Raw genomic sequence first — 43,541 nt, 5'->3', positions numbered from 1 at the left:
AGACCGGATCGTGGCTGTTGTAAAACGGCACCCAGAGCAAGCCTATATACGGTATCACCAGCAGCCAGCAGGCCGCCGTCCCAAAGCGTTTGTCCATATTGTGCGCCTTTCGGAAGCGGGCGCGGCGACTCGCACCCGGCAATATGAGCATTGCAGCATCTGCCCGGCGGCTCAAAGCAAAAAAATATTGCGCGGCTGCAATCCTGGGGCGCAATCCCCTACATTCATTAGGAAAAGGCGATTGACCGGTCGATATCGCCAAGCGGCCTGACGCCGGCGAGCAGCGCCCTCGCCTCTTCTTCATCCTTCCGGATCTGCGCGACCAAGGGGTCAAGGCCTTCGAACTTCAATTCAGGACGGAGAAAGCCGAAGAAGGAGACGGAACAGATCTGACCGTATAGATCGCCGCTGAAATCGAAAACATAGGTCTCGAGCAGCGGCGCGCCATTGTCGGTGACGGTCGGGCGACGGCCATAGCTGGCAACAGCATCACGGATGACGCCATCGGCTGCACGGAACCTGACGGCATAGATGCCAGCCTTCAGCGATATTTCCGGCGGAAGCTGCATGTTGGCCGTGGGGAAACCGAGGGTGCGGCCGAGCTTCTCGCCACCGATGATGGGCGCTTCGACGGTGTAGCGGTATCCGAGCATGCCGGCGACCTCAGCAACCTCACCTTCGGCCAGCAATGCGCGGATACGGCTGGAGGAAATGACCTCGGCATTCTCGTCGCGAAAGGCGTCGATCAGCGTCACGCCGAAACCGTTGTGGCTGCCGGCATTCATGAGGAAGGCAGGGCCGCCCTGGCGATCATGACCGAAATGGAAATCGAAGCCGGTGACGACCTCGGATGCCTGCAGCCAGTCAATGAGGATAGAATGGACGAATTCATCCGCGGAACGCTGCGAAAATGCGCGGTCGAACGGATATTCGATGACGGCATTGAAGCCCAGTGCTTCCAGCAGGCGGGCCTTCAGCGGCGCCGGCGTCAGACGGAAGACAGGGCGATCCGGCTTGAAGACCGTGCGCGGATGCGGCTCGAAGGTCAGCACCAGGGCGGGAACGCCACGTTCCCTGGCGATCTCCAGCGCGCGGCTGAGGACCGACTGATGACCGCGATGCACGCCGTCGAAATTGCCGATGGCAACGACGCCACCTTTCAGAGCCTCGGGAAGCGGCTCGCGGGTCTCGTTGCGATGGAAAACGGTCATCGGCTACCACTCCCCTCAGACAAGGCGCGGCATCCACCACCTCGGCGATGCCTGCTCGCGCGCCAGGAAGGCGCCGAGGGCCGCTTCGTCGGTGTGACCGTCGACGACATATTCGCGAGCGTGGATGCCGTGGCTGATGTAGAGAAGATCGAGGCCGTAGTCGAGCGCACCGCGCACGTCGGTCGGCATGCCATCGCCGATGGCGACGACGCGCGACAGCGGGAACTCGCTTCGCACTTCACGAGCGGCGGCAATCGCCGCGTCATAAATCGGCTGGTGCGGCTTGCCGGCGATGCGTGTCTGGCCTCCGAGGCGCTCATAATAGGCGGCCATCGCGCCGGCACAGGGGATCATCCGGTGGCCGCGCTCGACCACGAGGTCGGGATTGGCGCAGATGAGCGGCACGTTGCGAGCAGACCAGGCCGTGAGTATGTCGGTGTAATCGTCCGGCGTCTCGGTCTCGTCATCGAAGAAACCGGTGCAGACGATGCTTTCGGCTTCATTCGCCTCGACACGCTGCACATCAAGCCCTTCAAGGATGCCGATATCGCGCTCGGGACCGAGCAGGAAGACCTTCTTCGGTCCTTCCGCGATCAGCTTGCGCGTCACATCACCCGAGGTGATGATGCGATCGTAAACGCTGTCGGGAACGCCGATCGCCCGCAGCTGCTCGACCACCCTTGGAGCGATGCGCGGAGAATTGGTGATGAGCACGACGGTCAGGCCCTCGCCGCGGGCGGCTTCCAGCGCTACAGACGCTTCCCTATATGCGGAAACGCCGTTGTGCAGCACACCCCAGACATCGCAGAGCGCAACATCATAAAGTCCGCCGATCTCGCGAAAGCTTTCGATACGTTTGCCCATGCAGTCCTCACCTCAGATAAATCACGGGCTGACATTGCAAACCGGCCGGCAAATTACAAGAGCGCCATGCAGGTTTTTGCATTGCACCCGCCTTCGGCAACCAGACGAAGCAACGCCGGACGAGGCGGCAAATGAAGTGGCGGGGCCATCGGCAGATCGAGGAAACCGTCGGCCCAAAGGACCGGGGAGCCTTCAAATGTGATAGGGTGAAGCGGGTAAACCTTGCAATAGCATGCTACACAGGGCGATCAACGCCGTTAAACATCCTCGAAACAAGCCACGGCACGCCGCAAAAATTTCACTGTGCTGTTCTTGACTCGCCTGCTACCCACCCCTAAATCAGCGTCGCTAGCACTCGCCTATGCTGAGTGCTAACAAAGCCCATACGGATCCCCCGCTGATCCGTGAAGTCATTTGATCGAGGGATTAGACAATGGCAACCAATTTCCGCCCCCTTCATGACCGCGTCGTTGTTCGTCGCGTTGAATCCGAAGCAAAGACCAAGGGTGGTATCATCATTCCCGATACCGCCAAGGAAAAGCCGCAGGAAGGCGAAATCGTCGCCGTAGGCTCCGGCGTTCGTGATGAATCCGGCAAGGTCATCCCGCTCGACGTCAAGGCCGGCGACCGCATCCTGTTCGGCAAGTGGTCGGGCACTGAAGTCAAGCTTGACGGCGAAGACCTTCTCATCATGAAGGAAGCCGACATCATGGGTATCATCGGCTAATCCAGCCGGGTTCCCCTTTTCCGATACAGCTGACGGGCCATAAACCCGGACAATGCGAATTCAGGAGTTTTTAGACATGGCAGCTAAAGAAGTAAAATTCGGCCGCAACGCCCGCGAAAAGATGCTTCGTGGCGTCGACATCCTCGCCGATGCAGTCAAGGTAACGCTCGGCCCGAAGGGTCGTAACGTCGTTATCGACAAGTCCTTCGGCGCTCCGCGCATCACCAAGGACGGCGTCACCGTCGCCAAGGAAATCGAACTCGAAGACAAGTTCGAAAACATGGGCGCCCAGATGGTCCGCGAAGTTGCTTCGAAGACCAACGACATCGCCGGCGACGGCACGACCACTGCAACCGTTCTCGCCCAGGCCATCGTTCGCGAAGGCGCCAAGGCAGTTGCAGCCGGCATGAACCCGATGGACCTGAAGCGCGGTATCGACCTCGCTGTTTCTGAAGTCGTCAAGGATCTCCAGGCCAAGGCCAAGAAGATCAACACGTCGGAAGAAGTTGCCCAGGTCGGCACGATCTCGGCAAACGGCGAAAAGCAGATCGGTCTCGATATTGCTGAAGCCATGCAGAAGGTCGGCAACGAAGGCGTCATCACGGTTGAAGAAGCCAAGACCGCCGAAACCGAACTCGAAGTCGTCGAAGGCATGCAGTTCGACCGCGGCTACCTCAGCCCCTACTTCGTGACCAACCCGGAAAAGATGATCGCCGATCTCGAAGATGCGTTCATCCTGCTCCACGAGAAGAAGCTCTCGAACCTGCAGGCCATGCTTCCGGTTCTCGAAGCTGTCGTTCAGACCGGCAAGCCGCTCCTCATCATCGCTGAAGACGTCGAAGGCGAAGCTCTTGCGACCCTCGTCGTCAACAAGCTGCGCGGTGGCCTGAAGATTGCTGCCGTCAAGGCTCCTGGTTTCGGCGATCGCCGCAAGGCCATGCTGGAAGACATCGCCATCCTGACGGGCGGCACTGTCATCTCCGAAGACCTCGGCATCAAGCTCGAGTCGGTTACGCTCGACATGCTCGGCCGTTCCAAGAAGGTTTCGATCTCCAAGGAAAACACCACGATCGTCGACGGCGCTGGCCAGAAGTCCGACATCGAAGGCCGTGTTGCCCAGATCAAGGCTCAGATCGAAGAAACCACCTCTGACTACGACCGCGAAAAGCTGCAGGAACGTCTTGCCAAGCTCGCTGGCGGCGTTGCCGTTATCCGCGTTGGCGGTTCGACGGAAATCGAAGTCAAGGAAAAGAAGGACCGTATCGACGACGCTCTCAACGCGACGCGCGCTGCTGTTCAGGAAGGTATCGTACCGGGCGGTGGTATCGCTCTGCTGCGCTCTTCCACGAAGATCTCGGCCAAGGGCGAGAACCAGGACCAGGAAGCCGGCATCAACATCATTCGTCGTGCGCTGCAGGCTCTGGTTCGCCAGATCGCTGAAAACGCTGGTGACGAAGCTTCGATCGTTGTTGGCAAGGTTCTCGACAAGAACGAAGACAACTACGGCTACAACGCCCAGACGTCTGAATATGGCGACATGATCGCCATGGGCATCGTCGACCCGGTCAAGGTTGTCCGTACGGCTCTGCAGAACGCAGCTTCGGTTGCTTCGCTGCTGATCACCACGGAAGCCATGATCGCCGAGCTGCCGAAGAAGGACGCTCCGGCTATGCCTGGCGGCATGGGCGGCATGGGTGGAATGGACATGATGTAATAAGGCCTTCGCCTTATTACGATTATTCATTCCGACATCCGGAATTGACGAAGGGCGGCTCTCGGGCCGCCCTTTTTATTGTATCATGATGACCCGGCAACAAGCTTGGCGAGCGTTCCGATCAATGCAAATTCATGCAACTCGCCCATTGCCGTTTTCAAAAAAGCCCCTATAACTCGCAACGCAGCGATTTTGGGGAATTAGCTGCAATGCACGCAAATTTTACTTCTTTTGGCCAGGCTTAACCTACGCATTGGTATGACCATAACCGTAGGTATTAGGGTTGCCCGAATTTATTACTTGAAAATGACTTAACCGGTCGGATCACCATCCGAATGCATCGTTGAAAATGACAATCGCGGAGATGCGGCTCCGTTTTTGCTCATGACGATGCGACAGGCGGCAGACCTTCCATCGGATGGCATGGGAATTCAAACGAAGCGCGCAGGGGACCCGTGCGCCCAAGTGGGGATCAGCTTGTTCAAGATTGCCAAAGCAAATTTTGCCGCACCGTTTGCGCCCGGTTCGCTGGCATATGATAGTCATAACCCCGAACTCCTCGCGCAATTCTGCGTGTCCGAGGGCTGGACCGGCGAACTTTCGAGCGGGATCATCAGGCTTGGACAATGGAGCACCATGCTGCATGGGCTCAGCTCTTCGGAATGCGGCCTGCTGAGCCTGATGCACAGCTACGATGCGCAAGATCGCGTACGCATCCTCGATCTTTTCGAACAGGCGGCGACGGCAACGTCCAGCTTCTGCTATTCCACCATGACCCTGGGCACCAACGGTCATCGCCAGCCGATCTTCTGCGTCGGCGAGTCCATCGCCGCAGAAGGAAAACATGCCGGCAGCATGGCCGGCGTCTTTCTCTTTCCGCGCTTCAAGCTGGAGCCGGGCAGCCAGCTGGCAACCCGGCAGTAAAAGCATTGCTGATGATGGTCAGATGAATTCATCGTCGCCGCACTTGCGTGCCTGGCCCCTCACCCCAGCCCTCTCCCCGCGCGCAGGGAGAGGGAGTCTCCCGCTTTAAAATCGGTGCTTTAGTTGCTGGGCACGAACCCGCCACAAACGTGGGACCGGCCCCCTCGCCCCGTCTACGGGGTGAGGGGCCAGGCACATAGATGCCGCCAAAACGTACCCGCCTGACCTGCTCCCCAAGAGATCGGAACCAATCAATCCCGCTTCGGAATGTTCAGGCCACGCTGGCTCGCGGGGCGCGCAACGGCGCGCTCCAGCCAGGCCATGACAGCAGGGAATTTTTCGAACTCGAGAACCTCGCGACCACCATAGAAGACGTCGACACCGCGAACCCAGGGGAAGGTCGTGATATCGGCAATGGTATATTCATCGCCCATGATCCACTGACGCCCGGTCAGGCGCTCTTCCAGAATGCCGAGCAGGCGCTTGGCCTCATCGCGGTAGCGCTCCACCGGATAGGGGTTGTTGGCGACCTTGTCGGCAGCGAATTTGAAGAAATGGCCGAACTGGCCGAACATCGGGCCAACACCGGCCATCTGGAAGAACACCCATTGCAGCACCTCGTAACGGCCGGCTGCGTCCTTGGGCATGAGCTTGCCGGTCTTCTCGGCGAGATAGACCAGGATCGCGCCGGATTCGAACAGGCCGATCGGCTTGCCATCCGGCCCATTGGGATCGATGATTGCGGGGATGCGGCCGTTCGGATTCAGCGAAACGAACTCAGGCGACTTCTGGTCGTTGGTGCCAAAGGAAACGAGATGCGGCTCATAGGGAAGACCCAGTTCCTCGAGCGCGATGGAGACTTTTACGCCATTGGGCGTCGGCAGCGAATAGAGCTGGATGATATCGGAATTGCTGGCGGGCCAGCGCTTCGTGATCGGAAAGGACGACAGATCTGCCATGGGGCTGCTCCTGAAGACTATGATTTGGCGAGTGAATTGGCGTTACCATAACCGATACGGCGCATATGGGAAGAGCGATCAGGGAGCGTGATTGTTCAATGATTGTGAACTAATCGTGCGCAGTTGTTTATCTTTTCAACTCCCCAAAAATCACGAATATCTGTCTCCAGAAATTGTCGCCACCGACTTAACCGCTTTAATCGGAGACTGTCATGTCCAACACCAATAACATCATCATCCTTGTGGCGCGCATCCTGCTCGCTTTCATGTTCATCTTCGCTGGCTTCGGCAAGCTGACCGACCCTGCAGGCACTGCCGGCATGATCGCCGGCGCCGGCATGCCCTATGCAACGCTGCTCACCTATCTCGCCGGCACCTTCGAATTCGTCACCGGCGTCTGCGTTCTCATCGGCTTCCAGGTCCGCATCGTCGGCTGGCTGCTCGCTGCCTTCTGCGTGTTCACGGGCATCATCTTCCACCTGCCGACCGTCAACGTTCCGGATTTCCCGGCCGCTGCCAACGGCTGGATCAACGGCCTGAACTTCGTGAACTTCCTGAAGAACATCACGCTGGCCGGCGCCTACATCTCGCTCGCCACCAACGGCGCAGGCGTCTATTCGCTCGACGCACGTCGCGGTGCCTACGCCACGGCCTGATCTACCACCTCTTCCAAAAGAAAAAGCCCGCCGGAACTCCGGCGGGCTTTTTCATGTTGAGTCTTATGAAACTCAGAGAGCGGCGCGCACGGCAGCGACGATGCGCGCAATCATGGGATCGCCTTCGTGGCTCGGCTTGCGGGCGCGAACCAGGCAGGCCTCGGAACGCAGGATCGTGCCATCCGACAGCACCTTCAGATGGTTTGCCCGCAGAGTGGAGCCGGTCGAGGTGATATCGACGATGATGTCAGCGGAGCCGGCGGCCGGCGCACCTTCGGTCGCACCAAGGCTTTCAACGATGCGATAGAGCTGGATGCCGTGCTGGCTGGAGAAGAACTGCTGCGTGAGCCGCCAGTATTTGGTGGCGACCGTCAGCCTGCGGCCATGACGGGCCCGGAAATCGGCCGCGACATCGCCAAGATCGGCCATGGTGTCGACGTCGAGCCAGATATCGGGCACGGCGACCACGACATCGGCATGGCCGAAGCCAAGGCGGGCCGAGAATTCGACGCGACGATCCGCCTCCGCCATGCCTTCGCGTACGAGGTCTTCGCCGGTGACGCCGAAATCGACGCTGCCATTGCCGATTTCACGCGAGATTTCCGAGGCCGACAGGAAGGCGATTTCCACACCATCCCAACCCTCGACACGGCCGCGATAGGAGCGGTCATTGCCGACGGCGACGATGGGCATGCCGGCGCGCTCGAAGATCGCCGAGCAATCGTCTTTCATCCGGCCCTTGGAGGGAAGCGCGATGGTAATGGTCATCAGGCTGCCCTCGCTGTTTCGATGCGGTCGAGCCAGAGCGCGAAGCCGACTGCCGGAATATGGTCCTTGGCGCCGAGCAGGGTCATCAGCCGGTCGAAGCGGCCGCCGCCGGCGAGCACCGCCGTCGATCCCTCCACCGTCACTTCGAAGACGAGGCCGGTATAATAATCGAGCGGCCGGCCGAAGGCGGCACGATAGTCGATAATCGATGTATCGACGCCGGCATTGGCCAATGCTGCGACGCGGGCGTCGAAGCCCTTCAGCGCCGTTTTCAGCTCGAGGCCCGCCGCATCGGCAAAGCCTGCCAGCGCCGCCGAGGCATCCGCCAGTGGCACGCTCAGCGACAGAAACTCCTCCAGCACGCCGAAGGCAGCGTCGTCGAGGTGGGTTTCCGAAAGAACCAGCTTCTCGCGAAGACGGCGCGCAATCTCCTGCGGCGAACGGCTGGCATTGGTGGAATAGCCGGTCGCCTGCATGGTGCTGTCGATATGCGTCACCAGCCCCTGCTCGTCACCGCGGTTGAGGAAATCGAGCACATGCGGGTCGAGGCCGGTCACCGGTTGTGGGCTTGCCAGGCGCGCCAGCATGGCCTCAAGCTGCATCATGTTGCCGAAGGCGTGGATCAGGCGCTTCTGCCAGCCGGAAGGCAGCCCAAGTGCCTGCACGACGGCTTCGAACACGGCCTGATCACCCAGGGTCACGGACAATGCCTTGCCGGGTACGACGCGGGTGAGAATGGCGATAGCGTCGCCAATGGCGCGGGCATCGGCGCTTGCCGTATCGCGGTCGCCAAGATCCTCTATGCCGGCCTGATAGAATTCATGGCCGCCTTCGCGGCGCTGGCGAAAGATTTCGCCCAAGTAGGAATAGCGCTTCGGCGTGCCGGTGGCGGTTTCGATATGGCGCAGGCAGACGGGAATGGTGAATTCCGGGCGCAGGCAAAGGCTGGCGCCGGTTTCGCTTTCGGTCATGAAGATGCGACGGCGCAGATCTTCGCCGGCCATATCGAGAAACGGCTCGGCCGGCTGGATGATGGGCGTATCCACCCGCTCCGTCCGTCGGCCGGTAAATTCAGCAAGAAGATCGCCGGCAAAATCCGGAAGATTGATGAGGGGCATCAGCCTGCCCTCTTGCGATCTTCCGCCTGTGCCGCCAGTATTTCCAGTACCTTGGCAACCAATTCTGCCTCCGGCACAACGTCCTGGGCCACGCGCGCCTCACGCCAGCTGGCATTGTCCTCGATCTCGCCGGAGAGGCGTTTGCCCTCGATCAGGTCCTTGAGCTGAACGACGCCCTGGGCGCGCTCATCGCCGCCCTGGATGATGGCGATCGGGCAGCCGCGACGGTCGGCATATTTCAGCTGGTTGCCGAACTTCTTCCAGTTGCCCTGGAACATTTCGGCGCGGATGCCCGCTGCGCGCAGCTGCTGCGTGAAGCGCTGGTAGCGACCCATGGCATCGACATCGCCGTCCATGACGGTGACGAGCACGGGCTCGATCACTTCTTCCACGCCGAGCTTGCCGAGATTCTTCAGCGCCGTCATCAGGCGCGAGACGCCGATAGAGAAGCCGGTGGCCGGCACCGGCTGGCCCATGAAGCGCGAGACAAGCCCATCATAACGACCGCCGCCGCCGACCGAGCCGAAGACGACCTTTTCGCCCTTCTCGTTCGTCACGTCGAACAGCAGCTCGGCCTCATAGACCGGGCCGGTGTAATATTCGAGGCCGCGCACGACGGACGGGTCGATCTTGATGCGATCCGACTGATAGCCGGCGCTGGTGACGAGGCTGCCGATGAAATTCAGCTCGTCAACGCCCTCGACGCCATTCGAGGTGCCGGCGACCAGCTCGGCGAGCTGCGCAGCACTTTCGGCATAATCCTTGATGCCGACGAAGAAGAGCACCTTGTCGATCTGCCCGGCATCAAGGCCGGCACCCTTGGTGAAGTCGCCGGATTCATCCTTGCGGCCGGGACCGAGCAGCAATGCCACACCTTCGGGGCCGAACTTGTCGAGCTTGTCGATGGCGCGCAGTACGTTCAGGCGCTGGCCGGCCTTCTCATCGCCACCGAGACCGATCGCTTCCAAAACACCGTCGAGAACCTTGCGGTTGTTGACGCGGATCACATAGTCGCCGCGCTTGATGCCGAGGGCTTCCAGCGTGTCGGCCATCATCATGCACATTTCGGCATCGGCCTGCACGCCCGGTGCACCGACGGTATCGGCATCGAACTGCATGAACTGGCGGAAACGGCCCGGGCCCGGCTTCTCATTGCGGAAGACATAGCCGGCGCGATAGGTGCGGTATGGCAGCTGGATCTCGTTGAAATTCTCCGCGACATGACGGGCAAGCGGCGCCGTCAGGTCGTAACGCAGCGACATCCACTGCTCGTCTTCATCCTGAAGCGAGAACACGCCTTCGTTCGGCCGGTCGCTGTCCGGCAGGAATTTGCCGAGCGCATCGGTATATTCGAACAGCGGTGTTTCGACGGGATCGAAACCATAATGCTCGTAAACCGCACGGATCTTTGCGGTCATTTCGTTGACCGCGCGAATGTCGCTGGCCGAACGATCGACAAAGCCACGCGGCAGGCGGGCCTTGAGCTTCTGTGGTTTCTTCTGCTTGTCGCTCATCTGTAGGGTAATCCGGTACGGGAACAGTGGCGGTTAACTAGCGGATTGGGCGGAATGCGGCAAGGATTGTTATATGTTAACGGCCAGCAAAGCCGATAAAAGCCCGAGAGAGCGACAGGGACGCCATGCCATACGCGATTGTCTTGAAATGTTCGAATGCCTCTGCCGCTCTCGTCACGGATCTCTGGCGGGAGGCCAGCCGGTTCGAAACCGTTCCGTCGATGGAGGCGCTGCACTATCCGCCGCATCTGACCTTTGCGGTCTATCAGGATATCGACGTGCCCTTGCTTTTCGCTACGGCGCAAAAAGCCTTCGGCAGGACGCCGCCGCTATCGGTCGAATTTTCCGGTATCGATCATTTTCCAAACGACATGCTGGTGCTGTGGGCGCGCCCCGCGGACGATCGTGTCTTAAGACACATACACCACGCCATTCACGAGGAGATCGACCCTGCCCTCTGCCATGAACATTCGCGCCCGGATCGCTGGCAGCCGCACTGCACGATCGCGATGAAGATTCCAGCAAGCGCCGCGGAGCAGGCGCTGGAATGGGCGGCGGGAACAGAAGCTCGATTTACACTCACCTTCGATGCGGTGGATTGCATAAGCTTTCCTCCCGTCGAAATTCTGAAAGAGGTCAAACTGCTGCCTTGATCCGCTTTCAATGTTTGGATGATGCAATTTGCGCTTGCCTTCGCGGCGAGCGCAGCTAGGTTCTTGGGCATGCGGTTCTTTGCGATCCTGACGATGGTGATTGCCTGGCTGTTCTACGGCGCCATGCCGGCGCTGGCGAACTGTCCCGTCTGCGATTCCGCCGCCACCATGGCCGCCGCATCGACCATGGGCATGCATGATGGAATGGCCGATATGCCTGGCATGGCCGGCCATGGCGACATGGTGCAGCATCAGGACAAGAAGCCGGAGAACCCTTGTGCCGGCGGCATGGCGCATGTGGCGTCCTGTGCCGCCTGTCTCGCCCTGACGCCAACGCTTGCGATTGCCGGCGGCAAGCATCTGTTCTCCTATCCAGTGCCGGCGCTTGGCCAACGCCTTGCCGGCTCCCGCCCGGAGCCGACGGCGCCACCTCCCCGTTTCGTCTGACGATCCTCTGTTTTATCACAGGAGCGGCTTTCCGCTCACTTTCAGATACCGTCCAGAAACGGAAAGGACACCTATGTCTATCTCAAGAACTCTTATCCTCGCCGGCGCTTTCGCCTTCGCCCTTACCCTTCCTGCCCTCGCCGACGACATGTCGGGCATGGACATGAGCAAGCCGATGGGCGATCAGGGCGCCTCCAGCAAGGCGTTCAACGATGCCATGGGCAAGATGCACAAGGACATGATGATCACCTATAGCGGCGATGCCGATGCGGATTTCGTCCGCGGCATGATCCCGCATCATCAGGGTGCGATCGACATGGCCAAGATCGAGCTGAAATATGGCAAGGATCCGGAACTGCGCAAACTGGCGCAGGCCGTCGTCACCGCACAGGAAGCCGAGATCAAGGAAATGAACGCCTGGCTGAAGAAGCACGGCAAGTAATTTTAGCAACGAAGGGAGGTGGCTATCCACCTCCCTTCTTTCGAGCGTTCACACGTGGCTGGAAACGGACGGCTCTCGTAAGCCGCTCAATCCATGATCTGCGGCAGGCGCTCGGCGAGCAGGTCGATCACCACCCGCATCTTCAACGGAAGCTGCGGTGTCTGCGGCCAGACCAGATAGATGTTCACCGCCCGGCTGGATGCATTGTTCAGCGCCGGCACGAGCCTACCGGCCGATATGTGGTCACGCACCAGCCAGCAGGGCAGCCAGGTGATTCCCATTCCAGATGCCGCCGCCTGTGCAAGGACCTCCAGATCATCGAAGCGCAGGCGCGTTGCCGGAAAATATTCGACGGCGGAGCCGTCCTCCTGCAGGAAGATCCATTTCTTCGCCTCGCCGGACCGGCCATAAGCAATCAGCTCGTGACCGGCGAGATCGGCGATGGTCTGGGGCGCGCCTCTGGCGGCGAGATAGTCGGGAGACGCGCAAAGCACCATGCGAGTTGAGGTGATCTTGCGGGCGGCAAGACCTGCCTCGTCGCGCAGCACGCCATTGCGAACGGCTAGATCGAAGCCCTCTTCGAACAGATCGACGACACGGTCGCTGAAGGACAGGTCCAGTTCGAGCTTGGGGTGAATGCGGGCCAGTTCCAGTAGCAGCGGTGCGGCGCAGCAACGGCCGAACAGGACGGGCATGGAGATGCGCAGGCGCCCCGTGACCTCGCGCTTGCCTGATTCCAGCAGGGCCTCGCCGGACTGTATTTCGTCCAGCGCCCGGCGGCAGCGTTCATAGAAGGCCTGGCCTTCATCGGTCAGGCTCTGCATGCGGGTGGTGCGGTGAAACAGGCGAACGTTCAGGCGCCGCTCCAGCCTGGCAATGGTCTTGCCGATGGCCGAACGCGACAAGTTCATGCGTGCCGCAGCCGCTGAGAAGCCCCCGGCTTCGACTGCCTCCACAAATTCCGGGATACCGTTGAGCATGTCATTCATTGCGATTGCTTCCTTATGGGAACCAGTTAGTGGAATTAATATCGCCACTGGCGACCAATAGGCAACGATATAGTCATGCTCTTGTTGGCTTTCTTCTCAGGAGATCATGATGACGAAAAGCATGAAGCGCTGGACCCTCGATACGATCCGTGTCGGCGCTCCCTTGAACCTGACTGAAACGGCGGTGCCGGCGCCGGCGCGCGGCGAAGTGCTCGTGCGGGTCAAAGCCGTTTCGCTGAACTATCGCGACAAGCTCGTTCGTGAGACCGGCATGGGGCTGGATATTCAGTTTCCCTTCGTGCCGGCCTCCGACATGGCGGGCGTCGTTGAGGCGGTGGGAGACGATGTCACCCGGTTTTCGGTCGGAGATCGGGTCATCTCGACCTTCAATCCGGGCTGGATCGACGGCAAGCCGCCGCACGGCACGGCTCGCAACCCGCCCTATCGTACGCTTGGCGGCTTTTATGCCGGCATGCTCTCCGAATATGTCGCGCTTTCTGAGGATTGGCTGGTCGCCGCACCGAAAAGCCTCGACCATGGCGAGGCCAGCACCCTGCCCTGCGCCGGCCTGACCGCGTGGTTCGCACTGGTGGAACGCGGCAACGTCAAGGCCGGTGATCGAGTGCTGGTGCAGGGAACGGGTGGGGTAGCGCTGTTCGGCCTGCAGATTGCCGCCGCGCAGGGAGCCGAGGTGTTCGTAACTTCCTCGGGTCCGGAAAAGCTCGCCCGCGCAAAGGCGCTAGGCGCCCATCACGGCATCGACCGCAATGCCGGCGACTGGGTGGAGGAGGTCTACCGCCTTACCAACGATCGCGGCGTCGACCACATCTTTGAAATTGCCGGTGGAGCGAATTTCGGCCAATCGCTGAAGGCGGTAGTGCCGCATGGCCGCATTTCCGTCATCGGCGTGCTGGAAGGTTTCGACATTTCCGGCCCGGTGGGTCCGCTGCTGCTGAAATCCCCCGTCGTCCAGGGCATCGGCGTCGGCCATCGCCGGGCGCTGGAGGATCTCGTGCGCGCCGTCGACACGATCGGGCTGAAGCCGGTCATCGACCATCGCTATGCCTTCGGCGAAGTTCCGGCTGCCTTCGATCATCTCGATCGCGGCGCCTTCGGCAAGATCGTCATCGAACTATGATGACGGCTGAGCCGCTGCCTGAGTGACGGCGGCTCGGTCTCTGCGTAAATCAAGCCTTCGGTTCGAACGGCTGCGGGATGCGCTGGGCTCCCTGACGGGAAAGCATCCAGCCGGGATATTCGGGTGTGAGTGCGCTCACTTCATCCAGCTTGGCCATGTCATCCGAATCGAGCTTCAGCTTGACGGCGGCGAGATTCTGGTCGAGCTGGTCGAGACGCTTGGCACCGATGATGATCGATGTGACGAAGGGCTTTGCCAGGATCCAGGCGAGTGCCACGGTCGCGACGCTTGCACCATGCTTCTCGGCGACGTCGCGCATGGCGGCGACGCAGGCCCAGGCGCGGTCCTTGTCGACAGGCGGGAAATCGAAGCTGGCGCGGCGCCCTTCGCCATTGCCGGGGGCACCCGGACCATACTTGCCGGACAGCAGCCCACCGGCGAGCGGTGACCAGACCATGAGGCCGAGCTTTTCCTCCGCCATCAGCGGCACGATCTCCCGCTCCAGATCGCGGCCGGCGATGGAATAATAGGCCTGAACCGTCTCGAAGCGGGCAAAGCCGCGACGCTCCGAGAGACCGAGCGCCTTGGCGATGCGCCAAGCCTGCCAGTTTGAGACGCCGACATAACGCACGAGGCCGCGCGACACGAGATCATCCAGCGCCCGCAGTGTTTCCTCGATGGGCGTGACGGTATCGGTCGCGTGGATCTGGTAGAGGTCGATATGGTCAGTTTGCAAGCGATCGAGGCTTGCCTGCACCGAGTCCATGATATGGCCGCGCGATGCGCCGCGATCGTTCGGCTTGTCGCCCATGACACCATAAACCTTGGTGGCGATGACGACATCCTTGCGGGGAACGCCGAGGTTCTTCAGCGCCTGGCCGAGCAGCTTTTCGGAGTTGCCCTGCGAATAGACGTCGGCCGTATCAATGAAATTGATGCCGGCGGCGAGCGAGCTTTCGACGATCTTGTCGGCCAGCGCCTGGTCGACATCGGCGATCGAGCCCCACATGCTGTTGGCGACGGCTTCGCCGAAGGTCATCGTGCCCAGGCAAAGCTCGGAGACGAACAGGCCAGTATTACCGAGTTGATTGTAACGCATAGGAGAAAATTCCCTTGTGGTCAGCCGGAAGAGACTTCCAGTCTGTGAGTTCTTATCTCTTGGCTATATAATTGGCCCCGGCATGGCAGCCGCTTGTCCGCGCCGCCGTGGAGAGGTCAGAAGACAGTCGTCGAGGCACGGCGCTGCGCCGTTGCGATCGAGACAGCATCGACATAATGCACCGGAATCCGATTTCAACACGAGACCTCCGACCGATCACGATGCGGTTACCAGGCACTCGCTCTTGCTTCCAATCCGGCACAGGATAGATTCCAGCATTCGTCTTACATGCAGAACGGATATACCGATGACGCAACGCCCGCTGACAACGATCGGTTTCGATGCCGACGACACGCTCTGGCAGAACGAACAGTTTTACCGGCTCACGGAAGTGCAATTCACCGATCTGCTGGCCGACCACGCCGATAGCGACCGTATTTCGGCGCGCCTGCTGGAGGCGGAAAAACGCAACCTGCGCCATTACGGCTTCGGCATCAAAGGCTTCACGCTGTCGATGATCGAGACGGCCATCGAGATCACCGAGGGCGAAGTGCCGGCGACCGTGATCGCACAGATCCTCGACATCGGCCGCGACCTCCTGGCCCATCCCGTCGAGACAATGCCGCATGTCCGCGAGACGCTGACAGCGCTGTCCGGCACCTATCTGCTGGTGCTGATCACCAAGGGCGATCTTTTCGATCAGGAACGCAAGCTTGCCCAATCCGGTCTCGGCGACCTCTTCGATGCGGTCGAGATCGTCTCCGACAAGAACGCCTCCACCTATCGCCGCATCTTTTCCAAGGTGGGTGACGGGCCCGAGCGGGCGATGATGATCGGCAATTCGCTGAAGTCGGACATCGTGCCGGCGCTTGCCGCCGGCAGCTACGGCGTCTTCGTGCCGCACGAGCTCACCTGGTCCTACGAGCATGTCGAGGAACCAACGGAAGCCCCGCGCTTCCGCAAGATCGGGCATCTCGGGGAATTGGCGGCGGTCATCGAAAGCCTGTTTTAAGCTTTACTGCCCCTGCTTGGAGCGCGGCGGGAAAAGCATCGGTCCCTGATCCTTCTGCTGATCGGCAGGCACCTGCTGTGCGGCCGGCGGATTGGGATCGATGAGGATCTCATAGGGAGCGCCGAGCCCGCGACGGCGGGTGACGCGGGAATAATAGGGCTTGATCAGCCAGGTTGTGTCTTCGTTGACCGTGACATCGGCGGTGTTGCCGTCCTCGTCCGTGCCGAAGAAAGATTCATCGTCGTTCGAGGACAGATCGAAGATCGCCATATAGGTATATTTGCTCTTCGAGCTGAAGGTGATCCGCACATGCTGGCCCTTCTTCAGCGGCAGCATGTAAACCTTGCCCTTGCCAAACTTCGTCCAGCCCGTCAGCTTCTCCAGCACCGCCGGCAGAGCGATCTTCTCGACCTTCTCTCCCCGGTCGAGTTCCGGCATCTGCAATTGCGGTTGAGCATCCTGCGCATAGACGGCCCTGCCGCCAAGAAGCGTCAGGACAATCAGCGAGATACCGAGAACTCTCATGGCCGCACCAATGCGCAACGCAGCGCCTCGACTTCCTTGCGGCAGAAGCAACCCTCTATGTGATCGTTGACGAGACCCATGGCCTGCATGAAGGCATAGACCGTCGTCGGGCCGACGAATGTCCAGCCGCGCTTCTTCAGATCCTTCGAAATGCGCACGGAGGCCGGCGACGTCGGGTTGGCACGCAGATGCGCAAGATCGAAGATCTCCGGGCGCTCGGCAGCGGTCGGCTCCTGGCTCCAGAAATAGCGGGCGAGCGATCCGAATTCCGAACGCAGCTCGATGGCGCGGCGGGCATTGTTGATGGTGGAAACGATCTTGCCGCGATGGCGGATGATGCCGGCATCGGCGACGCAGCGTTCGATGTCCGCCTCGTCGAATCTGGCGACCTTGTCGAAATCGAAACCGGCGAAGGCCGCGCGGAAATTCTCGCGTTTGCGCAGGATAGTCAGCCACGAGAGACCAGACTGGAATCCCTCCAGGCAGATCTTTTCGAACAGCCTGATATCGCTGACAACGGGACGACCCCATTCCTCATCGTGATAGCGCTGATATTCCGGGAGATTGCCGTGCCAGAAGCAGCGGTCCTTGCCATCCTCACCGGTGATGATGCCCGTTTCGGCCATTTTTGCGATTCGTCTCCCATTTCAGCGCATACCACCGGAAGCTGGTAAGCAATTATCGGATAAAACTAGATCCATCAAACATTTAAAATCGTAGACGCTTTTGGACGATCGCGCATTCCGATTCATGATTTACCACTTGCAAACCATCTTTCCAAACCAGGCGGTAACCCTGACAAAGGTTTATCGGCTTCCCGGCATTTTGATGAACAGATGTTTACCATTCGCTCGCGCCCAAGTGGCACCATGGTCATGAACGGGCGCTGTCGCGCCCATCTTCGGCCCATGTGTAGAGAGTTTGTCCGATGATGAAACACGCCATTCTATGCGCCGCCGGCGCCTTGAGCCTGCTCGCCTCAACCGCCTTCGCCGACGACCGCTACCAGACGCGCCCGCCCGTTATCGTCAGCCCCGATCTGACTGCTCCCTGGGTCATGCAGCTCGGCGGCGGCAATGTGCAGCCGGTCGTCTATCCCGTTCGCCCGGGTGGACGGCGCGTCGCCAATCCGGCAGTCGAGCAGCAGGCCAACCCGCAGGTTCGTCAGGTCGTGCAGCCGCGCGGGCTGTTCTCGCGCCCCGTCCAACAAGTCGCCATGGTGCGTCCACAATATCCGGCAATCCGCGGCCAGATCGACCCGCAATTCCTGCCGCAGATCGTCGACTACCAGACCAAGGAAAAGCCCGGCAGCATCGTTATCGATACCAACAACCGCTTCCTCTACCTGGTGATGGACGGCGGCAAGGCGCGGCGCTATGGCGTCGGCGTCGGCAAGCCCGGCTTCGAATGGGCAGGCGCCCATACCGTCACCCGCAAGCAGGAATGGCCGGATTGGACGCCGCCATCCGAAATGGTGGCACGCGAAGCGGCAAAGGGACACTATCTGCCGGCACACATGGAAGGCGGCGAAGCCAATCCGCTCGGCGCGCGCGCCATGTATCTCGGCTCCACCCTCTACCGCATCCACGGCACCAATGCGCCCTGGACGATCGGCAGTGCCGTCTCCTCAGGCTGCATCCGCCTGCGCAACGAAGACGTCACCGATCTCTACAACCGCGTGAAGGTCGGCACCCGCGTCATCGTGATGTGATCGGCACGCAAACCGAAAAAGGTGCGGCGGGCATGGGCGATTACGACCTCAGACCGCGCCGCGCCAACCCCTTCTTCGTCCGCACTATTGTCGCGACTATAGCTCGCTCTCCGATAGAAGAGAGGGGCACATTTCTGGGTCGGTCTTTGCGGCGGCCAGTTTGATCTTGATCCCCTCGCAGGTTCCGGTAATTTCCCCCTGAAATGAGCGAGGGGAATGTCATATGAAAACAGTACTATCGGTCGTAGCGACAGGCGTCGCAGCGGCGTGTCTTCTTGCGGCATCGAACGCCGCTGCCTTTACCGCTTCCGCGCCCTCCACAGCGCCGGCCACGCGCAGCGATGTGATCCGGGTTGCGATGGAGCCGCAGGGCCAGGTCAAGCCGCAGTTCCAGCGGCGGCTGGTCAGGCTGGCGACCAGCGAGGCGCCAGGCACCGTCATCATCGATACCAACAACAAGTATCTCTATCTCGTCGAAGGCAATAACCGCGCGAGACGCTATGGCATCGGCGTCGGCCGCGAGGGCTTTGGATGGTCCGGCGTGGTCAAGGTCGGCCGCAAGGCAGAATGGCCTGGCTGGACGCCGCCGCCGGAAATGCGCATCCGCGAGGCCAAGAAGGGCCACAAGCTGCCGGCCTATCAGGAAGGCGGAGAGGATAATCCGCTCGGTGCGCGCGCCATGTATCTCTATCGCAACGGCAATGACACGGCCTTCCGCATCCACGGCACCAACCAGCCCTGGAGCATTGGCCTCAACATGTCTTCCGGCTGCATCCGCATGATGAACAAGGATGTCACGGATCTTTACGATCGGGTTCCGATCGGCACCAAGGTCATCGTCGTCGGTCCCGGCAACAAGCAGGGCGAAGTCAGCTATCAGGATCGCGGTGTCGATGTGCTGAGAACCTTGTTCGGCGGCTGACGGCAGACTGATCCGCCAATCCCGATCGAATTCGACGATCAAAAAGCGCCTCGAACCCATGATTCGGCATAGCCGGCTCATCGAGGCGCTTTCGTTGCCTTACCCCCCCGACCAACTGGCTGGCTGGCGACGTGCACTGTTGCACCGTTGTTACAGCTTGAAACTTCTTGTGCTGGTCTGTCCGAAAATGGCCGTTTGCATTCAGTTGAATGTCAGTTCTCCCGCCTAACCGACCTCTGGCGACCAGTGACCGCAATAGAAGTGTCATGGAAGCGCGCTTAGATGGCGGCAGTTTGGCATCGGGGGATTCCACATGCATCGCGCATTTCGTATCAGGCAGCCGGCCTTGGCCGCGATTGTCACGTCAGCATTCGTACTTGCCGCCAGCGCAGCCTCGGCGGAAATGCAGTTTTCAGCCTATGGCGGCGTCCAGGGCGCAACCGGCGGCAATGTAACCACCTCGGATGGCGCCAATTTCGACCCGAATTGGTCGGGCAAATCCTTCAAGATGCCTCCCTATTTCGGCTTCCGCGGCATCTGGTGGCTTGACCAGTTCGACAAGCCGAACTGGGGCGTGTCGCTCGATTACACGCATGCGAAAGTCTACGGCGATCTCGGCAACACGCCCGGCTGGTCGCATTTCGAGTTCACCGACGGCCTGAACATGCTGACGCTCAACGCGCTCTATCGCTTTCAGGACCCGGGCCGCAACTGGACGCCCTATGTGGGCCTCGGCGCCGGCATCAACGTGCCGCATGTCGAAGTCACGCGCGCATCGGGCACCACCTTCGACTATCAGTTCGGCGGCCCGTCGCTGCAGGCACAGGCCGGCGTCAGCTACCAGTTCGCCAAACACTGGTCGACCTTCGTCGAATATAAGGGCAACTACAACTTCGTGAACGATGTCTCGATCGACAGCGGCGACACGCTGAAGACCCGGGTCTTCACCCATGCCCTCAACTTCGGCGTCTCCTTCAACTTCTAAAAATATTGCCCTGACAGGCGCAACCGATCCCCTCAAGCCAGTTCAGGCGGAGGGGATCATGTGCTATAAAATTGCGCATGAGCTTTTCCTATTATCAGTGTGACTGGATCCATCCGGAGAGCGAGGAACCGGTCGTCGTCTACTACGAGGTCGATACCGCCGGCGACGTTCCGCGGCTTATCGATGTCTTTGCCGATGGCCGCCGGCAATGCATGGCGGTTGTCGATGTTGCCTTGCTGGGGTTTAACAAGCGGCGCATCACCAGCCTCGTCGAAGGCTCGTTCTACGACGGCATCGCGGGCCTGGTGGACGGCCTCTTCTTCGAGGAGGGGCAGGAGCGCATCAGCATGACACGCATCGCTGCCGAGAAATTCGAGAGCGAATGGCAGGCGCACCGTTCGGGAGAGCCCGAAAAATTACATTAGCGCTGCCGCCGGCTCCAGCCCTTTGAGCTTCACCGGCATGTCACCGCCATAGGCCCAATCCAGCAATTCGACAGTATGCAGAATGGGAATGCCCGTTCCCGTCGCGATCTGCGTGATGCAGCCGATATTGCCTGTCGCGATGACATCGGCCTTCGTCGCTTCGAGGTTCCTCACCTTGCGCGCCTTCAGCTCGGCCGAGATCTCCGGCTGCATGATATTGTAGGTGCCGGCCGAGCCGCAGCAGAGATGGCCTTCCGCCGGATCGCGAACCGTAAAGCCCGCAGTTTTCAGCAGGAGTTTTGGCGCCATGGTGATCTTCTGGCCATGCTGCATGGAGCAGGCGGAGTGATAGGCGACCGTGATGCCGCGCGGCATGTGCGAGGGAAGATCGAGGCTCGCCAGATATTCGGTGATGTCCTTGGCGAGCGCCGAAACCCTGGCAGCCTTTTCGGCATAGGCGGGATCGAGACGCAGCATATGCCCGTAGTCCTTGATCGTCGTGCCGCAGCCGGATGCGGTGATGATGATCGCATCGAGGCCTCCGGTCTCGATCTCGCGTATCCACACATCGACATTGGCACGAGCGGCTGCAAGAGCCTGCTCTTCCCGCCCCATGTGATGCACCAGCGAGCCGCAACAGACCTCGCCTTGCGGCGCAACCACTTCGACACCAAGACGCGTCAGCAGGCGGATAGTCGCCTCGTTGATCCCCGGATCGAGCACCGGCTGGGCGCAGCCCGTCAGGATCGCGACACGCCCGCGCTGCTCCGCCTGCGCCGCGTGCCGGCCGGGCTTTGCAAAGAGGGACGGCGCGGGAATGCTGCGGGGTGCAAGATCGAGCATCGCCGCAAAGGGCTTCAGCGCTGGCACGCGCCTAAATGCAGCCTTCAGCGGCCGCCCGAGACGCGCGAGTAGTAGGGCCAGTCGGAAACGGCCGGGATAAGGCAGGACGGCGGCCAGCACATTGCGGATCAACCGATCCATCAGCGGGCGCTTGTAGGTATTCTCGATATGCGCGCGGGCGTGGTCGATCAGATGCATATAGTCGACGCCTGAAGGACAGGTCGTGGTGCAGGCGAGGCAGGACAGACAGCGGTCTATATGCGTCGTTACCTCGGCATCGGCGGGCCGGCCGTTCTCCAGCATATCCTTTATGAGATAGATGCGGCCACGCGGACTATCGAGCTCGTTGCCAAGCGTCACATAGGTGGGACAGGTGGCGGTGCAGAAGCCGCAATGCACGCATTTGCGCAGGATAGCCTCAGACTCGGCCACATGCGGATCGGTCAATTGTTCGGGCGTGAAGTTGGTTTGCATCAGGCAGGCTCCCCCATCACGCCATCTTCCCCGGATTGAGAATTCCGACCGGATCGAATTTTTCCTTCACGCGTGCCGAAAGCAGCGCTACGGCTTCCGGCTGCGGCTGAAAGGCCGGTGTCATCGCGCGATGGGCCGGCATTGCACGCATCAACGTCGCATGGCCGCCACCGAGTGCGTGAATGTAGCGGCGCAGCACATCACCTTCCGGCTCGGCTTCCATCCGCATCCAGACAAGACCACCCTGCCAATCATAATAGGCATCGACACCCGCTTCGAGGCGAAGGGCGGCGACGAGCTTGTGGCCGGTGCCGGGCGCGACCGAGACGCGCCAGACGGGCCGCGTCGTACTGTCAGCATAGGGCTTGACGTCGCGGATCTCCTGCCAAAGCCTGCGGCTTTCCGCCTCGGCGAGCCGTGTGACCGGGCCCAGATGGTGCAGCAGGGCAGCGGCCAGCTTCTCGGCCCTGACCGAAACCGATCCCGGCAAGCCTTCGATGCGCAGAGCGGTCGCTTCGGCCCTCGGCAATTTGCCGTCGATAAAATTCCAGCTGACGGTCAACGGCAGGTGTGCGGCGCCTGAGACATCGAGCGGCATGGCCATGACGGCCGCCATGGCTTCTGCCGCCTCAGCATCGTTGAGGCCGGAAACGACGATGGTCTCCTCCGTCTTCGGTCGCGGCGGCACGCGGAAGGTCACCTCGGTCAAGAGGCCAAGCGTGCCGTGCGAGCCGGCCATCAGCTTGACGAGATCAAGGCCGGTGACGTTCTTCATCACCCGGCCGCCGGCCTTGACGATCTCACCTTTGCCATTGACGAAGCGGATGCCAAGCAGGCTGTCGCGCGCGGCACCGCTGACGAAACGGCGCGGGCCGGAGATATTGGCCGCGAAAACGCCGCCGATCGTTGGCTCGCCTTCGGTCGCCATCAGCGGCCGATGATCCATCGGCTCGAAGGCCATCATCTGGCCGTTCTCGGCCAGGGCGGCCTCAACCTCGGCAACGGGGGTACCCGCCCGCGCGGTCATCACCATCTCACCCGGATTGTAGGCGACGATCCCGGTGAGATCGCGCGAAGACAATGTCGCTTCGGCCGCAACTGCATTGCCGAAGCCCGAACGCGTATTGCCGCCGACAATCGCCAGGGCTGCGCCGCGCGCCGCGTGGTCGCTGATGATGGAGGCTGCTTCCTCCTCAGTTTTCGGATCGAATTCGCTCATGCCGCGTTGCGTCCGTCCAGCGGGAAGACCTTGGAAGGGTTGAGGATCCAGCCTGGGTCGAAAGCCGCGCGGACCGACATCATCTGGGCGAGATCGACCTCAGCATATTGATGCCGCATCAGGTCGCGCTTCTCGATGCCGACGCCGTGCTCGCCGGTGAGGCAGCCGCCAGCATCGACGCAGAGCCGCAGAATGTCGTTGCCGGCCGCTTCCGCCTTGGCCGCTTCCTCGGGATCATTGGCGTCGAACAGGATCAGCGGATGCATGTTGCCATCGCCGGCATGGAAGACATTGGCGACACGCAGGCCGTAGCGATCGACGATCTCGGTGGTCTTTTGCAGGACATAGGAGAGCTGGCTGAGCGGCACTGTGCCGTCCATGCAGATATAATCGGCAATGCGGCCGGTGGCGCCGAAGGCGGATTTGCGGCCTTTCCAGATCAGCGCCGCCTCCGTTGCCGACTGGCATTCGCGCACGGTCTTGACGTTATGGCTGCGGGCAATGTCGACGATGCTTTTCAGCATATCGTCCATTTCGGCTTCCGAGCCCTCGACTTCGACGATCAGTAGCGCCCCGACATCAAGCGGATATCCGGCATGGGCAAAGGCCTCGCAGATCTCGATCGCCTGCTTGTCCATGAATTCGATGGCGACCGGGATGATGCCGGCCGCGATGACATCGGCCACACAGGCGCCCGCCTCTTCCGACGTGTCGAAGCCGAACAGCACCGGTCGCGCACCTTCCGGCTTGGCGATCAACCGCACCGTCGCCTCGGTGACGATACCGAGCTGGCCTTCGGAGCCGCAAACGAGGCCGAGCAGATCATAACCCGCCGCATCCAGGGCCTTGCCGCCGAGATCGATGACGGTGCCGTCGGTCAGCACCAGTTTGACGCCGAGCAGATTGTTGGTCGTGACGCCATATTTCAGACAGTGGGCGCCGCCAGAATTCATGCCGATATTGCCGCCAATGGTGCAGGCGAGCTGTGAGCTGGGATCGGGCGCGTAAAAGAAGCCGTCGGCCGAAACGCTCTCGGAAACATGCAGGTTGGTGACGCCGGCCTGGACTGTCGCCGTGCGATTGGCAAAATCGATGTCGAGGATCCGGTTCATCTTGGAAAGGCCGAGGACGACGGCATCCTCCTGCGGAATGGCGCCGCCGGAGAGCGAGGTGCCCGCGCCGCGCGGCACGACGGGAATGCCATAGCGATGGCAATATTTCATGACGGCCGCTACCTCGGCTGTCGAACGCGGCAGCGCAACGGCCAGCGGCAAGCGGCGATAGGAGACGAAGGCATCCGTTTCGAACGGCACGAGCTCTCGTGCCTCATGAACGAGACATTCGGGCGCGAGAAGATCAGCGAGATCGGCAACGATGGCGCTGCGGCGGGCGAGAACGTCGGCTCGCGGCTCCAGAAATGAAATAGCCTCGGACATGCCGTCCTCCTCCTGCATCCGCCCTTAGGCGCAGCCTCCTTTTAACGCATAACAGGCTTAGCGCTTTCCCAAAATTGGCGCAAATGATAAGCATTTATTCCAAAACGGGAAATAATCACGCATGACCAATTTAGGGGATCTTGAGATCTTCGCCAGCGTCGTCGTTACGGGCAGTATGTCGCTTGCGGGCCGGGCGCTCGGCTTTTCGCCGGCTGTCATTTCGAAGCGCATCAAGCGGCTGGAAGACAGGCTCGGAACGCGGCTGCTGCAGCGCACGACACGGCAGATTTCGCTGACGGAAGCCGGCCAGGGCTTCTATGACCGGGTGCTTGCCATTCTTGCCGGGCTGGAAGAGGCGGAAGCCTATATTGCCGGCCGCTCGGCGCAGATGCAGGGCACATTGAAGATCTCCGCCCCCACCTCCTTCGGCCGGCTGCACATCGCCCCGCACCTGATATCCTTCATGCAGGCTCATCCGGAGCTGGCGATCAATCTGGTGCTGAGCGACGAGTTCGTCGATATCGTCGGCGGCGGCTTTGATCTTGCCATTCGCATTGCCGAACTCACCGATTCCAGCCTGGTGGCGCGACGCCTTGCGCCGGTGCGCCGGGTGCTTTGCGCTTCGCCCGCCTATATCGATATCAATGGCATGCCCAAGGATATCGACGATCTGCGCCGCCATACCTGCCTGCCGGCACATAACCACGATCCCTGGCGATTGGATGGCCCGAACGGAAGCCTGACCTTCCGGCCGGAAGGCAAGCTGATCACAAATTCCAGCGAAGTGATCCGCGAAGCCGTGATCGCCGGCCTCGGCATCGCGCTGCGCTCCACATGGGACGTCGGCCCCGAGCTGCGCGACGGTCGCCTCGTTCAGGTGCTGCCGGCCTATGAGGGATCGCACAATGTCACCCTTTCAGCCGTCTATCCGAGCCGGCAGTTCCTGCCGGCGAAGGTCCGTGTGTTTATCGACTTCCTGACCGAACTTTATGGTCCCGTGCCCTATTGGGAGCGATAGAAGCCGCCTGATTGCTATCGCGCCAGGTCCAGATAGGCCGAGGCGACCATGGCATCGATATCCTTGGGAACGGGAATGACGCAGGCTTCCTTGCCAAGGCCGCCCTTGGCGACACGCTCCAGGCAGCGCGCCTGCAAGGTAAAGCCGAGATCCATGGATTCGACGCTGTTGCCGAGCGGGCGCGGACCGGCAAGATTGGCCATGTGGCCGCTGCCGAGGATGTGGAAGACACGGCCGTCGCGCATGCGGATGGTCTCGATGTGCTCGGCGGCGTAACGATCGATGCCAGCGACATCAGGGCTATTGCGGAACGCGTCTACATCGATCTCAAGCGGGAAATGGCCGCCATTGAGCAGGATCGCGCCGTCCTTGATCAACGGCAGATCGGCCGTGGTGATGATATCGGGATAGCCGGTGACCGTGATCAGGATATCGGCCGAGCGGATCGCCGCTTCGCGCAATGGAGTGGAGAAACCGTCGAGATGCGCCTCCAGCGTCGTCACGGGATCGATGTCGACGACGCTGACGGCGGAAAAGGCATTGCGGAAGCATGCTGCCGTGCCCTTGCCGCAAGCGCCATAGCCGAAGACGGTGACGCGCTTGCCGTTGGTGGAGCGGTTGGTGAAGCGTAGATAGCTCTCAAACAGGCTCTGTCCGACAGCATGCCGGTTCTCGGCGAATTGCTTGATCGGACTGTCGTTGATGACAAGGATCGGCATGGCGAGCTTGTCGCGCATCGGCAACAGCCGGGTGCGGCCTGACGTCGTTTCCTCCGTGCCGCCAAGAAGATTGGCATAGGGCTTTTCGGCGGCGCGGACGAAGAGATCGCCACCATTGTCGAGCAGCAGATCCGGCTTTTCGGCAAGGATCGCATCAAGGCTCGCACCATGCTCGCCAGCGTCGCGTGTCTGCGTGGCAAAGACAGTCACGCCCTGGGCGCGGAGATAATCGACCGTTTCCGGCTGGGTGCTGTTGAGATTGCCGGTGCACACCAGACCTGCACCGCCGGCACGCAGCGTCATCAGCAGCGCCACCGTCTTCGGTTCCAGATGAATGCCAGTGCCGATGGTCAGGCCAGCAAAGGGCTTCGTGTCGCGAAACTCCTTGGCCGTCGCGGCCAGCAACCGGCAGCTTCCGGCAACCCAATCGATGCGGGACAGAGAAGAAGGCTGGTCCATGATGCGCTCCTGGCGGCTGGTTCGATGCGGCGATCTGGCATGACGGGCGACGGGCTGTCGATGGACATTGCAATGCGCCTCATGGCAGAAAATCTGCCATATGCACCTCTCGTCGCGATCAAGCCGGAGAGTTCGCCGAAATCACTCGGCTCCCGCCTTACTCAACCAATCGGCCAGCCGGACAAGCGCCGGATCCTTCGTGTCGCTGCTGCGGATGCTGAGGCTGTAGCCGGCTGGCCGCCGAATGAAGCCAAAGGGCGCTAGCAGCGTACGGCGTTCGAGATCATCACCAACGGCCGTACGGGGTGCAATGGCAACCCCAAGGCCGGAACGTGCGGCGCCGATTGCCAGCAGCAAATCCTCGAACTCGCGGCTGCCCGCAAACCGGACGGGTGCATGACCGCTTTCCGCGAACCAGTCATTCCAGAGGCTTGGTGCGGAACGGCTACCCAGGGCGGTTGCGCCAGCCAGAGCCGCGACGCCGGCCTCAAGGCCGAGACGATCAGCGACATCCGGCATAGCGACGGGGCCGAACTCATCCTCCATAAAGCGAATAGCCGTGATATCGCGGGTCGGCCTGTATTCGCCGCCCATGATCACCGCTTCCAGATCGGAGCGCCTGGCCAGAGGCTCGACTGTAGCCATCGGTACGATGTCTATGTCCACGTCACCAAGGGCTGCCTGGAGATCGGCGGCGCGCGGCATCAGCCACCAGACGGCGAAAGCCGAGGGGACGCCGAGCCGGATGGTCCGCCGACTTCCCTCCGACAGCTCGGCCGAAGCTCGGGCGAGAATGCCGAAGGCGACACCGATGGAATCGGCGAACGCCATGGCCTTCGCCGTCAACACCAGCCGGCCGCCTTCCCGATCAAACAGGGTCACGCCGAAATGGGCTTCGAGCAAGTTCAATTGCTGCCTCACGGCACCGCGCACGACACCAAGTTCATCGGCCGCCTGCAGAATGCTGCCGCGACGCGCGACAGCATCAAAGGCGCGCAATGCGTTCAGTGGCGGCAGGCGTCTAGGCGGAGCGCGGTCGGACATGGCAAGGTTTTATCTTTCTTTCCAAGGCAATAGCAGGCGATTCGAAGCAACTGCGCCATCTGCGGCATCAAAATGCTGTTGACTGTCGCTTTCAGCACAATCACTGGCGAATATCAGGGGACAAACCTTCGCATTTTTATCTACTCACCACTCAATAAATTTGTGGGGAAATACCATATAGCCGCATATGGAACGCAATTTTTTTCCACACAATGTTATGATTGAATCGACACTGCACTCCAAACCTCAAAGGTGAACCGACAATTGGCCATACTCAGCCGTATAGCAAATGATGTGCAACTCATGTTTCGGCGTCCGCCGCGACAGCAGTATGCCGCGCTCTGTTATCGGGTGAAGAAGAAAACGGGAGATCTCGAGGTGCTGCTGCTGACCAGCCGCGACACCGGCCGATGGGTCATTCCGAAGGGATGGCCGATGCCGGGCAAGCTCTCCCATGAAGTGGCGGCGCGCGAGGCCTATGAAGAGGCCGGCGTGCGCGGAACGGTGGAGACCGAGGCTCTGGGCAGCTTTGGCTATGACAAGGTGCTCAAGGACGGTATTCAAGTGCCGTGCCGCGTACAGGTCTATGCGCTCGAAGTTAGCGAGCTTGCCAAGAACTTCAAGGAAAAGGGCGAGCGCTCCATCGAGTGGGTCTCCTGCGACGAAGCGGTCAAGCGTGTTCGCGAGCCGGAACTGCGGGATCTCATCCTTGCCTTCGCACAGCGTATGACGCAAACCGGCGCCATCGCACAGGCGAAGTAAGCCATATTACTCACAAGAAATTGTGTCAGGATGGATAGTGGATATTGCGCAGCCTATCGGGCGGCGCAATACGAGAGTTTTTGTTTCAGAGAATTGCATGCCCGACCGACCGGCCACACCTGTAAAACGGACGCTCGACAAGGACCTCGACAAAGTCACCTATGTCGAGGACGCGACCTATCACGTCACGAAGCGCCTGGTGGCGCCGGGCATAGGCCTGATCTTCCTCGGCCTCGCCCTGGTCTTTGCCGGCATCTATGTGCTTGACCAGCCGCGCGCGACCCTGATCCTCGCCGCCGTTGCGCTTGCCGGCTACATGGCTATGAACATCGGCGCCAAGGACGTGGCGAACAATGTCGGCGCCGCTGTGGGCGCACGTGCGATCACCATGACGCAGGCCCTTGTCATGGCGGCCATTTTCGAGATCCTCGGCGCGACGGTTGCGGGCGGCCCCGTCATAAACACCATCTCGACGCACATCATCGATACCGATCGCATCGTCAGCATCGGCAAGCTGGCGTGGCTGATGATGGCCGCACTTCTGGCCGCCGCGCTCTGGATAAACTTTGCTACCTGGCTGAAAGCACCTGTTTCGACCACCCATACGATCGTCGGCGCAGTCGTGGGCGCAGGGGCTGCGGCGGTCGGCCCGGACCTCATTAACTGGAATGTGCTGGCGGCAATCTCCGCCGGCTGGGTCATCACACCCTTCCTCGGCGGCACCATCGCGGCCGGCATGCTGTTCTTCATCAAAACCTTCATCGTCTATCGCGACGACAAGATTGCAGCCGCCCGATACTGGATTCCCATCCTGATCGGGCTGATGGCCGGCGCTTTCTCGGCCTATCTCGTCGTACAGCTCGAACCCAAGGATGCGATCCCGCCCCTTTTGAACCTTGCCATCGGCATCGCTGTCGGCATCATCGCCTGGCTCGGCGCGCGTCCATTGGTGGCGGCGCAGTCTGCCGGGCTGGAGAACAAGAACAGCTCGCTGCGCCAGCTTTTTCGCCTGCCGCTGATCTGTTCGGCGGCGCTGATGTCCTTTGCGCACGGGGCCAACGACGTTGCCAATGCCATCGGTCCGCTTGCTGCGATCGTCCGCGACATCGGCATCGGCGGCTCTCTCAACGTCATTGCCGAAACCACCACGCATAAGGCGCCCTATTGGGTCGTCATGATCGGTGGATGCGGCATTTCCGTCGGCATACTGCTCTATGGCCCACGGCTCATTCGGCTCGTCGGCGAGCAGATCACCAAGCTCAATCCGATGCGGGCCTATTGCGTGGCGGTCTCGGCAGCCCTCACCGTCATCGTTGCTGCCTGGTTCGGGTTTCCTGTCAGTTCGACCCACATTGCCGTCGGGGCAGTTTTCGGAGTCGGCTTCTTCCGCGAATGGTACACCAGCCATTCCCGCCGTCGGCTTGCCTATATGCGCAGCAAGGCCGAAGCTGCCGGCATTCCCTGGCACGAAGCCGACAATAACGACGAGCGCAATCCCGATGAGATCCATCGCCGGCGCCTCGTTCGCCGCTCGCATTTCATGACCATCATCGCCGCCTGGGCGATCACCGTTCCGGTCGCGGCCCTGCTTGCCGCCGCCGTGTATTGGGTTATGGTCGCGCTCTTCATTTAGAGCGGTTCAGCTTTCCACCGAATCTCTGAACCGCTTTATCTCTTTGTTTCTATGCAATTCCAGGAAAACCGCTGCGCACTTTTCCTGAAATTGCTTTAGGGGGTTATCCATGCGCGCCAATTTCCGCATGCAACGGTTGTTCGTCACTTCAGACATCAAGGCCGGTCTTTCCATCGAGGCCGACCAGGATCAGTTCAACTATCTCGCCAACGTGCTGCGCATGGAGGACGGGGCGGAACTGTTGGTGTTCAACGGCCGCGATGGCGAATGGAAAGTCAGCCTCTCCTTTCCTTCGCGCAAGCGCATTCTGTTGACGCCGGTCGAGGAAACACGACCGCAGCCTGCCCCTTCCGATCTGCACTACCTCTTCGCACCATTGAAGGTCGGGCGGCTCGACTATCTCGTGCAGAAGGCCGTGGAAATGGGTGCCGGTCTGCTGCAGCCGGTCATGACCCAGCATGTGCAGGGCAAGATCACCAATCTGGACAAGGTCAAAGCCAATGTCATCGAGGCGGCCGAACAATGCGGCATCCTCGGCATTCCCGATGTGGCCGAGCCGGTGAAGCTTGCCGATCTTCTGTCCCAATGGCCGCGCGAGCGGCGTATCATCTATTGCGACGAAGGCGATGCCGGCCAGAACCCGCTGCCGCTGCTGGCAAAGGTCGAGGAGAAGCATCTGGCATTGCTGGTCGGTCCCGAAGGTGGCTTCTCGGACGAGGAGCGTGCGCTGCTACGCAGCCTCGATTTCGTCACCGCCATTCCTCTTGGGCCGCGTATCCTGCGCGCCGATACGGCGGCAGTTGCGGCCATGGCGGTGATCCAGGCCGCGATTGGCGACTGGAACTAAAGCCTTACTCCAATACGGCCACTATGGTTGCAACGATCAGCAGGATCGCCAGCGAGATGTTGACGATCCTGGAAACCGTCGGATGCTGCAGGAAGCGTGAGAGGGAAGCGCCGACCAGAAGCCAGATCATATGAATGAAGATGATCATCGCCGTCAGCAGCGCGATCTTGACGGTGGCATCCAGCAGCAGCCGATCCTGGAACAGGCTGACGCCGGCAAAGACCGCGGCGATTGCCAGATAGGCCTTGGGATTGGCGACGGCCAGTAGGAAGCCGCCGGAAAAAGCCGGCGCTGCGGCCGTATCGTCGCTGCGCGAGAGTGGCGGCGCCGTGGCGATCTTGAAAGCCAGATAGAGGATATAGACGGTAGAAACCACCGTCAGCACCAAGGCGCCGTGCGGAACGGACAGCAACACCGCCACGACGCCTACCGCCACCGCCAACAATACCGCGACGGTGCCGACGATGAGGCCGGAGACATAGCCGAGCGATCGCCGGAAGCCATAGGCCACGCCCATCGCCGTCGCGCTGATCGTCGACGGCCCTGGGCTTCCCATGATCACCAGGGATGCCAACAATAATGTCAGGATAGGATAATAGAGACCGTTCTCTCCGAACATCGACATGCTCCGCCAATTGTCAGTCGAAGCGAGATTATCCGGAGCAGGATCTGTGCGTCTTGAACGCTTGTGCAAATAAGCCGCATAATGACGCTAATGCAGTGGCCTTCCGGACACAAAATCCTATTTTTTTGAACGACCCTTGAAAGAAATTCACTTGCACCGTACCTCATTCCGCGTCAATCACCCTTCCTATTGGCCTGCGGCTGGCGCGGGTTCTCTTTCCGAGATCTAAGGTACTACCATGGCGCGCGACACCACCGACCAGACTCCGCTCTCCTCGGTCTCGGAAATGACGGCCTATCTGGCCGCCGGCAGCAGGCCGAAAGACCAGTTCCGCATCGGCACGGAACATGAGAAATTCGTGTTCTTCCGCGCTGACAACAGCCCCGTGCCTTACGAAGGCGATGCGAGCATTTCCGCACTTCTGAAGGGCCTGCAGGCAAAGAGCGGCTGGGATCCGATCCTGGACCGCGGTAACATCATCGGGCTCGCCGAACCCACCGGGATGGGCGCGATCTCGATCGAGCCGGGCGGTCAGTTCGAACTGTCGGGCGCGCCGCTCGAAACCATCCACGAGACCTGCAAGGAATCCAACAACCACCTCGCAACGCTGCGCGGCATCGCCGAGCCGATGGGCATTGGCTTTCTGGGCGTTGGCGGCAGCCCGAAATGGACGCTGGCCGAGACGCCGCGCATGCCGAAGTCGCGTTACGAGATCATGACCCGCTACATGCCGAAGGTCGGCACCCAGGGTCTCGACATGATGTACCGCACCTGCACGATCCAGGTTAACCTCGACTTTTCGTCGGAAGACGACATGCGCCGCAAGATGCGCGTATCGATGAAGCTGCAGTCGCTGGCGACTGCGCTCTTTGCCTCCTCTCCTTTCACCGAAAGCAAGCCGAACGGGCTCTCTTCCTGGCGCGGCGAGATCTGGAAGGACACAGACAACCGCCGCGGCGGCCTGCTCGACTTCACCTTCCGCGACGACTTCGGCTTTGAAGACTATGTGAAGTGGGCGCTCGACGTTCCCATGTATTTCGTCGTTCGCGACGGTCGCTACCACGACTGTACGCATGTCACCTTCCGTCAGTTCATGGATGGCGCGCTGAAGGGCGAGATCGCCGATTGGGAACCGACGATGGGTGACTGGACGAACCATCTCTCGACCCTCTTCCCCGATGTGCGTCTCAAGCGCTTTCTGGAAATGCGCGGCGCCGACGGCGGTCCGTGGCGGCGCATTTGCGCCTTGCCGGCTTTCTGGGTCGGCCTGCTCTATGATGATGCGGCACTGACGGCCGCCGACGAACTGACCCGGGACTGGAACTTCCAAGAGGTCGACGCACTGCGTGCCGTCGTGCCGGCACAGGGTCTGAAGGCCACGATCAAGGGGCACAGCCTGCTTGATGTGGCGCGCGAAGCGGTCGGCATTTCCCGCCTCGGGCTGAAGAACCGCAATCGCCTGAACGGCGACGGACAGGACGAAACCGTCTTCCTCGCGCCGCTCGACGAAGTGCTTGCCAAGAAGGGCACGCTCGCCGACGATCTGCTGATGCTCTACAACGGCCGCTGGAACCAGTCGATCGAGCCGATCTTCGAGGAATATCAGTACTGATAGCGGCGTTACCTGCCCTCATTGCCTCGACGGCATGACGGCAGAAACCGGTATGCGCTCTCTTTTTTCCCGCTATACTATCGGAATCAAGCGCCGCCTGATTCCGAAGCGGCCTCATTGTGGGGAAAGGGACTTCGATGCTGCCACTCTTCGACATGATGATGCAGGCACAGAACGGCGCCGCCACCGAGGCCATGGCCAAGCAGTTCAACCTCGCGCAGGAACAGGCGACCAAGGCGATGGCTGCTCTGATGCCAGCCTTTTCCTCGGGGTTCAAGCGCAGCGCGACCGACCCCTATAACTTCATGGGCGTAATGCAGGACATCACGTCAGGCAGCTACGCCAAATATTTCGAGGACATGAACAAGGCCTTCACGCCGCAAGGCATCGCTGACGGCAATAATGTGCTGGCGCGGCTGTTCGGCTCCAAGGAGGTCTCGCGTGCTGTTGCGGCACAGGCCGCGCAGATGACCGGCATCGGCCAGGAAATCTACAAGCGCATGCTGCCCGCCATGGCCGACACGTTGATGGGCGGTTTGTTCAAGGAGACCAGTGGCCAGATGCCGCCGATGGCCAATCCGTTCCTGAACACGGCCATGGGCGAGATGATGCAAGGCTGGCTGCAGACGATCGGTTTCGCACCGAAGCAGCAGCCGACGCCGCAGGCGAGCATCTTCGACAACCCCTTTACCCAGGCGATGGAACTGATGTTCGGCGCCGATCCGGTCAAGCACGGTAAGGCAACGCCGACCAATCCCTTCCTCGACAATCCCTTTGCCAAGGCATTTCAGGACATGATGCGGAACTTCCCGATGCCGGCCGAACCGCCGAAGGAAGAGCCCAAGGCAAAGCCTGCCGCCGGCGTCGACATGGCCGCCTATACCGACATGCTCAACGCCATGTTCGACAGCGGCCTGGAAGTGCAGAAGAACTATCAGAAGAACATGGAAGCGATCTTCGACAGCTACGCGCAGGCAGACGACAAGCCTGCGCCTAAACAGGGCTGAAGTCTGGGAAAGCTCCTCAAGATACGACTGAGTTTCGAATACACTCGACATCTATTGTTCGCCAATCCGCACAGCCCGTGCGGATTGTACCCCGTTATCAGACAGCAAGACTGCGCATATCTCTGCTCCATCTTGAATGGAGAGAACCATGTCCAACCTCAACCAATCTGGCAGCTTTACCCTCGGCGACCTTAGCGTCAAACGGCTCGGCTATGGTGCCATGCAGCTTGCAGGCCCCGGCGTGTTCGGTCCGCCCAAGGACCATGGTGCGGCGCTCGCGGTGCTGCGCGCAGCGATCGAGGCCGGTGTCGACCATATCGACACCAGCGATTTCTACGGCCCGCACGTCACCAACCAGCTGATCCGCGAAGCGCTTCATCCCTATCGCGACGATCTCGTCATCGTCACCAAGATCGGTGCGCGGCGCGGTGCGGATGCCTCCTGGCTACCGGCCTTCTCCCGTGAGGAGCTGACGCAGGCAGTCCACGACAATCTCAGCAATCTGGGACTGGACGTGCTCGATGTCGTCAATCTCCGCATCATGTTCGGTACCCATGGTCCCGCCGAAGGCTCGATCGAAGAACCCCTGACAATCCTGGCGGATCTTCAGCGGCAGGGCCTGGTGCGTCACATCGGGCTCAGCAACGTCACGTCCAGCCAGATCGCCGAAGGTCGCCGCATTGCCGAGATCGTCTGCGTGCAGAACCTTTATAATCTCGCGCACCGGGCCGACGATGGGCTGATCGACGAGCTTGCCCGCGATGGTATCGCCTATGTGCCGTTCTTTCCGCTCGGCGGATTTTCGCCGCTGCAATCCTCGACGCTCTCCGATGTCGCCGCGCGTCTGAACGCAACGCCGATGCAGGTGGCACTTGCCTGGCTGCTGCATCGCGCGCCGAACATTCTGCTGATCCCCGGCACATCGTCTGTGACACACCTTCAGCAAAACCTTGCCGTCGCCGGCCTCGTACTGTCGAAAGACGAGATCGCGGAGCTGGACCGGATCGCAAGCGCGGGCGCCGCCTGAGGCGCCCCAATCCGATTGTGACGAAGCATCCCGGCTCATGACAGAGCCGGGATGCTTCGTTATCAGGAGCTTGGCCGCTTGCCGTGGTCTTTCCTCATGCCGTGGGTCTTTCGACCGTTAGCGAAGACATCTCCAGCCGTCGCGATATGCCGATACCTTCCAGGAAGACCTCGTCATGGCTGACGACCAGCAGCGCGCCATCATAGGCGCACAACCCCGCCTCGACGGCCGCAATCGAATCGATATCCAAATGATTGGTCGGCTCATCGAGGATCAGCAATTCGGGCGGGGTCGTTCCGCCAAGCACGCAGGCAAGGCCGGCGCGCAGCAGCTGTCCGCCGCTCAGACTGGAAACGATCTGCAATGCGGCATCGGCCCTGAACATGAAACGCGCAAGCGCCGCACGGCAGGCCGTTTCGTCCGCATCCGGATTGATGGTCCGGAAGTTGTCGCGGATCGAAAGCGACGGATCGAGCAGGCTGACGCGCTGATCCAGAATGGCTGAGGAGACGACCTTCACCTTTCCGCTCCAGGGCTGCAGTGCGCCTGAGATCAGGGCCAGCAGCGTCGTCTTGCCCGAGCCGTTCGGTCCGGTGATTGCGACCCGCTCAGGCCCCATGATGACGAAATCAAAATCGCCGATGACCGGCCGCTCGCGCTGATAGCCGGCGGTGACCTTTTCCATCTTCAGGACGATACGATTAGCCGGCAGTCCCGATGTCGGAAGCTTGACCGTCAGGGGCTGCAGGATCTCGATCTTTTCGCGGGCAGCCGCAGCCTCCTGCAAGGCCTGGGCGCGCCGGCGCTCGGCAAGGCGGGTATTCTCGGCGCTCGTCGTCTCGCTTCGTTCTTTCATCGCGCCCAGCATGATACGCGGTGTGCCGCCCTTGGCCGCCATCTTCCGGCCCCCCTTGTCCCGCCGCGCCTGCCGCTCGACCGTCGCCTGCGCGCTTCTCGCAGCCTCGGCGACGCGCTTTTCGGCCTCGGTGAAATCGTGTTCCGCCGCCGCCAGCTCCAACGCCTTGCGTTCGCGATATTGCGTCCAGTTGCCGCCGTAGCGTGTCGCGCCGAGCGAGGTCAGCTCAACGATGGCGTCCATGGTATCCAGCAGCTCCCTGTCATGGCTTATGACGATCGCGCCTGCCTTCCAGCCAGCAAGCAGATCGATCACCGCAAGACGGCCATCGCGGTCGAGATTGTTGGTCGGCTCGTCCAGAATGAGGAAGTCGGGATCATCGACAATGAGAGCCGCAAGGCCACACCGTGTGCGCTGACCGCCAGACAGGGTGACAAGGCGTGTCTCTGGCGATACGCCGAGTCCGACGCGAGAAAGTGCCGAGGCTATGCGCACCTCCAGCGTCCAGTCCGCCGAAGCGAGTTCTTCATTTGTTGCCTCGCCGGCCTCTGCACGCTTCAGCACGGCCAGCGCTTCGCTGGCCCCGAAGAGATCGGCGACGGTTTCTCCGGCCTCCACCTGAACGCTCTGGCGTAGGATGCCCAGTCTGCCGTTGAAGGATACGGTTCCGGACTGCGGCTGCAGTTCGCCCGAGACAAGCTTGATCAGCGTCGTCTTGCCGACGCCATTGCGTCCGACAAGGCCGGTGCGCTCGGCACCGAAGCTCAGATCAAGTTTGGAGAGAAGCGGCCGGCCGTCAGGCGTGGACCACGAAAGATTGGAGAGGGTGATGGATATGGGCATGAGCAAGAACTTCCCCGATGGCAAGGCTAAGCGGCATTGCAGTCGGGTTCATTTTCATTGCGGCACACATCCTGTTGGCATTGCGAATAGCGATAAACTAGGCGACGAGCGGCTTCAGTTCAAGTCCTGCAAGTTGCAGTGCTGATATTTCAGGCGTTGGCATCGATCATATCAAGGAAGCTTATGACACGCTTCCAGGTAAGATCGGCCGCCTTGGCATCATAGTCGGGCAGGCTGGCATCGGTGTAGAGATGGCCGCCACCCGGATAGGTAAAGATATCAGCCGATATCCCGGATCGATCAACCGCCTGCCGCCAGGTGGCGACTTCTTCCGCCGGCTCGAACGGGTCCGGATCGGCCAGATGAAGCTGCAGCGGCAAGCCCTTGCGGGCATTGTCGGCAATGGTGGCGATGCCATGCAGGAAAAGAATGCCGGCCGTCTTCTGTCGCTTCGGCCAAAGGCTCGCGACGACGCCGGCGCCCATCGAAAAGCCGGCCAGAACGGTGGAAGCAGGCAGGCCGGCGAGCGCCCATTCCGCCCGCTCGCAAATCGTCTGCCAGCCGACCTCATCCTTGAATTCGAAGCCTTCTTCGATTGATCGGGCAATCAACCCTTCGTAGAGATCCGGTGCGAAAGCCCTATGCCCAGCCGCCTGCACACGCTCGACCGCCTCGTTTTCAAGAGCGCGCAAGCCATAGACGGAGTGGAAGAAGATTACTGTTGCCATCGTCGAATCCCCACGTTTTCGCCAGGCTAAGATAAGCCAATTGCCGCCTTAGGCAACTTGTCCGCGCGTGATCTGCCCGCCGGCCGACGTTCCTAAAAAGAAAAAACCCGGTGTTGGCCCTTGGGCCGAACACCGGGAAAGAGGCAGGGCTTATTGGCTATCACCCTGCGGGGAAACTGTTGTCCGACATCAGCCTCGGAAGCTGCTGAAGGCGGAGGGGCGCGTGCGGCGACGCGCGGAATTGGTCAGATGGCTGGACGGATCCTCGAAGAAGGTGGAGGTGGTCAGCGCGGCGTTCACATCCTGGCGGCTCAGGCCGATGTCCCGCAGCTGGCTGTCGTTCAGCTCATTCAGATAGTGGATCTCCTGGCGATTTCGGATTGCGCGCCAGATGGAGGCCACATTTGCGACGGCAAGCATCATGCGTGTCGTTAGCGACGGCGCTGGCGTTGCAATGCAAAGATCAAGGGTCCGATCTGTCGTGCGCATTTCCGTAGTCCTTTCCTTGAGGCACACGTGAGCCAAGCCCCTTTCCGGTATTCCGGAGAAGGGGCGAAGCCGGGAGGAGTTCGACTGGAGTGTCTGTTCGATTGGTATGCTGAATTGCATCCAGAAGATGCCAAAGCCCTATTGATCAGTCCAACGAATGTTTCTAATGATAACTATCAAACTCTTTTATAGGTGAGCTCATGTCAGCCCCGCTTGACCTCGATCAATTGCAGACCTTCATCGCAATCGTGGATTCCGGCAGCTTCACCAAGGCCGCCGACCGGGTATTCAAGACGCAGTCTGCCGTTTCCATGCAAATGCGCCGGCTGGAAGAGCGCGTCGGCAAGCAGCTTTTCATCAAGGATGGCCGCGGCAACCGCCTGACGGCCGAAGGCGAAAAGCTGCTGAACTATGCCCGCCGCATCATCCGCCTGAACAACGAGGCGATGGCCGCCTTCGATGACAACCGCCTCGAGGGCACGTTGCGCATCGGTACGCCGGACGATTATGCCGATCGCTATATGCCCGAGATCATCGGCCGCTTCGCCAAGACGCATCCGAATGTCGAGCTTTATATCGTCTGCGAGCCCTCCGTCGATCTTGCCGAGCGCATGCATCGCGGCGAGCTCGATATCGCGCTCGTCACCCACAATCCGCGCGAGAGAATGTCTGATGTCGTTCGGACCGAGCCGCTCTGCTGGGTCGGCTCGGCCAACCATCCTCTGCGCGACGATGCCCCCATTCCGCTCGCCGTTGGGCGACGCGACTGCCAGTGGCGCCAGCTTGCCTGTTCAGCGCTTGATGCCGGCGGCCGCGACTATCAGATCCTCTTCACCAGCTGGTCCTGTACCGTTGTCGCAGCAGCCGTGCTGGCCGGCATGGCGGTTTCGGTCATGCCTGAATCGGCGCTCCGAACCGGCATGAAGGTGCTGACCCAGGCCGACGGTTTCCCGCCCCTGCCCCCGGTGCAGATCGGCATCATGAAGCGCGCCGGCCTGTCTGCGTCGCTGATGAACGCTATCACCGCTCATATCTCGGCGTGCCTTGACAACATCACGCCGGCTGCCGTGGATGACGATCTCGATGGCGAGGTGAAGACCTATACGCGCCAATATCCGCGGCTGCGTGCCGGGCATATTCTGCCCGGCTGGTAAGCCGCCACCTCGAGGTCAATCACCCTCGCCGTGCTTATGGCGCAGGCTCAGCCAGCAGCGTGACGCGGATCACCTGCTTCCATTCGTGCAGCATCCGCCGTGCCATGTCGTCATCGCTCATGATGGCAAAACGCACCGACGCGCCGATCAGATGGCTGAAGAGTTGCGTGCGCGCTTTCAGGTCGATGCGGCTTTCGGCCGGCAGGAAGGATTGAATGCTCGCGAGGAATATTTCGGCGACGCGATTGCTGTGCTGGATGTTGAGCCGCAGGATATCCCTGTCTATATCCGTCCCGAGCCAGACGCCGAGATAGGCCGGATCGCTGCGAAATTCGCTGTAATACCAATCGATCATACCGCAGGCGAGTTCGATGGCATCATTGAGCGACGTCACCGTGGAAAAGGCTTCTTCTACTTTTTGCTGGATACGCCTGGAATGCCGGTCCAGCAGGGCACCGACGATAGCGGCCTTGTCCGGAAAATATTGATAGACCGAGCCGATGGGAATTCCCGCGACGGCGGCGAGCTCCGTCATCTTCATCGCACTCACGCCCTTCTCGGCGATCAGCGCAGCGGCGACCGAGAGGATCGCATCGACACGTTGGATGCTGCGCTCCTGCTGTGGTCGTTTTCGGAACGTGACGCGGTCAGGCTTTTCCGGATTCATTCTCTTCCCGTTTCATTATCATACTGAACGGCGCTCAAGCGCGGGAGACGCTATGACACTAGACGCGTTCAATGCGCGTAAACGGGAAAAGTTCAATTTTAATCATTACTTAGGAGCCGGCAACGAACTCCGCAAATAGGGCCGAAACATAGTTTCGGCCCCGTAATCAACCACATGGCCGACGCGCTGGAGATGCTGGTTTATATCGTTTCAGGACACGTACTTCTTCAAGAATTCCACGGTCCTGCCCCAGGCAAGATCGGCCGCTTTCTTGTCATAGCGGGCAGAGGATGTGTCGTTGTTGAAGGCATGGTTGACGCCGTCATAGACGAAAATTTCAAAGGTCTTGCCACCCGCCTGCAACTCCTTGCGATAGGCATCGATACCGGCGTTGATGCGATCGTCGAGGCCGGCATAGTGCAACAGCAGCGCCGCCTTGATATTGGGAACAGCACTCGCCTGCGGCTGCGCGCCGTAATAGGCGACGCCTGCCTTCAACTCGGGCGAGATGGTCGCGAAACGATTGACAAGACCACCGCCCCAGCAGAAGCCGATTGCACCAACCTTGCCGTTGGTCCCATCGAGCTTGGCGAGGTAGGTCAGGCTCGCCTCGGCATTCTCAGCCGTCAATGTAGGGTCGAGATTGGTGAACATGTCGCGCGCCTTGTCCTCATCACCAGGCGTGCCTCCGAGCGGCGACAGGAAATCCGGTGCCAGGGCGACGAAGCCTTCCAGCGCTACCCGGCGGGCGACATCGCGAATATGAGGATTGAGACCGCGGTTTTCGTGGATGATGATGACGCCACCGAGCTTGCCGGCCGCATCCTTGGGACGGGCAAGGTAGGCCTTCATCTCGCCCTTGCTGCCGGCATAGGTGACATCCTTTGACTCCACCCGGCCGTCATCGGCGGCAATGACTTCCGCGCTGGCCGTGTTGGCCGCAAGCAGCGGCGCAATGGCGGCAGCGGCTCCCGCCGAACCCGCAAGCTTCGTCAGCTTTTCCATGAAACCCCGGCGATCGAGCGTCAGGTGCGTATATTCGTCATAGGCGTTGATCATCGCCTGCGTCACGATTGGCTTTTCCGTGCTCATGATGTTGTTCTCCCCATTTTTCCCCGGCAGCCCACGCCATGCGCCAGACCACCCGCAGACAAGATAGGTCAAAGGGGCGCAGGGGCGGGGTAAAGGAAGAACACGATTACGTTACTGCAGGTTGCTCCCCGCAGAAACGCACGCCGGTCAGGAGAAGGCGAGCCAGACGCCAAGCCAGATCCACATGCAGGCGAGCACTATGAAGCCGAGGGCAAAAAGCGAACTGCGATAGCGCAGGTTATTGCTGGTCACATGCACGAAGGCATGCGCATAGCGCGTAGCGACGAAAAGCCAGGCAAGGATCACCGCCGGCAAGTTGTCCGCCTGGGTGACGTAGAGCACGATGCAGCAGGCATGGAAGAGCAAGGGTAACTCGAACTGATTGGCGATGCTGTTGCGCACCACCAGGCTTTCCGCCGGTTCGTCGGCGGCGTGGTTCTCGCGAAATTGCGAGATCCTGATCCGGCCAGCCTTTACCAGCGTATGGCGACGCAACCCCAAAAGCGCGTAGAGAACGAAGACAAGCACCGCATGCGCCACCATGGGCCAGAACATTTCATAGCCTGTCACGCCATCAACTCCTTTGGGATTTCCGAAAGCCGAAACGGTCGATCAGGACGGCTCGGAGCCGTCCCGCGAGAGGTAGCGAAAAATCGCGAACCGGGCCAGAAGAATAACAATGACGATCAATGTCAGAAACTTCAGCCTTACGATGATCGGCAGCGCGCTCGACAGCAGTGTCACGGTCGCGTCCGACGGCGTGGCCGGCGGATACAGCATCAGGCCGGCGATATTCTCGGCATAATCGACGAGCGCATAAAAGATCGGCAGGCAGAAAATGACGGTGGTTGCGCCCGGCGGGATCGGCCGGCCGAAAAAAGCGCCGCCGGGGCCGATCAGCCGCAGCAGGCAGAATAGAAGGCCGGCCAGCATCAGCGGAAAGACCAGCTCCGGCCCGAGATACATGGAATGAAGGATCATCGCCGGATCGGGATGATCCTTCAGGTAACCCAGCATGGCGATGACATCAGCCTGCTCATAGCCCTCGATGCGAACGTCGAGCATGCGCTGACCGGCCGCGGCATTGCTGAAGGCGGCGACGAAGCCGGCCTGGATCCAGGCAAACAATGCCAGGCAGAGAGCCGCAAGGATCGCCGCCAGGCCCTGCAAGGACCTGGCATTGCCCTGAGCGCGATCGTCCATCGATCAGGCGCCTGCGCCCGGATAGTTCGGGCTTTCGCGGGTGATGGTGACGTCATGGGCGTGGCTTTCGCGCAGGCCCGCGCCGGAGATGCGCACAAAGGTTGCGCGCTCCTGAAACTGCTTGAGATCGGCGCCGCCGACATAACCCATGGCCGCCTTGAGGCCGCCTGCGAGCTGGTGCAGCACGCCGGCAACCGGACCCTTATAGGGAACCTGGCCTTCGATGCCTTCCGGAACGAGCTTCAAGGTGTCGCGAACCTCTGCCTGGAAATAGCGGTCGGCCGAGCCGCGCGCCATGGCACCGACGGAGCCCATGCCGCGATAGGCCTTGAAGGAGCGGCCCTGGTAAAGAAAGACTTCGCCGGGGCTTTCATCCGTGCCGGCAAGCAGCGAGCCGATCATGACAGCCGATGCTCCGGCGGCGATCGCCTTGGCAAGGTCGCCGGAGAACTTGATGCCGCCATCGGCGATGACAGGGATATTCTGTTCCCGCGCCGCTTCGACCGCCGACATGATAGCGGCAAGCTGCGGCACGCCAACACCGGCAACGATACGGGTGGTGCAGATCGAACCGGGGCCGATACCGACCTTGACTGCATCGGCGCCGGCATCGATCAGCGCGCGCGTGCCGTCATAGGTGGCAACGTTGCCGGCCATGATACGGACGGAATTGGAAAGCTTCTTGACGCGGGCGACGGCATCGAGAACGCGCTGCGAATGGCCGTGGGCGGTGTCGACGACCAGGAGATCGACTCCGGCCTCGATCAGGCGTTCGGCACGCTCGAAACCATCGTCGCCGACATTGATGGCGGCGGCAGCGCGCAGGCGGCCCTGCGCATCCTTGGAAGCGTTCGGATTGAGCTGCGACTTCTCGATGTCCTTGACGGTGATCAGGCCGACCAAACGGCTATCGCCGTCGACGACGAGCAGCTTTTCGATACGATGCGTGTGGAGCAGGCGCTTGGCTTCCTGCTGCTGTAC

Annotated in this window: 45 protein-coding genes and 1 pseudogene (1 of these 46 cut by a window edge); 21 read left to right on the top strand and 25 right to left on the bottom strand. The window is 60.8% G+C overall.

Annotation, left to right across the window (positions count from 1 at the left end; genetic code table 11):
* The 3 genes and pseudogenes from ACQZ6F_RS24735 to ACQZ6F_RS24725 form a co-directional block, all read right to left on the bottom strand.
* Positions 1-97 (bottom strand): annotated as a pseudogene (locus tag ACQZ6F_RS24735) (DUF3311 domain-containing protein); the annotation flags it as partial.
* Between the two features lie 130 nt (positions 98-227).
* On the bottom strand, positions 228-1,211 hold the full coding sequence (locus ACQZ6F_RS24730; protein WP_449094406.1) for a bifunctional riboflavin kinase/FAD synthetase: 984 nt from the start codon (positions 1,209-1,211) through the stop codon (positions 228-230).
* 15 nt (positions 1,212-1,226) lie between these two features.
* Positions 1,227-2,075 carry a TIGR01459 family HAD-type hydrolase gene (locus tag ACQZ6F_RS24725; protein ID WP_449094405.1) on the bottom strand — a complete coding sequence of 283 codons (849 nt, stop codon included), beginning with the start codon at positions 2,073-2,075 and terminating at the stop codon, positions 1,227-1,229.
* Between the two features lie 433 nt (positions 2,076-2,508).
* On the opposite strand from ACQZ6F_RS24725, the gene groES reads away from it, so the two are divergent.
* The 3 genes from groES (at position 2,509) to ACQZ6F_RS24710 (ending at position 5,440) form a co-directional block, all read left to right on the top strand.
* Positions 2,509-2,802: a co-chaperone GroES gene (gene groES, locus ACQZ6F_RS24720; protein ID WP_034488329.1), complete on the top strand. Its 294-nt coding sequence runs from the start codon at positions 2,509-2,511 to the stop codon at positions 2,800-2,802.
* Positions 2,803-2,878: 76 nt separating this feature from the next.
* The gene (gene groL, locus ACQZ6F_RS24715) at positions 2,879-4,516 is read left to right on the top strand and encodes a chaperonin GroEL (RefSeq protein ID WP_077471403.1); all 1,638 of its coding nucleotides are present in this window, start codon (positions 2,879-2,881) and stop codon (positions 4,514-4,516) included.
* Between the two features lie 423 nt (positions 4,517-4,939).
* The gene (locus tag ACQZ6F_RS24710; RefSeq protein WP_449094404.1) at positions 4,940-5,440 is read left to right on the top strand and encodes a hypothetical protein; all 501 of its coding nucleotides are present in this window, start codon (positions 4,940-4,942) and stop codon (positions 5,438-5,440) included.
* Between the two features lie 251 nt (positions 5,441-5,691).
* On the opposite strand, the gene ACQZ6F_RS24705 is transcribed toward ACQZ6F_RS24710, so the two are convergent.
* Positions 5,692-6,399, bottom strand: coding sequence for a glutathione binding-like protein (locus ACQZ6F_RS24705; RefSeq protein WP_449094403.1), 708 nt, complete (start codon positions 6,397-6,399; stop codon positions 5,692-5,694).
* Between the two features lie 212 nt (positions 6,400-6,611).
* On the opposite strand from ACQZ6F_RS24705, the gene ACQZ6F_RS24700 reads away from it, so the two are divergent.
* Entirely contained in the window at positions 6,612-7,055 is a 444-nt protein-coding gene (locus ACQZ6F_RS24700; protein WP_077471401.1) for a DoxX family protein, read from the top strand.
* Positions 7,056-7,127: 72 nt separating this feature from the next.
* Here ACQZ6F_RS24700 and hisG read toward each other — a convergent pair whose 3' ends face one another.
* The 3 genes from hisG to hisS are packed head-to-tail and all read right to left on the bottom strand — an operon-like array spanning position 7,128 to position 10,455.
* The gene (hisG, locus tag ACQZ6F_RS24695; protein ID WP_068396842.1) at positions 7,128-7,823 is read right to left on the bottom strand and encodes an ATP phosphoribosyltransferase; all 696 of its coding nucleotides are present in this window, start codon (positions 7,821-7,823) and stop codon (positions 7,128-7,130) included.
* Positions 7,823-8,941 carry an ATP phosphoribosyltransferase regulatory subunit gene (locus tag ACQZ6F_RS24690; protein ID WP_449094402.1) on the bottom strand — a complete coding sequence of 373 codons (1,119 nt, stop codon included), beginning with the start codon at positions 8,939-8,941 and terminating at the stop codon, positions 7,823-7,825. Before ACQZ6F_RS24690 ends, hisG begins: the two co-directional genes overlap by 1 nt.
* Positions 8,941-10,455: a histidine--tRNA ligase gene (gene hisS / locus ACQZ6F_RS24685; protein WP_449094401.1), complete on the bottom strand. Its 1,515-nt coding sequence runs from the start codon at positions 10,453-10,455 to the stop codon at positions 8,941-8,943. Before hisS ends, ACQZ6F_RS24690 begins: the two co-directional genes overlap by 1 nt.
* A gap of 125 nt (positions 10,456-10,580) precedes the next feature.
* Between hisS and ACQZ6F_RS24680 the strand changes: the two genes are divergently transcribed.
* The 3 genes from ACQZ6F_RS24680 to copM all read left to right on the top strand — a co-directional run bounded on the left by ACQZ6F_RS24680 (position 10,581) and on the right by copM (position 11,997).
* On the top strand, positions 10,581-11,108 hold the full coding sequence (locus ACQZ6F_RS24680; RefSeq protein ID WP_449094400.1) for a 2'-5' RNA ligase family protein: 528 nt from the start codon (positions 10,581-10,583) through the stop codon (positions 11,106-11,108).
* Between the two features lie 69 nt (positions 11,109-11,177).
* Positions 11,178-11,555, top strand: coding sequence for a hypothetical protein (locus ACQZ6F_RS24675; protein ID WP_449094399.1), 378 nt, complete (start codon positions 11,178-11,180; stop codon positions 11,553-11,555).
* A gap of 73 nt (positions 11,556-11,628) precedes the next feature.
* Positions 11,629-11,997 carry a CopM family metallochaperone gene (gene copM, locus ACQZ6F_RS24670; RefSeq protein WP_068396853.1) on the top strand — a complete coding sequence of 123 codons (369 nt, stop codon included), beginning with the start codon at positions 11,629-11,631 and terminating at the stop codon, positions 11,995-11,997.
* 86 nt (positions 11,998-12,083) lie between these two features.
* On the opposite strand, the gene ACQZ6F_RS24665 is transcribed toward copM, so the two are convergent.
* Positions 12,084-12,986 (bottom strand): LysR family transcriptional regulator, encoded by a 903-nt coding sequence (locus tag ACQZ6F_RS24665; protein WP_449094398.1) that lies wholly within the window; start codon positions 12,984-12,986, stop codon positions 12,084-12,086.
* 109 nt (positions 12,987-13,095) lie between these two features.
* On the opposite strand from ACQZ6F_RS24665, the gene ACQZ6F_RS24660 reads away from it, so the two are divergent.
* Entirely contained in the window at positions 13,096-14,124 is a 1,029-nt protein-coding gene (locus ACQZ6F_RS24660; protein WP_449094397.1) for a zinc-dependent alcohol dehydrogenase family protein, read from the top strand.
* Between the two features lie 49 nt (positions 14,125-14,173).
* Here the strand turns inward: ACQZ6F_RS24660 and ACQZ6F_RS24655 are convergent, their stop codons facing one another.
* The gene (locus ACQZ6F_RS24655; protein ID WP_449094396.1) at positions 14,174-15,223 is read right to left on the bottom strand and encodes an aldo/keto reductase; all 1,050 of its coding nucleotides are present in this window, start codon (positions 15,221-15,223) and stop codon (positions 14,174-14,176) included.
* Positions 15,224-15,530: 307 nt separating this feature from the next.
* Here ACQZ6F_RS24655 and ACQZ6F_RS24650 point away from each other — a divergent pair, with 307 nt between their 5' ends.
* Entirely contained in the window at positions 15,531-16,235 is a 705-nt protein-coding gene (locus tag ACQZ6F_RS24650; protein ID WP_449094395.1) for an HAD family hydrolase, read from the top strand.
* Positions 16,236-16,238: 3 nt separating this feature from the next.
* On the opposite strand, the gene ACQZ6F_RS24645 is transcribed toward ACQZ6F_RS24650, so the two are convergent.
* Together ACQZ6F_RS24645 and ACQZ6F_RS24640 are read right to left on the bottom strand one after the other, a co-directional pair.
* Positions 16,239-16,760 carry a hypothetical protein gene (locus ACQZ6F_RS24645; RefSeq protein ID WP_077471394.1) on the bottom strand — a complete coding sequence of 174 codons (522 nt, stop codon included), beginning with the start codon at positions 16,758-16,760 and terminating at the stop codon, positions 16,239-16,241.
* Positions 16,757-17,386: a DNA-3-methyladenine glycosylase I gene (locus ACQZ6F_RS24640; RefSeq protein ID WP_449094394.1), complete on the bottom strand. Its 630-nt coding sequence runs from the start codon at positions 17,384-17,386 to the stop codon at positions 16,757-16,759. The genes ACQZ6F_RS24645 and ACQZ6F_RS24640 overlap by 4 nt, the downstream gene beginning before the upstream one ends.
* A 302-nt stretch (positions 17,387-17,688) precedes the next feature.
* On the opposite strand from ACQZ6F_RS24640, the gene ACQZ6F_RS24635 reads away from it, so the two are divergent.
* From ACQZ6F_RS24635 to ACQZ6F_RS24620, 4 genes are all read left to right on the top strand, one after another.
* Positions 17,689-18,471, top strand: coding sequence for a L,D-transpeptidase (locus ACQZ6F_RS24635; protein ID WP_077471393.1), 783 nt, complete (start codon positions 17,689-17,691; stop codon positions 18,469-18,471).
* Positions 18,472-18,694: 223 nt separating this feature from the next.
* On the top strand, positions 18,695-19,393 hold the full coding sequence (locus ACQZ6F_RS24630; protein WP_077471392.1) for a L,D-transpeptidase: 699 nt from the start codon (positions 18,695-18,697) through the stop codon (positions 19,391-19,393).
* A 313-nt stretch (positions 19,394-19,706) separates the two neighbouring features.
* The gene (locus ACQZ6F_RS24625) at positions 19,707-20,378 is read left to right on the top strand and encodes an outer membrane protein (RefSeq protein ID WP_449094393.1); all 672 of its coding nucleotides are present in this window, start codon (positions 19,707-19,709) and stop codon (positions 20,376-20,378) included.
* A gap of 77 nt (positions 20,379-20,455) precedes the next feature.
* Positions 20,456-20,803, top strand: coding sequence for a DUF6881 domain-containing protein (locus tag ACQZ6F_RS24620; RefSeq protein WP_077471390.1), 348 nt, complete (start codon positions 20,456-20,458; stop codon positions 20,801-20,803).
* Here ACQZ6F_RS24620 and glcF read toward each other — a convergent pair.
* From glcF to ACQZ6F_RS24605, 3 genes are read right to left on the bottom strand one after another with little or no spacing between them, the layout of a single operon-like run.
* On the bottom strand, positions 20,795-22,120 hold the full coding sequence (glcF, locus tag ACQZ6F_RS24615) for a glycolate oxidase subunit GlcF (RefSeq protein WP_449094392.1): 1,326 nt from the start codon (positions 22,118-22,120) through the stop codon (positions 20,795-20,797). The two genes, ACQZ6F_RS24620 and glcF, sit on opposite strands and share 9 nt — an antisense overlap.
* A gap of 16 nt (positions 22,121-22,136) precedes the next feature.
* Complete coding sequence (gene glcE / locus ACQZ6F_RS24610) at positions 22,137-23,339, bottom strand: glycolate oxidase subunit GlcE (protein WP_449094391.1); 1,203 nt, start codon at positions 23,337-23,339, stop codon at positions 22,137-22,139.
* Positions 23,336-24,775, bottom strand: coding sequence for an FAD-binding oxidoreductase (locus ACQZ6F_RS24605; RefSeq protein WP_449094390.1), 1,440 nt, complete (start codon positions 24,773-24,775; stop codon positions 23,336-23,338). The genes glcE and ACQZ6F_RS24605 overlap by 4 nt, the downstream gene beginning before the upstream one ends.
* A gap of 121 nt (positions 24,776-24,896) precedes the next feature.
* On the opposite strand from ACQZ6F_RS24605, the gene ACQZ6F_RS24600 reads away from it, so the two are divergent.
* On the top strand, positions 24,897-25,793 hold the full coding sequence (locus tag ACQZ6F_RS24600) for a LysR family transcriptional regulator (protein ID WP_077471388.1): 897 nt from the start codon (positions 24,897-24,899) through the stop codon (positions 25,791-25,793).
* A 14-nt stretch (positions 25,794-25,807) separates the two neighbouring features.
* On the opposite strand, the gene ACQZ6F_RS24595 is transcribed toward ACQZ6F_RS24600, so the two are convergent.
* On the bottom strand, positions 25,808-26,971 hold the full coding sequence (locus ACQZ6F_RS24595) for an adenosylhomocysteinase (protein ID WP_449094389.1): 1,164 nt from the start codon (positions 26,969-26,971) through the stop codon (positions 25,808-25,810).
* A gap of 141 nt (positions 26,972-27,112) precedes the next feature.
* Complete coding sequence (locus ACQZ6F_RS24590; protein WP_449094388.1) at positions 27,113-28,015, bottom strand: LysR family transcriptional regulator; 903 nt, start codon at positions 28,013-28,015, stop codon at positions 27,113-27,115.
* A 264-nt stretch (positions 28,016-28,279) separates the two neighbouring features.
* On the opposite strand from ACQZ6F_RS24590, the gene ACQZ6F_RS24585 reads away from it, so the two are divergent.
* From ACQZ6F_RS24585 to ACQZ6F_RS24575, 3 genes are all read left to right on the top strand, one after another.
* A complete protein-coding gene (locus ACQZ6F_RS24585; protein ID WP_136686767.1) occupies positions 28,280-28,777 on the top strand; it encodes an NUDIX hydrolase in 498 nt (165 codons plus the stop codon).
* Positions 28,778-28,874: 97 nt separating this feature from the next.
* Positions 28,875-30,410, top strand: a complete 1,536-nt coding sequence (locus ACQZ6F_RS24580; protein ID WP_077471385.1) for an inorganic phosphate transporter — start codon at positions 28,875-28,877, stop codon at positions 30,408-30,410.
* A gap of 109 nt (positions 30,411-30,519) precedes the next feature.
* Complete coding sequence (locus ACQZ6F_RS24575) at positions 30,520-31,257, top strand: 16S rRNA (uracil(1498)-N(3))-methyltransferase (protein WP_068396904.1); 738 nt, start codon at positions 30,520-30,522, stop codon at positions 31,255-31,257.
* 4 nt (positions 31,258-31,261) lie between these two features.
* Here the strand turns inward: ACQZ6F_RS24575 and ACQZ6F_RS24570 are convergent, their stop codons facing one another.
* On the bottom strand, positions 31,262-31,876 hold the full coding sequence (locus ACQZ6F_RS24570) for a LysE family translocator (protein ID WP_449094387.1): 615 nt from the start codon (positions 31,874-31,876) through the stop codon (positions 31,262-31,264).
* A 244-nt stretch (positions 31,877-32,120) separates the two neighbouring features.
* Between ACQZ6F_RS24570 and ACQZ6F_RS24565 the strand changes: the two genes are divergently transcribed.
* The 3 genes from ACQZ6F_RS24565 to ACQZ6F_RS24555 all read left to right on the top strand — a co-directional run bounded on the left by ACQZ6F_RS24565 (position 32,121) and on the right by ACQZ6F_RS24555 (position 35,528).
* Positions 32,121-33,494 carry a glutamate--cysteine ligase gene (locus tag ACQZ6F_RS24565; RefSeq protein ID WP_449094386.1) on the top strand — a complete coding sequence of 458 codons (1,374 nt, stop codon included), beginning with the start codon at positions 32,121-32,123 and terminating at the stop codon, positions 33,492-33,494.
* 137 nt (positions 33,495-33,631) lie between these two features.
* Positions 33,632-34,501 carry a DUF937 domain-containing protein gene (locus tag ACQZ6F_RS24560; RefSeq protein WP_449094385.1) on the top strand — a complete coding sequence of 290 codons (870 nt, stop codon included), beginning with the start codon at positions 33,632-33,634 and terminating at the stop codon, positions 34,499-34,501.
* A gap of 148 nt (positions 34,502-34,649) precedes the next feature.
* Complete coding sequence (locus ACQZ6F_RS24555) at positions 34,650-35,528, top strand: aldo/keto reductase family oxidoreductase (RefSeq protein ID WP_449094384.1); 879 nt, start codon at positions 34,650-34,652, stop codon at positions 35,526-35,528.
* 94 nt (positions 35,529-35,622) lie between these two features.
* Here the strand turns inward: ACQZ6F_RS24555 and ACQZ6F_RS24550 are convergent, their stop codons facing one another.
* The 3 genes from ACQZ6F_RS24550 to ACQZ6F_RS24540 form a co-directional block, all read right to left on the bottom strand.
* Entirely contained in the window at positions 35,623-37,227 is a 1,605-nt protein-coding gene (locus ACQZ6F_RS24550; RefSeq protein WP_449094383.1) for an ABC-F family ATP-binding cassette domain-containing protein, read from the bottom strand.
* Positions 37,228-37,376: 149 nt separating this feature from the next.
* Positions 37,377-37,955, bottom strand: a complete 579-nt coding sequence (locus ACQZ6F_RS24545; protein ID WP_449094382.1) for a dienelactone hydrolase family protein — start codon at positions 37,953-37,955, stop codon at positions 37,377-37,379.
* 189 nt (positions 37,956-38,144) lie between these two features.
* Positions 38,145-38,444, bottom strand: coding sequence for a DUF1127 domain-containing protein (locus ACQZ6F_RS24540; protein WP_077471378.1), 300 nt, complete (start codon positions 38,442-38,444; stop codon positions 38,145-38,147).
* Positions 38,445-38,644: 200 nt separating this feature from the next.
* Here ACQZ6F_RS24540 and ACQZ6F_RS24535 point away from each other — a divergent pair, with 200 nt between their 5' ends.
* Positions 38,645-39,598, top strand: coding sequence for a LysR substrate-binding domain-containing protein (locus ACQZ6F_RS24535; RefSeq protein WP_068396924.1), 954 nt, complete (start codon positions 38,645-38,647; stop codon positions 39,596-39,598).
* A 34-nt stretch (positions 39,599-39,632) separates the two neighbouring features.
* Here ACQZ6F_RS24535 and ACQZ6F_RS24530 read toward each other — a convergent pair whose 3' ends face one another.
* The 5 genes from ACQZ6F_RS24530 to guaB all read right to left on the bottom strand — a co-directional run.
* Positions 39,633-40,265, bottom strand: coding sequence for a TetR/AcrR family transcriptional regulator (locus ACQZ6F_RS24530; RefSeq protein WP_077471377.1), 633 nt, complete (start codon positions 40,263-40,265; stop codon positions 39,633-39,635).
* A 210-nt stretch (positions 40,266-40,475) separates the two neighbouring features.
* Positions 40,476-41,357, bottom strand: a complete 882-nt coding sequence (locus tag ACQZ6F_RS24525) for a dienelactone hydrolase family protein (RefSeq protein ID WP_449094381.1) — start codon at positions 41,355-41,357, stop codon at positions 40,476-40,478.
* Positions 41,358-41,504: 147 nt separating this feature from the next.
* Positions 41,505-41,927, bottom strand: a complete 423-nt coding sequence (locus tag ACQZ6F_RS24520; RefSeq protein ID WP_449094380.1) for an MAPEG family protein — start codon at positions 41,925-41,927, stop codon at positions 41,505-41,507.
* 42 nt (positions 41,928-41,969) lie between these two features.
* A complete protein-coding gene (locus ACQZ6F_RS24515) occupies positions 41,970-42,560 on the bottom strand; it encodes a hypothetical protein (protein WP_449094379.1) in 591 nt (196 codons plus the stop codon).
* 3 nt (positions 42,561-42,563) lie between these two features.
* Positions 42,564-43,541 carry the 3' portion of an IMP dehydrogenase gene (guaB, locus tag ACQZ6F_RS24510; RefSeq protein WP_077471375.1) on the bottom strand. It continues 507 nt past the right edge of the window, so the window shows 978 of its 1,485 coding nt (coding positions 508-1,485); the start codon falls outside the window, past its right edge; its stop codon occupies positions 42,564-42,566.

Source organism: Rhizobium sp. A22-96 (assembly GCF_053521805.1).
The sequence above is the reverse complement of the archived record's forward strand: the minus strand, read 5'-3'. Positions and strand labels throughout refer to the sequence as shown.

Bases quoted from the DNA above. Each gene is read 5' to 3' on its own strand.
- glcF (WP_449094392.1), bottom strand. From the start codon at position 22,120: ATGCAAACCAACTTCACGCCCGAACAATTGACCGATCCGCATGTGGCC.
- ACQZ6F_RS24690 (WP_449094402.1), bottom strand. From the start codon at position 8,941: ATGCCCCTCATCAATCTTCCGGATTTTGCCGGCGATCTTCTTGCTGAA.
- ACQZ6F_RS24645 (WP_077471394.1), bottom strand. From the start codon at position 16,760: ATGAGAGTTCTCGGTATCTCGCTGATTGTCCTGACGCTTCTTGGCGGC.
- glcE (WP_449094391.1), bottom strand. From the start codon at position 23,339: ATGAGCGAATTCGATCCGAAAACTGAGGAGGAAGCAGCCTCCATCATC.
- ACQZ6F_RS24565 (WP_449094386.1), top strand. From the start codon at position 32,121: ATGGCGCGCGACACCACCGACCAGACTCCGCTCTCCTCGGTCTCGGAA.
- ACQZ6F_RS24630 (WP_077471392.1), top strand. From the start codon at position 18,695: ATGAAAACAGTACTATCGGTCGTAGCGACAGGCGTCGCAGCGGCGTGT.
- ACQZ6F_RS24595 (WP_449094389.1), bottom strand. From the start codon at position 26,971: ATGGACCAGCCTTCTTCTCTGTCCCGCATCGATTGGGTTGCCGGAAGC.
- ACQZ6F_RS24640 (WP_449094394.1), bottom strand. From the start codon at position 17,386: ATGGCCGAAACGGGCATCATCACCGGTGAGGATGGCAAGGACCGCTGC.
- ACQZ6F_RS24705 (WP_449094403.1), bottom strand. From the start codon at position 6,399: ATGGCAGATCTGTCGTCCTTTCCGATCACGAAGCGCTGGCCCGCCAGC.
- ACQZ6F_RS24580 (WP_077471385.1), top strand. From the start codon at position 28,875: ATGCCCGACCGACCGGCCACACCTGTAAAACGGACGCTCGACAAGGAC.
- ACQZ6F_RS24700 (WP_077471401.1), top strand. From the start codon at position 6,612: ATGTCCAACACCAATAACATCATCATCCTTGTGGCGCGCATCCTGCTC.
- copM (WP_068396853.1), top strand. From the start codon at position 11,629: ATGTCTATCTCAAGAACTCTTATCCTCGCCGGCGCTTTCGCCTTCGCC.
- ACQZ6F_RS24730 (WP_449094406.1), bottom strand. From the start codon at position 1,211: ATGACCGTTTTCCATCGCAACGAGACCCGCGAGCCGCTTCCCGAGGCT.
- ACQZ6F_RS24515 (WP_449094379.1), bottom strand. From the start codon at position 42,560: ATGGACGATCGCGCTCAGGGCAATGCCAGGTCCTTGCAGGGCCTGGCG.
- ACQZ6F_RS24535 (WP_068396924.1), top strand. From the start codon at position 38,645: ATGTCAGCCCCGCTTGACCTCGATCAATTGCAGACCTTCATCGCAATC.
- ACQZ6F_RS24660 (WP_449094397.1), top strand. From the start codon at position 13,096: ATGACGAAAAGCATGAAGCGCTGGACCCTCGATACGATCCGTGTCGGC.
- ACQZ6F_RS24550 (WP_449094383.1), bottom strand. From the start codon at position 37,227: ATGCCCATATCCATCACCCTCTCCAATCTTTCGTGGTCCACGCCTGAC.
- groL (WP_077471403.1), top strand. From the start codon at position 2,879: ATGGCAGCTAAAGAAGTAAAATTCGGCCGCAACGCCCGCGAAAAGATG.
- ACQZ6F_RS24675 (WP_449094399.1), top strand. From the start codon at position 11,178: ATGCGGTTCTTTGCGATCCTGACGATGGTGATTGCCTGGCTGTTCTAC.
- ACQZ6F_RS24620 (WP_077471390.1), top strand. From the start codon at position 20,456: ATGAGCTTTTCCTATTATCAGTGTGACTGGATCCATCCGGAGAGCGAG.
- hisS (WP_449094401.1), bottom strand. From the start codon at position 10,455: ATGAGCGACAAGCAGAAGAAACCACAGAAGCTCAAGGCCCGCCTGCCG.
- ACQZ6F_RS24680 (WP_449094400.1), top strand. From the start codon at position 10,581: ATGCCATACGCGATTGTCTTGAAATGTTCGAATGCCTCTGCCGCTCTC.
- hisG (WP_068396842.1), bottom strand. From the start codon at position 7,823: ATGACCATTACCATCGCGCTTCCCTCCAAGGGCCGGATGAAAGACGAT.
- ACQZ6F_RS24665 (WP_449094398.1), bottom strand. From the start codon at position 12,986: ATGAATGACATGCTCAACGGTATCCCGGAATTTGTGGAGGCAGTCGAA.
- ACQZ6F_RS24530 (WP_077471377.1), bottom strand. From the start codon at position 40,265: ATGAATCCGGAAAAGCCTGACCGCGTCACGTTCCGAAAACGACCACAG.
- ACQZ6F_RS24545 (WP_449094382.1), bottom strand. From the start codon at position 37,955: ATGGCAACAGTAATCTTCTTCCACTCCGTCTATGGCTTGCGCGCTCTT.
- ACQZ6F_RS24570 (WP_449094387.1), bottom strand. From the start codon at position 31,876: ATGTTCGGAGAGAACGGTCTCTATTATCCTATCCTGACATTATTGTTG.
- ACQZ6F_RS24710 (WP_449094404.1), top strand. From the start codon at position 4,940: ATGGGAATTCAAACGAAGCGCGCAGGGGACCCGTGCGCCCAAGTGGGG.
- ACQZ6F_RS24575 (WP_068396904.1), top strand. From the start codon at position 30,520: ATGCGCGCCAATTTCCGCATGCAACGGTTGTTCGTCACTTCAGACATC.
- ACQZ6F_RS24650 (WP_449094395.1), top strand. From the start codon at position 15,531: ATGACGCAACGCCCGCTGACAACGATCGGTTTCGATGCCGACGACACG.
- ACQZ6F_RS24555 (WP_449094384.1), top strand. From the start codon at position 34,650: ATGTCCAACCTCAACCAATCTGGCAGCTTTACCCTCGGCGACCTTAGC.
- ACQZ6F_RS24525 (WP_449094381.1), bottom strand. From the start codon at position 41,357: ATGAGCACGGAAAAGCCAATCGTGACGCAGGCGATGATCAACGCCTAT.
- ACQZ6F_RS24625 (WP_449094393.1), top strand. From the start codon at position 19,707: ATGCATCGCGCATTTCGTATCAGGCAGCCGGCCTTGGCCGCGATTGTC.
- ACQZ6F_RS24635 (WP_077471393.1), top strand. From the start codon at position 17,689: ATGATGAAACACGCCATTCTATGCGCCGCCGGCGCCTTGAGCCTGCTC.
- ACQZ6F_RS24560 (WP_449094385.1), top strand. From the start codon at position 33,632: ATGCTGCCACTCTTCGACATGATGATGCAGGCACAGAACGGCGCCGCC.
- ACQZ6F_RS24540 (WP_077471378.1), bottom strand. From the start codon at position 38,444: ATGCGCACGACAGATCGGACCCTTGATCTTTGCATTGCAACGCCAGCG.
- groES (WP_034488329.1), top strand. From the start codon at position 2,509: ATGGCAACCAATTTCCGCCCCCTTCATGACCGCGTCGTTGTTCGTCGC.
- ACQZ6F_RS24590 (WP_449094388.1), bottom strand. From the start codon at position 28,015: ATGTCCGACCGCGCTCCGCCTAGACGCCTGCCGCCACTGAACGCATTG.
- ACQZ6F_RS24600 (WP_077471388.1), top strand. From the start codon at position 24,897: ATGACCAATTTAGGGGATCTTGAGATCTTCGCCAGCGTCGTCGTTACG.
- ACQZ6F_RS24655 (WP_449094396.1), bottom strand. From the start codon at position 15,223: ATGCGTTACAATCAACTCGGTAATACTGGCCTGTTCGTCTCCGAGCTT.
- ACQZ6F_RS24725 (WP_449094405.1), bottom strand. From the start codon at position 2,075: ATGGGCAAACGTATCGAAAGCTTTCGCGAGATCGGCGGACTTTATGAT.
- ACQZ6F_RS24605 (WP_449094390.1), bottom strand. From the start codon at position 24,775: ATGTCCGAGGCTATTTCATTTCTGGAGCCGCGAGCCGACGTTCTCGCC.